This window comes from Gluconacetobacter aggeris, assembly GCF_014174395.1.
Lineage (GTDB): Bacteria > Pseudomonadota > Alphaproteobacteria > Acetobacterales > Acetobacteraceae > Gluconacetobacter > Gluconacetobacter aggeris.
Genome location: NZ_JABEQD010000020.1, coordinates 1 through 47,140, shown reverse-complemented (window position 1 = coordinate 47,140; position 47,140 = coordinate 1). Strand labels below are relative to the sequence as shown.

33 protein-coding genes and 1 tRNA gene are annotated in these 47,140 nt (G+C 64.8%); 14 read left to right on the top strand and 20 right to left on the bottom strand.

The window, feature by feature from the left end; translation table 11 throughout:
- Positions 1-987: MBG-2 domain-containing protein (locus HLH36_RS18290; RefSeq protein WP_182987722.1), on the top strand; the 987-nt coding region annotated here is incomplete at its 5' end.
- Entirely contained in the window at positions 987-2,768 is a 1,782-nt protein-coding gene (locus HLH36_RS18285) for a ShlB/FhaC/HecB family hemolysin secretion/activation protein (protein WP_182987721.1), read from the top strand. The genes HLH36_RS18290 and HLH36_RS18285, both read left to right, overlap by 1 nt.
- A gap of 23 nt (positions 2,769-2,791) precedes the next feature.
- Here HLH36_RS18285 and HLH36_RS18280 read toward each other — a convergent pair whose 3' ends face one another.
- Positions 2,792-3,490: a GntR family transcriptional regulator gene (locus HLH36_RS18280; protein ID WP_182987720.1), complete on the bottom strand. Its 699-nt coding sequence runs from the start codon at positions 3,488-3,490 to the stop codon at positions 2,792-2,794.
- Between the two features lie 111 nt (positions 3,491-3,601).
- On the opposite strand from HLH36_RS18280, the gene putA reads away from it, so the two are divergent.
- A complete protein-coding gene (gene putA / locus HLH36_RS18275; RefSeq protein ID WP_182987719.1) occupies positions 3,602-7,336 on the top strand; it encodes a bifunctional proline dehydrogenase/L-glutamate gamma-semialdehyde dehydrogenase PutA in 3,735 nt (1,244 codons plus the stop codon).
- 149 nt (positions 7,337-7,485) lie between these two features.
- On the opposite strand, the gene HLH36_RS18270 is transcribed toward putA, so the two are convergent.
- The 3 genes from HLH36_RS18270 to HLH36_RS18260 form a co-directional block, all read right to left on the bottom strand.
- Positions 7,486-9,945 carry a TonB-dependent receptor gene (locus tag HLH36_RS18270; protein WP_182987718.1) on the bottom strand — a complete coding sequence of 820 codons (2,460 nt, stop codon included), beginning with the start codon at positions 9,943-9,945 and terminating at the stop codon, positions 7,486-7,488.
- 213 nt (positions 9,946-10,158) lie between these two features.
- Positions 10,159-11,847 carry a putative bifunctional diguanylate cyclase/phosphodiesterase gene (locus tag HLH36_RS18265; protein WP_246377030.1) on the bottom strand — a complete coding sequence of 563 codons (1,689 nt, stop codon included), beginning with the start codon at positions 11,845-11,847 and terminating at the stop codon, positions 10,159-10,161.
- 803 nt (positions 11,848-12,650) lie between these two features.
- Positions 12,651-13,733, bottom strand: a complete 1,083-nt coding sequence (locus HLH36_RS18260) for a hypothetical protein (protein WP_220792916.1) — start codon at positions 13,731-13,733, stop codon at positions 12,651-12,653.
- Between the two features lie 245 nt (positions 13,734-13,978).
- On the opposite strand from HLH36_RS18260, the gene HLH36_RS18255 reads away from it, so the two are divergent.
- A complete protein-coding gene (locus tag HLH36_RS18255) occupies positions 13,979-16,483 on the top strand; it encodes a phosphocholine-specific phospholipase C (protein WP_182987716.1) in 2,505 nt (834 codons plus the stop codon).
- 53 nt (positions 16,484-16,536) lie between these two features.
- On the opposite strand, the gene wrbA is transcribed toward HLH36_RS18255, so the two are convergent.
- Together wrbA and HLH36_RS18245 are read right to left on the bottom strand one after the other, a co-directional pair.
- The gene (wrbA, locus tag HLH36_RS18250) at positions 16,537-17,133 is read right to left on the bottom strand and encodes an NAD(P)H:quinone oxidoreductase (protein ID WP_182987715.1); all 597 of its coding nucleotides are present in this window, start codon (positions 17,131-17,133) and stop codon (positions 16,537-16,539) included.
- Between the two features lie 134 nt (positions 17,134-17,267).
- Complete coding sequence (locus HLH36_RS18245) at positions 17,268-18,653, bottom strand: NRAMP family divalent metal transporter (protein WP_182987714.1); 1,386 nt, start codon at positions 18,651-18,653, stop codon at positions 17,268-17,270.
- A 249-nt stretch (positions 18,654-18,902) separates the two neighbouring features.
- Here HLH36_RS18245 and HLH36_RS18240 point away from each other — a divergent pair, with 249 nt between their 5' ends.
- The 3 genes from HLH36_RS18240 (at position 18,903) to HLH36_RS18230 (ending at position 21,598) form a co-directional block, all read left to right on the top strand.
- Positions 18,903-19,220, top strand: a complete 318-nt coding sequence (locus tag HLH36_RS18240; protein ID WP_182987713.1) for a hypothetical protein — start codon at positions 18,903-18,905, stop codon at positions 19,218-19,220.
- Positions 19,221-19,254: 34 nt separating this feature from the next.
- Positions 19,255-19,848: a hypothetical protein gene (locus HLH36_RS18235; RefSeq protein WP_182987712.1), complete on the top strand. Its 594-nt coding sequence runs from the start codon at positions 19,255-19,257 to the stop codon at positions 19,846-19,848.
- 412 nt (positions 19,849-20,260) lie between these two features.
- On the top strand, positions 20,261-21,598 hold the full coding sequence (locus HLH36_RS18230; RefSeq protein ID WP_182987711.1) for a PQQ-dependent sugar dehydrogenase: 1,338 nt from the start codon (positions 20,261-20,263) through the stop codon (positions 21,596-21,598).
- Positions 21,599-21,711: 113 nt separating this feature from the next.
- On the opposite strand, the gene HLH36_RS18225 is transcribed toward HLH36_RS18230, so the two are convergent.
- Complete coding sequence (locus HLH36_RS18225; protein ID WP_182987710.1) at positions 21,712-22,317, bottom strand: NTP transferase domain-containing protein; 606 nt, start codon at positions 22,315-22,317, stop codon at positions 21,712-21,714.
- Positions 22,318-22,423: 106 nt separating this feature from the next.
- Here HLH36_RS18225 and mobB point away from each other — a divergent pair, with 106 nt between their 5' ends.
- Together mobB and cysG are read left to right on the top strand one after the other, a co-directional pair.
- Entirely contained in the window at positions 22,424-22,972 is a 549-nt protein-coding gene (gene mobB / locus HLH36_RS18220) for a molybdopterin-guanine dinucleotide biosynthesis protein B (RefSeq protein ID WP_182987709.1), read from the top strand.
- On the top strand, positions 22,969-24,372 hold the full coding sequence (gene cysG, locus HLH36_RS18215; protein ID WP_182987708.1) for a siroheme synthase CysG: 1,404 nt from the start codon (positions 22,969-22,971) through the stop codon (positions 24,370-24,372). Before mobB ends, cysG begins: the two co-directional genes overlap by 4 nt.
- Before the next feature lie 237 nt (positions 24,373-24,609).
- Here cysG and hpxZ read toward each other — a convergent pair whose 3' ends face one another.
- Positions 24,610-24,996 carry an oxalurate catabolism protein HpxZ gene (gene hpxZ / locus HLH36_RS18210; RefSeq protein WP_182987707.1) on the bottom strand — a complete coding sequence of 129 codons (387 nt, stop codon included), beginning with the start codon at positions 24,994-24,996 and terminating at the stop codon, positions 24,610-24,612.
- Positions 24,997-25,196: 200 nt separating this feature from the next.
- On the opposite strand from hpxZ, the gene HLH36_RS18205 reads away from it, so the two are divergent.
- Both HLH36_RS18205 and HLH36_RS18200 read left to right on the top strand, forming a co-directional pair.
- Entirely contained in the window at positions 25,197-25,412 is a 216-nt protein-coding gene (locus HLH36_RS18205) for a hypothetical protein (protein ID WP_182987723.1), read from the top strand.
- Positions 25,409-26,062 carry a helix-turn-helix transcriptional regulator gene (locus HLH36_RS18200; protein ID WP_182987706.1) on the top strand — a complete coding sequence of 218 codons (654 nt, stop codon included), beginning with the start codon at positions 25,409-25,411 and terminating at the stop codon, positions 26,060-26,062. The genes HLH36_RS18205 and HLH36_RS18200 overlap by 4 nt, the downstream gene beginning before the upstream one ends.
- Here the strand turns inward: HLH36_RS18200 and pgaD are convergent.
- The 5 genes from pgaD to glmS form a co-directional block, all read right to left on the bottom strand.
- Positions 26,043-26,546 carry a poly-beta-1,6-N-acetyl-D-glucosamine biosynthesis protein PgaD gene (pgaD, locus tag HLH36_RS18195; protein WP_182987705.1) on the bottom strand — a complete coding sequence of 168 codons (504 nt, stop codon included), beginning with the start codon at positions 26,544-26,546 and terminating at the stop codon, positions 26,043-26,045. The two genes, HLH36_RS18200 and pgaD, sit on opposite strands and share 20 nt — an antisense overlap.
- Positions 26,543-27,895 (bottom strand): poly-beta-1,6-N-acetyl-D-glucosamine synthase, encoded by a 1,353-nt coding sequence (pgaC, locus tag HLH36_RS18190; protein WP_182987704.1) that lies wholly within the window; start codon positions 27,893-27,895, stop codon positions 26,543-26,545. Before pgaC ends, pgaD begins: the two co-directional genes overlap by 4 nt.
- Positions 27,892-29,901, bottom strand: a complete 2,010-nt coding sequence (pgaB, locus tag HLH36_RS18185) for a poly-beta-1,6-N-acetyl-D-glucosamine N-deacetylase PgaB (RefSeq protein WP_182987703.1) — start codon at positions 29,899-29,901, stop codon at positions 27,892-27,894. Before pgaB ends, pgaC begins: the two co-directional genes overlap by 4 nt.
- A gap of 4 nt (positions 29,902-29,905) precedes the next feature.
- The gene (gene pgaA / locus HLH36_RS18180; RefSeq protein ID WP_182987702.1) at positions 29,906-32,350 is read right to left on the bottom strand and encodes a poly-beta-1,6 N-acetyl-D-glucosamine export porin PgaA; all 2,445 of its coding nucleotides are present in this window, start codon (positions 32,348-32,350) and stop codon (positions 29,906-29,908) included.
- A gap of 376 nt (positions 32,351-32,726) precedes the next feature.
- Complete coding sequence (gene glmS, locus HLH36_RS18175) at positions 32,727-34,550, bottom strand: glutamine--fructose-6-phosphate transaminase (isomerizing) (RefSeq protein WP_182987701.1); 1,824 nt, start codon at positions 34,548-34,550, stop codon at positions 32,727-32,729.
- Between the two features lie 312 nt (positions 34,551-34,862).
- Between glmS and HLH36_RS18170 the strand changes: the two genes are divergently transcribed.
- On the top strand, positions 34,863-35,945 hold the full coding sequence (locus HLH36_RS18170) for a helix-turn-helix transcriptional regulator (RefSeq protein WP_182987700.1): 1,083 nt from the start codon (positions 34,863-34,865) through the stop codon (positions 35,943-35,945).
- 162 nt (positions 35,946-36,107) lie between these two features.
- On the opposite strand, the gene HLH36_RS18165 is transcribed toward HLH36_RS18170, so the two are convergent.
- The 5 genes from HLH36_RS18165 to HLH36_RS18145 are packed head-to-tail and all read right to left on the bottom strand — an operon-like array spanning position 36,108 to position 43,699.
- Positions 36,108-37,484 carry a sensor histidine kinase gene (locus tag HLH36_RS18165; protein ID WP_182987699.1) on the bottom strand — a complete coding sequence of 459 codons (1,377 nt, stop codon included), beginning with the start codon at positions 37,482-37,484 and terminating at the stop codon, positions 36,108-36,110.
- Positions 37,481-38,149, bottom strand: a complete 669-nt coding sequence (locus tag HLH36_RS18160) for a response regulator (protein ID WP_182987698.1) — start codon at positions 38,147-38,149, stop codon at positions 37,481-37,483. The genes HLH36_RS18165 and HLH36_RS18160 overlap by 4 nt, the downstream gene beginning before the upstream one ends.
- Positions 38,150-38,181: 32 nt before the next feature.
- The gene (locus tag HLH36_RS18155) at positions 38,182-41,250 is read right to left on the bottom strand and encodes an efflux RND transporter permease subunit (protein WP_182987697.1); all 3,069 of its coding nucleotides are present in this window, start codon (positions 41,248-41,250) and stop codon (positions 38,182-38,184) included.
- Between the two features lie 2 nt (positions 41,251-41,252).
- Positions 41,253-42,419, bottom strand: a complete 1,167-nt coding sequence (locus HLH36_RS18150; RefSeq protein WP_182987696.1) for an efflux RND transporter periplasmic adaptor subunit — start codon at positions 42,417-42,419, stop codon at positions 41,253-41,255.
- Positions 42,416-43,699, bottom strand: a complete 1,284-nt coding sequence (locus HLH36_RS18145; protein WP_182987695.1) for a TolC family protein — start codon at positions 43,697-43,699, stop codon at positions 42,416-42,418. The genes HLH36_RS18150 and HLH36_RS18145 overlap by 4 nt, the downstream gene beginning before the upstream one ends.
- Positions 43,700-43,865: 166 nt before the next feature.
- On the opposite strand from HLH36_RS18145, the gene lepA reads away from it, so the two are divergent.
- Both lepA and HLH36_RS18135 read left to right on the top strand, forming a co-directional pair.
- Positions 43,866-45,671 carry a translation elongation factor 4 gene (gene lepA / locus HLH36_RS18140; protein ID WP_182987694.1) on the top strand — a complete coding sequence of 602 codons (1,806 nt, stop codon included), beginning with the start codon at positions 43,866-43,868 and terminating at the stop codon, positions 45,669-45,671.
- 129 nt (positions 45,672-45,800) lie between these two features.
- Positions 45,801-45,891, top strand: a tRNA-Ser gene (locus HLH36_RS18135).
- 123 nt (positions 45,892-46,014) lie between these two features.
- Here the strand turns inward: HLH36_RS18135 and HLH36_RS18130 are convergent.
- Both HLH36_RS18130 and HLH36_RS18125 read right to left on the bottom strand, forming a co-directional pair.
- On the bottom strand, positions 46,015-46,332 hold the full coding sequence (locus tag HLH36_RS18130) for a hypothetical protein (RefSeq protein ID WP_182987693.1): 318 nt from the start codon (positions 46,330-46,332) through the stop codon (positions 46,015-46,017).
- A 246-nt stretch (positions 46,333-46,578) separates the two neighbouring features.
- Positions 46,579-47,140, bottom strand: a 562-nt coding sequence (locus HLH36_RS18125; RefSeq protein ID WP_182987692.1) for a hypothetical protein, incomplete at its 5' end; no start/stop codon positions are given.

Here is a 47,140-nt window from a genome sequence, read left to right as displayed (position 1 = left end):
CTGGTCAACGACGACACCGTCTCCGGCGTCACCCTCGCCACCACCGCCACCGGTGCCAGCACCGTCGGCCGCTACGGCATCACCGCCTCCGCCGCCCAGGGCAGCGGACTGACCAACTATGCCGTCACCTACCAGCCCGGCACCCTGACCATCGACCCCGCCGCCCTGACCGTCACCGCGCTCAACCAGACCAGCACCTACGGACAGACACCCGTCCTCGGCACCGCCAAGTTCAGCACCAGCGGCCTGGTCAACGGCGACACCGTCTCCGGCGTCATCCTCGCCACCACCGCCACCGGTGCCAGCACCGTCGGCAACTACGGCATCACCGCCTCCGCCGCCCAGGGCAGCGGACTGGCCAACTATGCCGTCACCTACCAGCCCGGCACGCTGACCATCGACCCCGCCGCCCTGACCGTCACCGCGCTCAACCAGACCAGCACCTACGGACAGACACCCGTCCTCGGCACCGCCAAGTTCAGCACCAGCGGCCTGGTCAACGGCGACACCGTCTCCGGCGTCACCCTCGCCACCACCGCCACCGGCGCCAGCACCGTCGGCCGCTACGGCATCACCGCCTCCGCCGCCCAGGGCAACGGCCTGGCCAACTACATGATTGCCTACCAGAACGGGACGCTGACCATCTCGAATCCGGTCGCGAACTCCAAGCCAATCTTCTGGCCTGTCGTCGTTCTTACCGGTAGCGGCTCCCCGCTGCCCATGCCGTCGGCTCCCGCCGCCCCGACACCGGTTTCAGTTTCAACTGCGACTTCTGCTTCGACGTCGACCACCTCATCCGGCACGGGATCGGATACGGGCCATACGACCACGGGTGATGCAAATACGAGCGACACCAGTATCAGTCCGCGGCGACTGACAATCCTGTCGGGCAATCCCGACGCCATGCTCGGGGCCGGAGCGCCTGCGGGCGGCCAGTTGATCATCCGCCCCCTGCCTTATTCCAACACGCTCGGAGACGCCAACTGATGCGCCCGTCCATTTTCTCCGGCTGCGCGCTTGCCGTCTCAGTCCTTCTTGCGCCCGCGCTGGCCCAAGCCCAGGCTTACAACCGGCTGGCCCCCAAGCAGCTTCCCCTTGCGCCCACGCCAATCGTTCCGGCACCGTCCGGTACCCAGGCCCCGCCGTTACCCCCGTCGGGCGCGGTCGTCATTCCCGTATTGAAAGGACTGGTCTTCCTGCCCGATATCAGGGCCCTGAACCGCTCCGGTCCGCCCGCTGGCACAACCGGCATCGTCCATACAGGGCTGCCCTTGCTGGGGAGAGAGGATTTCACGCGCAAACTCGCCGCCTATCTCGGAAAACCCCTGAAGATATCGGACCTGGACGCCATCGCGCAGGAGACGAACGCCTTCTACAAGAAAAACGGCCACCCGTTCGTCTACGTCATTGTACCACCGCAGAATATCAGCTCCGGCACAGTACAGATCGTCGTGACCGAATACCGGCTCGGGGCGATCAAAGTCACAGGCAACCACTGGTTCTCCAGCGCCCTGCTGCGCCAGAACAGCGGGCTCGTTCCCGGCAGGCCCCTCAACCTCGCCGAGGTGCAGGCCGCCCTGGACCAACTGAACGACAATCCCTTCCGAACCGTCGACAGCCTCTTCTCCCCAGGCACGGCGCGAGGCACGACGGATGTCACCCTGCAGACCAGCGACCGCCTGCCCCTGCATGTCTATGCCTCCTACGACAATGCGGGCGTGCCGATGATGGGCCGGTCGGAATGGGCCGTCGGCGGCACATGGGGCAATGTCGCGGGGCTGGGGCAGATCCTGTCCTACCAGTTCACCCACAGCGTCAGCGATCTCTACAGCGGCCATGCCATCAGCTGGAGCACGCCACTGCCCTGGCATGACCGGCTCCAGGTCTTCGGCTCCTACGCCTGGGAACATCCGGATTACAGAAGCAACGGCATCTCGTTCAACGAGGCCGGACATAGCGGTCAGGCCAGCCTGCGCTACATCCATGACCTGCCGGCCCTTGCCGTGTGGCCCCATACGCGCCTGGCCCAGAACATCCAAATCGGCTATGATTTCAAGACCACCAACAACACGCTCGAATTCGGCGGCACCCAAATCTTCGCCAGCGAGGCCGAAGTCAATCAGTTCCCCATCGTCTATAACGCGACGATGAGTGATCCGTACGGCCAGACCACGTTCCAGAACCAGCTCGTTTTCAGCCCCGGCGGCCTGACCGGCGCCGACCGGAAAAGCAATGCCCGCGCACTCGTGCCCGGCGCCTCCAACCGCTACGTCTACGACACCATGACCCTGACCCGCACCACCTGGCTGCCGGGCGGCGCAACATGGATCCTGCAGGCCACCGGCCAGGTCGCCAGCGCCAATCTGATGTACAGCAACCAGCTCGGTCTCGGCGGCCTCTACATGGCGCGCGGCTATGCCACAGATACCGCGCTCGGCACCGAAGGGGTCAGCGTCACCAACGAGGTCCGCGCCCCGGCCTTCAGCCTGACGCATATCATCGCCCCGAACGCCCCGCTTTATGACACCCAGCAGGTGGGCGTGTTCTACGATTACGGCCACGTGTCGCAGGTTCACCCTATCGCGCAATCCATCAACGAGAGCGACCTGTCCAGCATCGGCCTCGACCTGCATAGCGGGGTGGGGCGCTATGCCAGCATGACCTTCAATGTCGGCTGGCGCCTGCACGGCCTGCCCCCCAGCCGGGCCCTGAACGGCTTCGGCAACAAGGGTGCATTCGGCAATATCGCCATCAACGTCGGATACTGACAGAAACGATCCCGCGCGGGCCGTCAGGCACCCGCGCGGTTGCGGCGCAGCACGTCGATCGAAACGGTGGCGGCATCCAGGATATGCTGGCGGGTCAACGGCCCGATCGCTGCCTCATCCCGACGCCGGCAGGCTTCCAGCAGCGCCAGATGCTCAGCATCCGTCACCGTCTTCCGGCCGGCAATTTCCAGATGCGCCCGGATATAGCGGTCGACACGGCGATGCACGCCCTCGATCATGTCCAGCAGCCTGGGCCGCCCCGCCGCCTGATAGATCGCTCCATGAAACGCCCAGTTCAGCGCGCCTGATCGCACCATCCCCTCCGGCTGCTCGCTGGTGCCGGCCACGAAGGCCTCATACGCATCCTCGATCCGCGCCAGGTCCACACGGGTCATGCGCCGCACCGCCTGCACCGCCGCCATCTCTTCCAGCGCCGCCCGAATCTCGGAAAAATCGATGATATCCTCTTCCGACAGGCCAATCACCGTGGCGCCGCGATTCTGCTGAAACAGCACCAGCCCCTCGACCTCAAGCTGCTTCAACGCCTCGCGCACCGGAATGGTGCTGACCCCAAACCCGCTGGCCAGCTCCGACTGCGGCAGCGACTGCCCGTCGACCAGCACCCCATCCAGGATCGCCTCGCGCAACGCGTTGCCCACACGCTCCGACGCCAGGCCGCGCGTTTCCTGCTGCGCGCTCGTAAAGATACTCTCCGGCAGCATACCTGTCCTCCCCGTTTCGCGACCCGGCAGATCATATATCATCTTGCAGATCATATACGATATGATACGGGAACATCCACCCAATCTTCCCCTCCGTCGGCAAGCCGCCCCATGACATCCCAGCCCGTTCCTCCGTCCGCTCCCCTCCCGCCAACCGCCGCGCTGCGAGACGCCCTGCCGCCCCGCGACGCGGCCCGCGCACGCATCGCGGCAGGCCTGCGCCGGCCCGAGGCCGCGTGTGTCGCCGCCCTGATCGACGACGCGACCCTGTCGCCCGAACTGGCGGCCCAGGCAGGCGCCACCGCCCACCGCCTGGCCCGCGCGCTGCGCGACGGCCGCCGCCCCGGCGGGGTGGAGGCGCTGGTACAGGAATTCTCGCTGTCCTCGCGTGAAGGCGTGGCCCTGATGTGCCTGGCCGAGGCCCTGCTGCGCATCCCCGACACCGCCACCCGCGACGCGCTGATCCGCGACCGGATCGGCACCGGCGACTGGATGGCGCATGTCGGTCTGGGCCGCTCGCTGTTCGTCAACGCCGCCGCCTGGGGGCTGGTGGTGACCGGCCGCCTGGTCACGCCCGAGCGCCAGCACGGGCTAGCCGGCGCGCTGACGCGCCTGGTCGCGCGCGGCGGCGAACCGCTGATCCGCCGCGCGGTCGACGTCGCGATGCGCATGATGGGCGAGCAGTTCGTCTGCGGCGAGACGATCGAGAGCGCCCTGCGCACCAGCCAGGCCCGCTACGACCGCGGCTTCCGCTATTCCTTCGACATGCTGGGCGAAGCCGCACTGACCGAGGCCGACGCCGCCCGCTACTGCCGCGACTACGAAACCGCGATCCACGCCATCGGCCGCGCGGCGCAGGGCCAGGGCCGCGACATCTACGACCGCAATGGCCTGTCGATCAAACTCTCGGCCATCCACCCGCGCTACGCCCGCGCCCAGCGCGACCGCGTGATGGCCGAACTGCTGCCGGTGCTGGTCCGCCTGGCACGACTGGCGCGCAGCTACGATATCGGCCTGAATATCGACGCCGAGGAAAGCGAACGGCTGGACCTGTCGCTCGACCTGCTGGAAGGCATGTGCCGCCACCCCGACCTGGCCGGCTGGAACGGTATCGGCTTCGTGGTGCAGGCCTACGGCAAGCGCGCCCCTGCCGTGCTGGACTGGATCATCGCCCTGGCCCGCGACACCGGGCGCCGCATCATGGTCCGGCTGGTCAAGGGCGCCTATTGGGACAGCGAGATCAAGAAGGCACAGCTCGACGGCCAGGCTGATTTCCCCGTCTACACCCGCAAATGCCACACCGATATCAGCTATGTCGCCTGCGCCCGCCTGCTGCTGGGCGCGCCGGATGCGGTGTTCCCGCAATTCGCCACCCACAATGCCCGCACGGTCGCCACCATCCACGCCCTGGCCGGCCCGCATTTCCACCACGGAAAATATGAATTCCAGTGCCTGCACGGCATGGGCGAAGGGCTGTATGACCACGTCGTCGGCTCTGCGAACCTCGACCGCCCCTGCCGCGTCTATGCCCCGGTCGGCTCGCACGAGACGCTGCTCGCCTATCTGGTGCGTCGCCTGCTGGAAAACGGCGCCAATTCCTCCTTCGTCAACCAGATCGGCGACAGCGCCATCCCGCTCGACACGCTGGTGGCCGACCCGGTGCAGACGGCACGCGACCTGGCCGCGCAGGGCAGCCTGCCCGTGGGGGCGCCGCACCCGGCCATCGCCCTGCCCTCCGACCTGTTCGGCACCAGCCGCCGCAATTCCACCGGGCTGGACCTGGCCGACGAACCATCCCTGACCGCACTGGCCAGCGCCATGGAATCCGGCCCGCGCCAATGGGTGGCCGCCCCGATCCTGGCCGACGGCGCCGCCCCCACCACCCCGGCCCGCAAGGTGCCCAACCCGGCCCGCCCGGACGACATGCCGGGCATGGCCCATTTCACCGACCCCACCCAGGCGCCCCACGCCGTCGAACTGGCCCTGGCCGCCATGACGGATTGGTCCGCCCGTCCCCCCGCCACGCGCGCCGCCTGCCTGGAGGCCGCCGCCGACCTGCTGGAAACCCACCACGCGGAACTGATCGGCCTGGTGGTGCGCGAGGCCGGAAAATCCTACCCCAACGCGGTGGGCGAAATCCGCGAGGCCGTCGATTTCCTGCGCTACTACGCCACCACGATCCGGCGGGAATTCAACAACGAAACCCACATGCCGCTAGGCCCGGTCGTCTGCATCAGCCCCTGGAACTTCCCGCTGGCCATCTTCCTCGGCCAGGTCTCGGCCGCGCTGGCCGCCGGCAACGTGGTGCTGGCCAAGCCGGCCGAGGAAACGCCGCTGGTCGCCGCCCGCGCGGTCGCCCTGCTGCACCAGGCCGGCATCCCGGCCGGCGCGCTGCAATTGCTGCCCGGCGGCGGCGATGTCGGCGCGGCGCTGGTCGCGGACGGACGGATCGGCGCGGTCATGTTCACCGGTTCCACCGAAGTCGCGCGCCTCATCGCCCGCCAACTGACCGGCCGCGTGGGCACCAACGGCCAGCCCGTGCCGCTGATCGCGGAAACCGGCGGCCAGAACGCGATGATCGTCGATTCCTCGGCCCTGGCCGAACAGGTGGTCACCGACGTCATCGCCTCGGCCTTCGACAGCGCGGGCCAGCGCTGCTCGGCCCTGCGCATCCTGTGCGTACAGGACGATTGCGCCGAATCCATGCTGGCGATGCTGCGCGGCGCGATGCAGGAACTGCGCGTGGGCGACCCGGCACTGCTGGCCACCGATATCGGCCCCGTCATCACGGAGGACGCCCGCGCCGGCATCAGCGCGCACATCGCCCGCATGCGCGCCGCCGGCTGCCGCGTCTGGTCCCCCGCCACGCCGCATGCGGTGCCGGGCGGCCATTTCCTGCCGCCGACCCTGATCGAAATCGACGACATCGCCGCCATCGGGCGCGAAGTCTTCGGCCCCGTCCTGCACGTCCTGCGCTGGCGGCGCGACCATCTCGACCGGCTGATCGACGCGATCAACGCCACCGGCTACGGCCTCACCTTCGGCCTGCACACCCGCATCGCCGAAACCGTCGATCATGTCACCAGCCGCATCGCGGCGGGCAATCTCTACGTCAACCGCAACACGATCGGCGCCGTCGTCGGCGTCCAACCCTTCGGCGGGCGCGGCCTGTCGGGCACCGGCCCCAAGGCCGGCGGCCCGCTGATCCTGCGCCGCCTGCTGGCCGCCTGCCCCGCCTTCACGCCCCCGGCGCCGGCACCATCCGATCCGGCCGACGCCCGGCCCGGCACCCTGCCCCAGGCCGCACGCGACTGGCAGGAATTCTCGGCAGCCACCGGCCACCCGGACGGCGTGACCGGCCATCCCCTGCACGGGCTGCGCGTGCCGATGCCCGGCCCGGTGGGCGAGACCAATCTCTGGTCGCTCGAACCGCGCGGCAGCGTGCTGTGCCTCGCCAGTTCCGAAGCCGCCGCCCGCCGCGCCACCGGCATGGCCCTGGCCACCGGCAACAGCGTGGTGCTGCTGGCCGGCGACGCCGCCGCCTGGGCCGCCAGCCTGCCCCCCACCCTGCGCACGCATATCCGCACGGTGCCCGACGCGGCCTCCCTGATCGGACTGGCAGATCCGGTGCCGGCCACCATCCTGGCCGAACCCGACGCCCCCGGCCTGGCGGCAGCCGTGCGGGCCCTGGACGACAAGGCCGGCCGCCACGGCCCGGTGGTGACGGTCCACACCCTGACGGCACAGGGCCCGCTGCCCGAATGGCTGCTGGAAGAACGGCTGGTCAGCACCAACACCACCGCCGCCGGCGGCAATGCGTCGCTGATGACGCTGGATGCGTCATGAGGGGGCGCGTTTCCGTTCTTTTTTGAAAAAAAGAACCAAAAAACTTCTGTTCCGTTCAGGAGCCTTTTGCTTGCCCGTTCCGAGGCTCCTGAACCAACAAAAGTCTTTTTGCTTCTTTTTCTTCAGAAAAAGAAGGCCTTTCCTATCCTCTAATAAGTCGCCGAAAGATTGAACAGAAACGCCCGCCCCGTCGAAGGGGTCACGCGATCACTGAACAGATTGGAATAGTTCAGGCGATTGGCCAGATTATAGCCGTTCATCTGCACCTTCCAGTGCTTGAGGAAGCTGTGCGAAATCATGGCATCCCATTCCACCGTCGAGGGCGCCCGCGCGGTATTGGCAGCATCCAGCCACACACCCTGGCGCCAGGTCAGGCCGCCACCGAAGGTGACGTTCCAGGGCGTGTTCGCCATGGCGGTATAGGTGGTCCAGAAAGTCGCCGAATTCTTCGGCGCATATTGAATGCGCTTGCCGACATCCGCCGCCGTCAGCGACGCAATGGTCCGCGCGTCGTAATAGGCATAGGTCGCGATCACGTTCCAGTTCTTCAGGATCTCACCCGACGCGCTCAGCTCGAACCCCTGGTTCCGCTGCCGGTCGCTCGACGAGGTCACATCGCCGGTCGACGGGTCCGTCAGCAGCGAATTGCCCTTCTCCAGCCTGAACGCCGACACGGTAAAGCCCATCCGACCGTGAAACGCATTATATTTCGCGCCGATTTCGTAAAGGCTGCTGGTCTCGGGCTTGAACCCCTCGGTCGAGGCCTTCAGCGGCTCGACACTGTTGGTCACATAGAGCCCGAGCGGCGTCGTCGACTGCGCCCAGTTGAAATAGAGCATCGTATTGTCGTCGGGCGTGTACATCAGGTTGACGGTGGGATTGTACGTATCCTGTTTCTGCCCGAAGGATTGGCCCGCGCCGGCAGGCCCTTCATTCGCCGAATAATGACTGTCCCAATGATCCCAGCGGAATCCCGCGCGCACCGAGAATTTCGGCGTGAGCCAGATCTGGTCCGAGAAGAAGGCCCCCACGTCGGTCCCGTCACCGGTCTTGTGCAGGGCCTTGCCGACACCGCTGATATTCACCAGACCGTAGCCATATTGGCCAAGCCCGCCGAGCAGCAGCCCGGGCACGTCGTTCGTCGGGTTGACCAGGCTGGTCTTATCGGCCCGCGTGCCGTTCTGCCCGTTATAGTTATAGGCATAATTGGTACGCCGGTCATAGACGTGCGCCACGTCCCATCCGGCGATGATCTGGTGCTTCAGCGCGCCGGTATTGAATGTCGCGATCGTGGAGAAGACATTCTGCACCGACCAGTCATTCTGCTGATAGGGCTCGGGCCCGCCCACATGCCCGCGACGGGCCACCATCGCCGCCGCCGGATCGGTGAAATATGCCGCGTTGCAGGTCGCATCGCATCCTTCCTGCGATGCCGAATAATAGCGGTCGTACATTCCGCCGCGCAGATCGTCATAAAACGAGATATGGCTGTTCAGCTCAAGTTTCAGATGCGCCGTCAGCATGTCGACATTGGTGGCGTCCTGATCGTACTGCGTGCCATACCAATTGTTCCGATTCAGCCCGAACGACGTCGCCGGGCGCGAGACGGAGGTGCCCGGCTTCTTCAGCAGCGGCACGCCGTAATCGGGAATGCGGTTGTCGGTCTGGTGGAAATATTCGATCGTCAGCGTCGTCGCCCTGCCCAGGCCGAACGCAATGGACGGCGCAATCCCCCAACGATGCGAATAAACGCTGTTCCTGCCAACCTCGTCGTTCTCATTGCCCATGGCGGCAATGCGCACGGCGGTGGATTCGCCGATCTGCTGGTTCACGTCCAGCGTGCCGCGATAATAATCGGCCGACCCGCCCGAGAACTGGCCGCCATAGCTGTTCCCCAGATGCGGCATCTTGGTGACCATGTTGATGGCCCCACCCGTCGTGCCATTGCCGAACACTTCGGAGGACGGACCCTTGATGACCGACACATGGTCATAATCGAAACTGTCGCGGCTATAGACGCCGAAATCGCGCAGCCCGTCCTCATAGATATCGTTCTGCGCCTGAAAGCCGCGGATCAGGAACTGGTCGCCGCTCATCCCGCCCTGGCCCTCGCCGACCGAAGCCGTGACGCCGGGCACATTGCGCAACGCCTCTTCCAGCGACTTCACGTTCTGCTGTTCCATCAGCAGCTTGGGCACGACATTGACGGTCTGGGCCGTATGCATCACATCCTGCGGCATGCGGCTGAGGCCGATATCCTCATGCAGGATGTTCATGCGACTGCCCACGACGGTCACATGCTCTTCCTCGGCAGCATTTCGCCCCGCCTGCTCCAGCTTCTGGCCATTCAGCGGCCGCACCGGAACCTCATCAGGCCGCGCCCCGGCGGCATGTTCGGTCGCCCGATGCCCCGCCACCGGCGCGTCCCCGGCCGGATGGGCACGGGCATGCATCCTGCGGCCGGCATGGCGATGATGCTTCGGCCCCGCCGCCGCCTCGCCATCGGTGGCTCCTTCCGCCGAACCGACATGCAGCCCCGAACAGAGCAGCGCAAAGCCCGCCATCAGCGGCGCAGGGTGAACACGGCGACGGATCAGTGGACTCGGCATTCTCTCGCTCTCGCAACCACGGTCATGTGGCGCCTTAAGTAAGGCAAATGCGAATCAGTCACAATTGCAAAAATCCGATATCCACCATCCGCCCGGGCGGAGGTTTTCAATACCACCCGGAAATGTTATGATATGAATTTACACTCTATTGCCCATACCGAAGCACAGGAAACGCGCACAGGACGCACCGCCAGCGCACATATCCAGACAGGCTCAGCAGGCGCCCAGCCCCTCATCCAGACGTGCCACCAGCTCGGCATCTTCCGCCGCCGGCATGGGCCGGCCATGCAGATAGCCCTGCACCTCGGCACATCCTTCCCTGCGGACAAGGGCAAGCTGCTCTTCGGTCTCGACCCCTTCCGCGACGGTCCGCACCCCCAGGCGCTGGCCCAGATCGGCAATGGCCCGGACCACGGCGGCGCATTCCGGCCGCGTCAGGGCATCGCGGACGAACGAACCGTCGATCTTGATCTTGTCGAACGGAAAGGCCCGCAGATGGGCCAGCGACGAATAGCCGGTGCCGAAATCGTCCAGCGCGATACGCACGCCCATCTGGCGCAGGGTCAGCAGGTCCTGGATACCGCCCTGCTCGTCACCCAGCAGCGCGGTTTCCGTCACCTCGATTTCCAGCCGCTCCGCCGGCAGGCCGGATGCCGCAAGTGCTGCGGAGACGGCCGGCACCAGCGTGCCCTTCCCCAGTTGAATCGCCGAGATGTTGACGGCAACATGCGCCCCGTCATCCCATTGCGCGGCACTCCGGCAGGCCCGGTCCAGGACGAATTCCCCCAACCGGTCGATCAGCCCGCATTGCTCGGCCACCGGCACGAATTCGGCGGGCGAGATCCAGCCCCGCTGCGGATGATGCCAGCGGGCCAGCGCCTCGCGCGCCATGACGCCCCCCGAATACAGGTCGATGATCGGCTGATAGAAGACGAACAGGCCCTGCCGGTCCTGCAGGGCGGCATACAGGCTCTTCTCCAGGCGCGTCCGTTCCTGCACGCGCAGTTCCAGATCGCGCGAGAAGAGCCGGGCGACCCCTTTTCCATCCTCCTTGGCCGCATACAGCGCCATGTCGGCACGCGCCAGCAGGCTCTCGGGCGCCTCGCCATGCTCCGGCGCCAGCGCAATGCCGACCGACGCCCCGATCTGGATCGTCTGCCCCTGTTCGAGGTCGAAGGGCCGGCCCAGCGCCGCCACGACCCGCTCCGCGTGCAGTCCGGCCGGCTGCTGGTGGTCATGGGGCAGCAGGATCGCGAACTCGTCACCCCCCAGCCGCGTCAGCATCATCGCCGGGTCGCCGCACAGCGCCCTCAGCCGGTCGGCAACCTGCCGCAGCAGCGCGTCGCCCACCTGGTGCCCACGCGCATCGTTGACCTGCTTGAAACCATCGAGATCGATATAGAGCAGCCCGAAGCCCGTATCGGGCACCGCCAGCCGTTCCTCCAGCGTCCTGCGGAATATCAGCCTGTTGGGCAACCCGGTCAGCGCATCATGATGCGCCAGATAGCCGATGCGCTTTTCCGCCTCGACTTCCTTCGTCACCAGCGCCCAGGTCAGCATGGGCCCGAGATACCGGCCGTCCGCATCGGTAATGGCGGAGACCTTGAGGTCCAGCACCTCCTCCCCCAGCCCGATGCGGGCACTGTGCGGCAGGTTGCTCGGGTCCGACAGGATATGGCGCTGATAGGCCGGACAGCGGTGAAAGACGTCGATGGAGGTGCCGATCAATGCATCGGCGCGGATCGGCAGAAGATGTTCGAGGCTGCGGATCAGCGCCCGGGACGTGTTGTTGACATAGTCGATCAGCATCGTCTCCGGCTCCACGGTCATGACCGCCACCGGCAGATCGTCGATCATGCGCAGAAGAAATTCGCGTTCCTTCGTCTTGAACCTGTCATTCAACAGTTCACGTCCCATCATTAGCAAACGGGAATGATTCCTCATTCAAAAGAGGGAGGCGCGATTCATTCCACAAGCGATGCCCGCACATCCAACGGACGCACGCAGCCCCCGCAAAGAAATCATTCAAAATCTTGCTTAATTTTTGCAAAGCTATGCAAGGAGCACAAAGTAATATAATATTGATTATTTATTTGATCCAGATCAATGCACTCAATTTCTCAAGCACAAATACCGCATGATCAAATCCGACCTTATCGAACGCCCGCAGATCCCATCTGGAAACGCGTCCCCCGGGTCGAACCCACCCGCAGAGCCGGCCTGGAAATGCGGGCTGGTGAGCGAGAGTGCCGCAAAGCGGCGCGCCCGTCGTGCGGTTCCGAGCACCGAAGCGGAGCGGCCTTATGGGCCGTGAGCATCGGAGCACAGGAAGCGCGCGTCGGATCGCCACCAGCGCACTCCAGACTGCACCACCCGCAGAGCCGGCCTGGACATGCTCGCTGGTGAGCGAGAGTGCCGCAAAGCGGCACGCCCGTCGTGCGGTTCCGAGCACCGAAGCGGAGCGGCCTTCATGGCCGTGAGCATCGGAGCACAGGAAACGCGCGTCGGATCGCCGCCAGCGCACTCCAGACTGCACCACCCGCAGAGCCGGCCTGGAAATGCGCGCTGGTGAGCGAGAGTGCCGCAAAGCGGCACGCCCGTCGTGCGGTTCCGAGCACCGAAGCGGAGCGGCCTTCATGGCCGTGAGCATCGGAGCACAGGAAGCGCGCGTCGGATCGCCACCAGCGCGCATTTCCAGGCCGGCTCTAGCCGTTGGCGGGAATGGTGACGATGGTATTCGGCCCCTTGCTGGTCTTGGACAGCTCCAGCAGGATCTGCAGCATGGTGAAGGCCAGCTTGCTGTCGAAATCGTCGTCCGCGATCCAGTAGAATTTGTGATTGTAGTTGGTCCAGGAGAAGACCGCCTCCGGGCGTTCCTTCGTCACGTGAATGACGACGATCGGCCGGGTTTCCCGCCCGACCAGCCGGATGGTGGGGCGCGTGCGGCCCGAGGTAATATCCTCCTCCGGCACGTCGATCTGGTAGGCGATCTGCCCCAGCACCCCCAGCACCGTGCGCGTCAGCAGCCGGATCTGCCCCCGGCGCGGCCGCCCGCCGCCATAGACGACCTCCACCCGCTCGTCATCCTGCGCCATGCCCAGCAGGCGGCGCGTGTCATGCACCACCCGCGCCAGGTCCGGATCGTCGGTCGAGGCGATCGACAGGAACACGCGGTCGGCCGCCCCGTCCTTGTCGGTGGCCGTGGCGGTGGGGCTGCGCTCCAATTGGATGCCCAGCAGCCCCGCCAGTTGCAGCAGGCGCAGATCGTAGATCAGGTCGAAGAACACCGGCGACCCGCGCCCCACATCCCCACCCAGCGAGCCCGCATTGCTGATCAGGTTGACCGACTGCACCGCCAGCCGGAACAGCACGTCGATCGGCAGCCCGCCCATGGCCAGCGGCAGCAGGTTGCCCGGCGGCAGCGGGCGCAGGATGCTCTGCGCGTATGCATCGCCGGTCACGGGCTGGAAGGTAAAGGTCGGGCTTTCCTGCACCTGCATGCCCGCGCCGCCATAGGGCCGGCTGGCCAGCGAATAGGTCCCGATCCCGACAGAGAGATTGCGCTGCAACTGATAGCCCGAGATCATCTGGGTGGTGTCCAGAAAGCCCGGCGTGTCGGCATAGCGCAGGCGCACGACGTTCAGCAGCGTCTGCTGCTTGCCCGAGCTGGTCAGCGCGCGCGAATAATCGCTCTGGTCCCGGTCCAGCCGGGTGGGCCCGATTTCGTAGCATCCTTGCAGACCGGACAGGCAGGGCAGCAGCAGAAGAAAACGAATGGTCCTGGTCATGGTCCCCGGATATCGGTCATGGCGCCTGAAGCGCCATAGATCACCGGGCCGGCATTTCCAATGCGCTTCCAGATCATTTTTCCTGACAAGTTGGCAATGTCGGGCCGGTGACGGCGCACCGGGGAACCCGCCGCCCCCGGCCCGGTTTCATCGAATTGTCACAATGGAAATGCGGCCCCATGCCGTATGTGGCATCCCACCGACAGGGATTCCGCCACCAGGGACACGCATGGGTTGAGCCGATCATGACGACACGCCGCGACTTCCTCAAATACGCTCTCCTGTCCGGTGCGGCGGGCGCCACCGCGACGCTGCCCGACGCGATCCGGCGCGCCTTCGCCATCGCGCCCGATCCGGGCTCGACCTGGCAGGATGCCGAGCATGTCGTGATCCTGATGCAGGAAAACCGCTCGTTCGACCATGTGTTCGGCACGCTGCAGGGCGTGCGCGGCTTCAACGATCCCAGGGCGCTGCGCCTTGCCAACGGCAATCCGGTCTTCGCCCAGTCCGGGGCCTCGGGCCATACGTACCTGCCCTGGCGGCTGAACATCCGCGACACGCGCATCACCTGGATGGGCTCCATCCCCCATTCCCGCGACAGCCAGGTCGATGCATGGAACGATGGCGGCCACGATCGCTGGATCGACGCCAAGGCCTCGCAGCACGCGGGCTATGCGCGTTATCCGCTGACGATGGGCTATTACACGCGCGAGGACCTGCCGTTCTACTACGCGCTGGCCGATGCCTTCACCGTCTGCGACCAGCATTATTGCGGCGCGATGACCGGCACGACCCCCAACCGCCTGCTGTTCTGGACCGGCACCGTCCGCGACCTGCAGGCGCCCGATTCCAGGGTCTACATGCGCAACGGCGAAATCCTGGAGGGCGGCATGAACTGGACCACCTTCCCCGAACGGCTGGAGAGAGCCGGCATTTCCTGGAAATTCTACCAGAACGAACTCTCCCAGACCGGTGGCATGACCGGCCCGGAACGGGCGTGGCTGTCCAATTTCGGCTGCAACGTCCTGGAATGTTTCGATCAATATTGCGTCTCGGCCAATCCCGGATTCAGCGACTGGCTTGAAGCACGCATCGGTGACTGCACCGACCATATCGACCGGCTGATGACGCAGGAAATGCTCGTCTCCGAAACGCGCGACGAACAACTGGCCGAAGCCCGGGCCCTGCTGGCGGTCCTGACCCACCGCCGCGCCTCGGCCGGCCGCACGGTGGAAAAACTCCGGCCGGAAGAACGCGCCCTGTTCGAAAAGGCGTTCGTCATCAACAGCGGCGACCCGGATTACAGGACCCTCGAAACCCTGTCCTTCCCCGACGAGGACGGAAAGCGGCACATGGACGCCCCCAGGGGCGATATCCTGTACCAGTTCCGGCAGGATGCGCGCACGGGCGCGCTGCCCACCGTCTCATGGCTGGCCGCGCCCGAGCATTTTTCCGACCACCCCACCTCGCCATGGTACGGCGCCTGGTACGTGTCGGAAATCATGGATATCCTGACCGAAAACCCGGAAATCTGGAAAAAGACCATCTTCCTCATCACCTACGATGAGAATGACGGCTATTTCGACCATGGCTGTTCCTACGCGGCGCCGGACCCGTACCGTCCGGAGACCGGCCGCTCATCGGCCGCGATCGGCCCCGACGGTCTGGAATATACCTCCGCCCGCGACGAGGAGGACCGGGGCGTCCCCCCTCGCCTGGCACGCACCGGGCCCATCGGGCTGGGTTTCCGCGTGCCCATGATCGTGGCCTCGCCCTGGAGCCGCGGCGGCTGGGTCAACTCGCAGCTCTTCGAGCACACATCGACCCTGCAATTCCTGGAAACCTTCATCCAGCGGAAATTCGGCAAGACGGTCACCGAAACCAACATCTCGCCCTGGCGCCGGGCGATCAGCGGCGACCTCACCTCCTGCTTCCGCCCCTTTGACGGCACGGTGCCCGCCCTGCCCTATCTGGACCGCGACGCGCATCTCCAGACCATCGAGCAAGCCCGCGACCAGCCCCTGCCCGGCGGCTTTCACGCACTGCGCGCAAGAGAACTGGCCGTGCTCCGCACCGATCCGACAGGCCTGCGCACCATGGTGCGGCAGGAACCCGGCACCCGCCCCTCCTGCGCCCTGCCCTACGAACCCTATTGCGATGGCGGCCTGACGCCGGATGGCGAGCAGCTCGCGCTGCGCCTGCACGCCGGCCAGAAATTGCACGGCGCCCGCGCGGCGGGCCTGCCCTTCAATATCTACCGCCACGGCGTCGGCCTGGACGGCACCAGGAAAAGGGGGGCCATGCAGGCCGGCACCTACGCCGTGGCAGCCGGCGACACGCTCGACGTGGCCTTCGACCTGACGTCGTTCGCGGGCAGGCTATATGACGTGTCGGTCCACGCACCCAACGGTTTCTACCGCCGCTTCAGGGGCCGGCAGGGCGGATTGTGCCTGCAGGCGGAATGCGGATACCTGCACGGAAAGGGCCGGGACCTGATCCTGCGCGTGACCAATACCGACCACCGGACCATCACCCTGGCCTGCACCCTGGCCGGCCACCGGGGCGCACGGCAGACACTGCGCGTAACCCCGGGCCAAACTGCCACGGCAGCATTCGACCTGGCACCGGGCGCGATGTGGTACGACATCACGCTCACCACCCCGGCCGAGCCCCAACTGGCCTACCAGTTCGCCGGCCGGGTCGAAACCGGCCACCCCGGACGGACGGACCCCGCCATGGGCATGATTTGAGGCTGTTTGCCAACTCGCCCTGCCGGCGATCCGACGCGCATTTTCGGGCAGGCTCAGGTGAGTTTCCTGGCCAGGCCGGCGACGTGCTGGCCGAGGAAGCGCGCACCATCCAGCTCGTTGGCGCTCACGGCGCGCGACCCGTCACCGGCAGCGATCGTGGTGGCGCCATAGGGCGCGCCGCCCGTCACCTCATCCAGCTTCAACTGGCCCTGGAAGCTGTAGGGCAGGCCGCTGATGACCATGCCGTGATGGATCAGGTTGGACAGCAGCGAATACAGCGTCGTTTCCTGCCCGCCATGCTGGCTGGCGGTGGAGGTGAAGGCCGCGCCCACCTTGCCGACCAGCGCACCCTTCAGCCACAGCCCGCCCGTCTGGTCCCAGAAGGCCGCCATCTGCGCCGGCAGCCGCCCGAAGCGCGTCGGCGCACCGATGATGATGGCGTCATACTCCGCCAGATCGGCCGGGGTCGCGACCGGCGCCGCCTGGTCGAGCTTGAAATGATGCGCCTTCGCGATCTCCTCGGGCACCGTCTCCGGCACGCGCTTGATATCGACCTCGACGCCCGCCGCGCGGGCTCCCTCGGCGACGGCCCCGGCCATCGTCTCGACATGTCCATAGGTGGAATAATAGAGAACCAGCAGCTTCGTCATCGTGACCTCTTCCCGGCCTCGGGGCCGTTTCCTGGGGGAGCGAACGTTACATCCCGGACCATACGGCCCACCCCACCAGACGGCAGCACCCAAAGACGGAAACCGTGGGTTTCCGTCTTTTACCGCTCACCCCCTCACAACAAAGCGCCGAACATCGCCAGCACCACCCCGCCCATCAGCAGGGTCGCGATCCAGCCCAGCCATCGCAGCGGGCCGCGAATGGCAAACCGCCCCATCACATCCCGCCGCGCCGCCACCACCATCATCACGACCATGACCGGCACCGCCGTCACCCCGTTCAGCACCGCACTCCAGAACAGTGCGCGGATCGGATCGACAGGCGCGAAATTGATGATCATGCCGATCAGCGTGGCGATCACCAGCGTGGCGTAGAAGGCCTGCGCCTCCTTGGGGCGGCGCTCCAGCCCCGTCGGCCATTGCCGCGCCTCCCCCACGGCATAGGCGGCCGACCCCGCCAGCACCGGCACCGCCAGCATCCCGGTGCCCACGATGCCCACCGTGAAGACCAGCGACGCGAATTCCCCCGCGATCGGCCGCAGCGCCTCGGCGGCCTGCGCCGAGGTCTGGATGTCGGTCACGCCATGGACATTCAGCGTCGCCGCCGTCGTCACCAGAATGGCCAGCGCGACCAGGTTGGAGAATCCCATGCCCACCAGCGTATCGATCTCGATGCGCCGCAGCGCCCGCCTGCCCTGCGACGGCGCATCGACCAGGTCGACGCGCTGGGGATAGACATGCAGGTCCTCGACCTCCTCCGACGCCTGCCAGAAGAACAGATAAGGGCTGATCGTGGTCCCCAGGATCGCCACCAGCGTCGTCAGATAGCCCGATGTCAGCGCATGGCCGGGCCAGACCAGATGCCAGGCCAGCCCCCGCCAATCCACCGCCACGCAGGCCAGAGCGGCGAAATAGGCAAACAGCGCCAGCGTCAGCCATTTCAGCGCCGCCACATAGCGCGTATATTGCAGGAAGAGCTGCATCGAGATCGAAATCGCCGAGAACAGCAGCACATACAGCGCATGTGGCGCCGGCAGCAGCAGCCCCAGCGCATCGGCCATCGCGCCCAGGTCGGCGCCCAGATTGATGATGTTCGCCACCAGCAGCAGCAGCACGACTCCGCTCAGCAGCCAGGCCGGACAATGCAGGCGGATCACGCCCGCCAGCCCATGCCCCGTCGTCCGCCCGATCCGCGCGCTGATCATCTGCACCGCCACCATCAGCGGATAGGTGAACAGCAGCGTCCATGACAGCCCATAGGCAAACTGCGCCCCGGCCTGCGAATAGGTCGCGATCCCGCTCGGATCGTCGTCCGACGCGCCGGTGATCAACCCCGGTCCCAGCACGCGAAACAGAGGCGGCCGGCTCGGCCCGACCACCGGGCTGGGCAGTTCGGGGTCGTCCGCCCCCCGCGACCCGGCAGGCTTCGCCGGACCTCCGCCCCCACCGGGCGATGCCACCCCGCCTGTGCCCCGGCCTGGGGGCGTCTGCCGCACGCGCATTCTAATGCTCAATTCACCGGATGTGATTCGACCCCAACTCTACAGCAAGCATCCCGTCGCTCCAAAGAGCGATTCCCCGCAAGGCGAATCCCCCCGCACGCCCGACTTTCCATGGATGGACGAATTTCGTAAAAAGACATACCATTCCGCTATGGAAAAGGAGTGGATGTGCTCGCTCTCCCTGCCTCTCCCCCGTGCCCCTTTGGGCCTGCTGGTCGTGTCACGCCACTCACCGCGACAGCCCTGCCGTTGTCGACCTCGGTCAATTTGCCGGCAACAGATCGCGGGCGTACGATCCGCCCCGTGCCGAATGCGGCCGATCACCTGCCAGATGCGATCGCGCAGACACCGACCTTCGAAGATGTCCGGGCCGTCCGGGGCGATGTCCGGCAGAGTGACTTTGCAAACAGCGTCTTAGATATTTCCAGCCGCACGACCGATGACGCTCACAATTCGACGCCACGCGACCTGTTTGCAGGACATCGGCAGGCCATGATGGGCGATAGCCTTGCCCGGTTTGGGGTGGACGGATCGAAGGTCGTCAATTCCTCCCACTACGAAGAGTGAAAAACATCAACGCCTGCTCGGAAAGAACGCACCCATGACCAGTCCGCCCTTGCCTTCTCCCGAAATTTTTCAGCATGTGCGCATCATCATGGGCATGGTGGTGGGTTTGAGCGTCACGCGCCTGCTCAATGGTCTGGTGCGCATCATTCAACATCCCGGACAGACGCGGATCTATCCGGTTCATATCGGCTGGGTGTTGACATTGCTGCTCATGCTCGTGCATTTCTGGTGGTGGGAGTTCTGGCTGGTCGCGCTACCGGCCTGGACGTTCGAGACCTATCTGTTCCTGATCATTTACGCGATTATCCTGTTTTTTCTGAGCGCGTTCCTGTTTCCGGATTCAATCAGCGACTATACGGGATACGAGGATTTCTTCATTTCAAGGAGAAAGTGGTTTTTCTCGTTCTTCGCGTTGACTGTCATCTTCGACCTGATCGACACGCTCATCAAGGGTTCGGCGCATTACGCCATGTTTTCGGCCGAATACTGGTTCCGGGTGCCGGTCTATCTTGTCTTTTGCGGCATCGCAATCGTTTCCACCAATCGCCGATTTCACATGACCTTCGTCAGCTTCGGATTGATTTATGAAATCTCATGGATTCTCCGACATTTTGAAACACTACGATAAAGGAAACAACGATTCGGGATGCCGAATGGTCCCCGGCGAGGGTGAGCTGCTTCGACATGGCGCCACCCATATCCCGTGATTTGCCGCTTACGACAAACATGTCGACATGACTGTCCGCTTTTAGGAAAAATTCATCATGCCCCAAATGTCTCGTTCGAGACGCCCCCTGCCAAAAAAGTGACGGGACCGCGGCAAGAGGTGCCGCAGGAAGCCAGGGGCGTCCAGCAACGGATGAGCACGCGCCAGGACCAGCGACGAGCCTTATTGTCAGAACGATACCTGCCATGGGCTTCTCCTCCATGGAAAGGAGAGAGGGTGGTTGCACTCCCACGCGAAATGACATGATGATCAGCCCCTTCCCAGCGTCACCGGCTCCGGATGCGTGCGCGGAGCCACAGAGTACGAGGCCATCATGACACGTCCCCGTTTCCGGCTTCTTCTGGCAGGCACAGGCGTCCTGGCGCTGCTGGCGGCCGTCGGCTGCCGCGCCATCCTCTCCCCGGAAGAAGCCCGGCAGTCGGTCGCGGCCGGAACCGGCCCCAATCCGATCCTGCTGCCGCCCAACCCGACCTTCATGCCCACGGTCAACATCGCCACCCCCATCGGCTGGCAGGGCACGCAGGCCCCCGTCCCGGCACCGGGGCTGGCGGTGCATGCGTTCGCAACAGGGCTGGACCATCCGCGCTGGCTGTACAGGCTGCCCAACGGCGACATCCTGGTGGCGGAATCCAATTCGCCCGGCACCGATATCAAGACCCTGAAGAACCGCATCGCCGGCCTGATCATGGGCCGCGTCGGCGCGGGCGCCCCGAGCCCCAACCGCATCATCCTGCTGCGCGATACCAATGGCGACGGGCTCGCCGACCAGCGCAGCGTCTTCCTCGACCATCTCTATTCGCCCTTCGGCATGGCACTGGTCGGCGATACGCTCTACGTGGCCAATGCCAACGCCCTGGTCCGCTTCCCCTATCGCGAGGGCGAAACCCATATCGACGCCCCGGGCGAGAAAGCCGCGGACCTGCCGGCCGGATACAACCACCACTGGACCAAGAACATCCTGGCCACCCCGGACGGGCGCACGCTGTACGTCACCATCGGCTCCAACAGCAATGTCGCCGATAACGGCATGGAAGCCGAGGAAGGCCGCGCGCGGATCGACAGGTTCGACATTGCCACCGGCACGCTCACCCCCTTCGCCACCGGCCTGCGCAACCCCAACGGGCTGGCGTGGGAGCCCCGGACCGGCACCCTGTGGACGGCGGTGAACGAACGGGACGAAATCGGCAGCGACCTCGTGCCGGACTACATCACATCGGTAAAGGAGGGCGCGTTCTACGGCTGGCCCTACAGCTATTACGGCCAGCATGTCGATGTCCGCGTCCAGCCCCAGCGGCCGGACCTGGTGGCCAGCGCCATCGCCCCCGATTACGCGCTGGGCCCGCACACGGCCTCGCTGGGCATCGCCTTCTCGCAGGACAGCAGCCTGCCCGACGCGTGGCGCAGCGGCCTGTTCGTCGCCCAGCACGGCTCATGGAACCGCAAGCCCAAGAGCGGCTACCGCGTCCTCTACGTCCCCTTCGCCGACGGCCGCCCCTCCGGCCCGCCCCGCGACGTGCTGACCGGCTTCCTCACCGCCGACGAAGACCATGTCCACGGCCGCCCCGTCGGGCTGGCGCTGGACAAATCCGGCGCCCTGCTGGTCGCCGACGATGTCGGCAATACCGTGTGGCGGGTAACGGGCGCGCAGTAATCATCCCGACTTCCGAAAAAGAAGCAAAACGACTTTTGATCCGTTCAGAGCCATCGCCTTCTCTTCCTCTTCCCCAGCAAGAATCCTGAACGAATCAAAGTTTTTTGGCTCTTTCACCGCCCGTCCTCCGCCTCCGCGATCCGACGCGCCACCACCAGGTCCTCCGGCGTATTGACGTTCAGGAACGGATCGAACGGCCGATCCGGGAACACCACCTCCCGCATCCCCGCCGTCTCGGCAAAGGCCCGCACGCCAAAGGCGGCACGCGGCGCACCGGGCCCGATCGCCTCCAGCCGCGCACGCAACGCCCCCCGCGCCGCCACCGGCCACAGCGCCACCAGATGGTGCCGCCGCCCGCCCGACACCGCCACCGACGGCCCGGGCGCCAGCGCGGCCGCCAGCCCGCGCGGCACGAAGGGCGTATCCCCCGGCACCGTCAGCACCCAGGCGCACTCCAGCCCGGCCGCCCAGTCCATGGCCGCCAGCACCCCGGCCAGCGGCCCGGCGCCCTCGATCCCGTCAGGCAGCACCGGCAGCCCATAGGCCGCGAAGCGCCCTTCGTCCCCCCGTGCATTGATGGCCAGCTTCATATCCTCCCCCGCCAGACGCGCCAGCAGCCGCGCCAGCAGGGTCAACCGCCCGGCGGTCAGGAGCGGTTTGTCGCCCCCACCCATGCGGGTGGCCGCCCCGCCCGCCAGAACCACACCAGCACACCCCATCCCACGCTCCCTTGCCGCCGGCCCCTCCGGTCCCGACCTTGCCATCATCGGGGATTGAAGGCACCTGTACCTCCTACGAACACGCGGAACGCAACAGGACGGAACGATGGGGCACGCCGCGATCATGGGCATTACCGGGCGCAGCGGCGCGGGCAAGACCACATTGATGGTCCGGCTGCTGGAAACGCTGGCCGCACGGGGCCTGCGCGTCTCCACCATCAAGCACGCCCACCATGGGTTCGATATGGACCGTCCGGGCAAGGATTCCCACCGCCACCGCGAAGCCGGCGCGCGCGAGGTGCTGGTGGCCTCCGACACGCGCTGGGCCCTGCTGCACGAACAGGATGGCCCAGCCCACCCCACCCTGCCCGACCTGATCGCCCGCATGGCCCCGGCGGACCTGATCCTGGTCGAAGGCTTCCGCACGGCCCTGCCGGTCGCGATCGAAATCTACCGCCCCACCCTGGGCAAGGACCCGCTCTGGCCCGCCACGCCCCAGATCGCAGCCGTCGCCACCGACGCCCCCACGCTGGACCTGCCACCCGGCATCTCCCGGCTGGACCTGAACGACACCGACGCCATCGCCGCCTTCGTCCTGGCCCACGCCCGCCCCTGCCGGCCCCCAGGAAACCAGACCACAGGACACACGCCATGACCGCATCGGACGAACCCGGCTGGTTCCCTATCGCCCTGCGCCTGCGCGGCGCGCGCGTGCTGGTCGTGGGCGGCGGCGGCATCGCCCTGAACAAGATCCGCCTGCTGCTGGCCCACGCGGCACGGGTCGAGGTGCTGGCCCCCACGCTGGACGACGCGCTGACGGCCCTGCGCGACGCCGGGCAGATCCACCACATCGCGGCCGAAGCCCGTCCCGACCAACTGAATGCAATGCTGCCCGGCTGCCGCCTGGTCTACGCCGCAACCGACGACCGCGCCGTCAACCGCACCGTCGCCGCGCGGGCCGACGCGCTGAACATCCCGGTCTGCGCGGTGGACGATCCCGAACCCTCCAGCTTCATCACCCCCGCACAGATCCATCGCGGCCCGGTGCGGATCGCGATTTCCACCGGCGGCGCCGCCCCGGTCCTGGCCCGCCGCCTGCGCGAACGCATCGAGGCCGCAATGCCGGCCGGCCTCGACAGCCTCGCCCGCTTCCTGCGCGACGCCCGCCCCCATGTCGTCGCACACTGCCCCGACATCGACCGCCGCCGCCGCGTGTGGGAAGATTTTCTGGACGGCCCAGGCGGAGCCGCCGCCCAGCGCGGCGATACCGCAACCGCCCGACAGGTGCTGGACCAGCTCCTGGACGGCACACGCACCACGGGCGAGGTCTGGCTGGTCGGCGCCGGCCCCGGCGACCCCGACCTGCTGACCCTGCGCGCGCTGCACCTGATGCAGAACGCCGACTCCGTCCTCTACGACCAGCTTCTGCCGCCCACCCTGCTGGACCGCGTACGCCGCGACGCCACACGAATCTTCGTCGGCAAGCAGCGCGACCGCCACACCATGCCGCAACCCGACATCAACGCCGAACTGATCCGCCGCGCCCGCGCGGGCGAGCGCGTATTGCGCCTGAAAGGCGGCGACCCGTTCATCTTCGGCCGGGGCGGCGAGGAAATCGAGGCCCTGGTCGAAGCCGGCATCCCCTTCCAGGTCGTACCCGGCATCACGGCCGCCAGCGGGTGCGCCGCCTATGCCGGCATTCCGCTGACCCACCGCGACTGCGCGCAATCCTGCCTCTTCGTCACCGGCCACGCCCGCAAGGACGGCACGCTGGACCTGCCGTGGGAGCGCATGGCCGGCGCCGGCCAGACGATCGCCATCTATATGGGCGTCCACGCCCTGCCCGACCTGTGCGCGATGCTCGTCCGCCACGGCCTCCCCCCCGACTGGCCCGCCGCCATCATCGAACGCGGCACCCAGCCCGACCAGCGCGTACTGACCGGCACACTGGACACCCTGCCCGACCTCGCCCGCACCAGCGGCATAGGCAGCCCCGCGCTGATCCTGGTAGGCGAAGTGGTACGCCACCGGGTGGTATCGCCCCCGATAGGGTAAAGACCCTTCTTTTTCTGAAGAAAAAGAAGCAAAAAGACTTTTGAGCCGTTCAGGCGCCTCGCAACGAGCAGGCAAAAAGCTCCTGAATAGATCAGAAGTTTTTTGGTTCTTTTTTTCAAAAAAGAACAACCCTCCGCCACCACGCAGAACCTGTCTGGAACTGTGGGCTGGCGCGCAAGGGCGGCCCGAAGGAAACGCGCGCCGGATCGCCACCAGCGCGCATGTCCAGGCAGGTTCTCAGGATATGTCGGCCATCAGCGAGACATGCGCGCAGGTAATCTTCCAGCCTTCATCCGTGCGCACCCAGGTCTGGCTCTGCCGCCCGATGCGCGTGACCCCCTCGCGCTGGAATTCCAGATTGACGGTGGCCAGATCGCTCCCGAAGGTCGTGATTACCCGCCGCAGCACCCGCCGCTGCGGCGACCCGCCAGCCCGCCCCTTGCGAAAGGCCGCGATCTCGGCAAAGCCATACAGCATCTCACCCACACCATAACGGATCGTCTCCGGCGCATCGCGGAACAGCGCATCCAGCGTCTCCAGCTCGTTCGCCATCAGCGCCGCCTCATACCGGTCGGCCATCGCGGTCACTTCAGCCACAATGGCGGGGTCGTCGATCAGAAGCATGTCGATCCTCTTGCATTCCGAAGAAATAGGCGCCGTGCCAGCCGTACAACCATGAGCCAAGATCCGGCCTACTCCAACCGCAAATCATCGGCCCGCGATCAGCCTTGATGAGAAACGGTAACGAGGCGCCGGATCGCCCCCGGCGCGGGGAAGCATCGCCAAGGTTGCAAGCCGGGCCCGAAACGCCGATCCTCCACCGCATGTGGACCGAACCCTATCTGGAAACCTGCTGCCGGTCGGCGCTGCACCGGCTGATGCTCAGCGGCGCGGCGGGGCGCCCGGCGGGGCTGAAAGACCAGCCCTGCCTGGAACGGCTGGCGCGCATGGGCCTGGCGACCCAGGACGCCGACGGCCGCTACCACCCGACCCCACAGGGCGCGGCCCGGCATGAATCGGAAATCCTGTCCCCCCCATGATGCGGCATGACGATCTGTGGCGCGCGCTGGATACGCTGGCTGCCGAACATGGCCTCACCCCGTCGGGGCTGGCCCGGGCGGCGGGGCTGGACCCCACCAGCTTCAACCCGTCGAAACGCACCACCCCCGCCGGCCGCCCCCGCTGGCCCGGCACCGAAAGCCTGGCGCGCGTGCTGGATATCACCGGCCTGAGCCTGGAGGCTTTCGCCCGTCTGGCAGGCGGCCAGCACCCGCTTGCCCCCACACCCCGCGCCAGCCGATCGCGCCTGCGCCTCTCCCCCTTCTCGCATCTCGGCCAGCCGGGCATGTTCGACGGCGCGGGCCTGCCCAGCGGCCGCCATTGGGACCAGTGGGACATGCCCGGCCCCGCCGAGGCCGACCTCTACGCCGTCACGCTGGATACCGCGTTGTTCGAGCCCGTATTCCGCGCCGGCACAATCCTGATGGTCTCGCCCGGCACCCCGGTCCGCCGGCATGACCGGGTGCTGGTCCTGCGGCCGGAAGGCGCCCTGTGCGCAGTGGCGGTCGACGCGCGGGCGGGCATCGGCTCCGCCCCCCTGCTGGCCCTGATCGGTGCGGCGGCAGGCGGCGGCCCGTTCGAGGCCTCCCCCGCCGATCACCTGCACCGTATCATGATGGCGTTTCTGTAGTGGGCGCAGGGGGCACCATAGCCGATTGATGCAGGTTATCCACCCGTGTGATCTTCGCGCCATGATCATGATGGACCCTGCTGATTTTATTAGCCTGCAAGGCCCCCAATACGCTTTGGTCGATATCGAAACTGTCCGCCACGGCCTGATGCCCGATGTCCTCGCGCCTTTTGCGCCGTTCCACGCTGAACCGTTTCTTATTGTACAGCGCCCAGCCGATCAGGATCGCCGCCAGAACGATCATGACGGCACCATAAAACAGCAGGCTACCGATGGTCTCGGAAACGCTGGCCTTGACCGGCGCATGGTCAACATTGAAGAAATTCAGAAAAAATCCGGAAGCAAGAAGAAAGACAAACCCGCCCCATGCGAAAATGGTTATCACTATATCGACGACAATATAAAATCTCGTTCTCTGCGTTTTGATGACTTTGTCGTTCATGATGGAATTTTCTTCCATATTCCCGTTCGAAACGGTCATCATCGTGCCTCCGTCCGGTCCGGGGATATCTGCGCGATCCCCCGATCCGGACTGTCCCAGCGCGCGCGCCGTCCCTGGCTTTTCAGCATGGTCTTCGGAAAGCTCACCAGGGTCGTGAACAGGCTGAGCATCCAATAGACCATCGGATACCAGACGACCCAGAAAAGCGAGGAGGCGATATTCTTCTCATAAGAGCGTTCGATCAGAAGGCTGACCGAAAATTGTACAAGGCAGGCGACACTCAGAAGCAGGCCGGTAAAGGCCGGCGGGAACAGCGTGTCGATATAGATGCTTTTCGGGAGCGGAAAAAACAGGCCATAGAAATACAGCACGACGCTGAACGCGAACAGGAACGCCCAGATCGTCGAAAGGAAGAACTCGACCAGCAACATCCACATGCGCCGGTTGCGCCAGCGCCAGATCGTGAACATGTTTTTCAGGAACACTTCCGCGCCGCCCTGGGCCCAGCGCAGGCGCTGCTTCCACAAGCCCCGCAATGTCTCCGGCATCAGGATCCAGCACAGCGCGCGCGGTTCATAGAAAACGCCCCAGTGATACAACTGCAGCTTCCAGCTGATATCGATGTCCTCGGTGATCATGTCGGGGCTCCAGTATCCGACATCGGCCAGCGCGGTGCGGCGGAAGGCGGCAACGACCCCCGATACCGTGAACACATGACCGTAGACACGCTGCGCGCGCTTGATCAGGCCGATAATGGACGAGAATTCCCCGACCTGGAGCCGCCCGATCAATGTCGAGCGCGTGCGGATGCGCGGATTGCCCGTGACGGCGCCGACGCGCGGCAGGTCCAATAATGGTGCGACCAGATAGGCGGCCGCATCCTTGTCCAGCAATGCGTCGCCATCGATGCAGACCAGAAAGTCGCTGCGCGCCACCGCCGCCCCCATGCGCAGGGCAACTGCCTTCCCCTGGTTTTCGGCCAGTTGGATGACCCGAAGCTTTGGATAATCATGAGCGATCTGTTGCAGGATCTCGCCGGTCTCATCCTTCGACCCATCATTGATCGCGATGACTTCGATATATTGGTATCTCTGATGGATCGCCGCCTCGATCGTCTCGCGAACGTTCGGCCCTTCGTTGTAGCAGGGGATGAGTATCGAAATTAATGGATTGCCTTTCAGGTCCGGCGGCCGGCGTTCCGCGCCCCTGTTCCAGTGCCGTTCCTTGGTGAACCAGAAGAACACCCCGCCGGTGATCCAGATTCCGGACATGAACAGCGGCCAATAGAAGAGGAATTTAAGCGCCACCTCTCCCGACAGAACCCAAACGGCCCCTAACGGCAGGCTCAGGACGATGCAGAGCACGATGACGGCAATGAGACGATCGATCATCGGAGCGGATACCAGCGATTGGAAAAGACCGGCCTCACGGCCTCCAGGGACGGACGACCTTCTATGAAATCATCCGGATAATATCCGTAATTTCCGGCACCCAGACCTTGCAGCCTCTTCATCCATTCGACCAGCGTCCCGTCCGCGACCGGCTTCGCCGGGTGCCTTCTCCAATCCTCGGTCTGCAACTCGATAATGGCGTGTGCCAGACCGTCCTTATTGGATCGTATGGTCTCGACAAGCCCGGTCAGCCATGACAGGTCCTTCCCGGCCGGCACGTCTTCCATCAGGGGCATGGCCATGGGCACCGTCCAGTCATACGTACCCAGGAAATCCTTCAGATTCTGCGCGTACCATTCCTCGCTGTCGGGCTGCAGAACCGGTTCGGCATAGATATTGCGCGCGGATTCCACCTGCGGTCCGCGGATTGCACGGACATGCTGCAGCAGCGTCATGGTAAAACCCGTCAGAGCCTGGCTCTTGAACCGCGTCCAGAGCCGCATATAAGCCGGGTTCCCGCGAATCTCGCCGATGGACGGGGGCAGTCCCTGGCTCTCATAGGCTTTCAGGGCATCGGGCGACGCATCTTCGAAATCCGACAGCAGGGCGTCATCATGAAACAGGATGCCGCTGAAGACCGCGTGGCCTGCGAGGTCTTCATACAGACCGATGATCCTTTTTCTTACGTCCTCATTGAAAAAGGACAGGCGCCGATATTGCTGGGGGTTGATCTCCCCCTGTCCCGTATGCGGATTCCAGGCCAGGACGTGGGGCAGGTCCGGCGCGTCGAATGCCAGGACCGGCATCCAGGCATAGACCCGTGCACCGCCCCGGGTCTGCAACTGCCAGGCGACCCTGTTGAACAGGTCCGCCCGGACGGGCAGCCAGCGATTGGGAAAATAGACGGACTTGATGTTCCCATCCCCCGCGGGGTCGGCAAAAGCCTGCAGGAAGACATAATTGGCATGCAGGTCGGCCACGCGCTGGATCAGCAGATCGACATTGCGCGACATCTGCTTCGGATCGGAATCGTAGACATAATCCAGGTCCACCTGCACCATGCGAACGAACGGCTTCTCCTGAACCCCCGATACGCTCTGTGCGAACTCCCGCAAGGACGGATTGCCGGCGATCAGAAAGCGCGGAATATTGTCGTTGCGGTTGATGTCGGCCAGCCCGTCATCGAGCGTCATCGCCATCTGATAGCCATGCCGCCTGGCCACCGCGAGCGTGACGCCGCTGGCCGCGCCGTACGGCCATACCCACACGCGCGGCTTCTTTCCCGTCGCCTGGATGATGCGCTGCGTGATCAGGCCGACATCCTTGTCGACGCGCGCCTCGAACGCGCCGGCGGTCTCGTACCGCCCGGTCCTGGCATCATAGGTTCTGTTGACGTTGAAGGGTTCGGTATTGCCCTGCGGGTTGGCCAACATGCCCTTATGCTCGGCATAGGTATGCGCGCCGATCTCGACCAGGCCGGATTGCGACATCTCGCGTATTTCCTGCCAGTTCAGGAACTGCTCGCGCGGCGAGAGCAGGCCGCCGAAATCCACCTTCTTGCCGGCCGGCGTATCCATCCATTCACCGACGGGCGCAAGCAGCGCCGGCCAGTGATACGCCTTCAGCAGGGGGAACACCCTCTTATAAAATCCGGCATATCCATCGTCGAATGTCAGGACGACGGCCTTCTCCGGCAGTTCCTTCCTGCCCTGCTGCACGGCAATAAGATCGTCGATGCCGATGATATTGTATCCGTTGTCCTTCAGCCACGCGAACTGCTCGACCAGGGCGCTGGTCCGGACTGCCAGAAAGCGCTGATCCGCGCCTCCATCCTCGATATCATGATAGGCAAGCACCAGATATTTGCCCTTGGGCCAAGGCTTGTCCGTGATCGGCCCCGGCCGCCCGGCCGGCGCGAGGAAATCCGGTGCCGCACGCGCGGGGCCGGCTCCGAATGCCAGAACGGCAAGCAACAGGACGGCCCGAGAGACCAGACAGGAACCCATGACGTCAGAACCTGTAATTAAGATTGAACGAGATCGCCAGATTCCTTTGCCTTTCCCCGTCATAGGGGCGCTTGTCCCAGATCACGGTCGCACCGAATGCCAGCGTGTCGTCAAACTGGAAATTCTGGCCATAACTGAAACTGGTGATGGCCTTGGTGGGATAGCCCCGTTCCACATAGACACCTTCTCCAATTTCGAAGGTCTGGCTCCACTGCATCTCGTAGCGGCGATAGAGGATTTCCTCCGCCGTGATGGCCGGCAGGATCGCCAGATCCTGATGAGGATTATAATAGAACGTGTTGCGCGCCGTATTGTGGCTGGAGCTAATGCTGGGCGTGAAGTCCAGGAGCCAGCGTGCCGAACTGAAAATCCTCTGCTGGGCCAGAAGATTATATTCCTGTCGGTTGTTGCCGTCGGAAAAGCGGCTGTCGGCGAAATCAAGCCGCACCTGGCGCTTCTCGTTCTCGCGCCACAGCACATAGAGCGCGCCCGTGCTGCCCGTAACGTTGTTGCGTAGTGCCCTCAGGGGAACATGCGCGCCCAGCCGTTCCAGGCTGCCGCCCAGGCGCCAATGGTCGTCGAAATCATGCCAGCCCGACAGCACGCCGCCGAATGCGTTGCCATGGCCGTAAGCATGATGATCGCCTTCCAGCGAGATCCAGTTGTTACGGTTTCTGTATTCGACACCCAGGATCTGGACGCGGTCGGTGCCGGTCCCCTCCTCGAAATGACTGTTATTGTAACCGACACCGGCGAAGACGCGCCAGTTATAGTGAAGAGGCATGCTGTACAGCAGCGTCCGCAGATCGAAATCATGGGCACCGGTCACCGGACTGTTGGAACTGATGCCCTTGTCCCCCTCGATATCCAGTTCCATCATCTCATGGACGCTCAGCGCCCTGGCCAGACGCCGCACGGTCTCGTTCTCCGGCTCCCGTCCGACGACATCGCGGGTCAGAAGCGTGGCATTTCGCCAGTCCTGAAGGTCCAGGGCATCGACCCCCTGCTGGGACTCCAGGCCGATATTGCTGGGATCGAGATATTCCGCACGCTTGAGAATATCCTCGGCCTTTCTGGGCCAGCCGCGCTCGGTATAGACATCCGCCAGATCCACCGCGAGTTCCTGGTTGGTCGATGCCGTGCCTGCCAGATGCTCGGCGAGGCTCTGCGCACGCGACAGCCGATTCTCGTTCTGCTGAAGGGTGACGCGCATCTGCTGCACGTCCAGCCATTGATCATTGTCCTGCCGCGTCGGCAACCCGTAGATAGCCGTCTGGTATGGTACGGATTTCTCAAGCACTGCGACGAGCGCCTTCGCCTCGCGCAATTGGCGGGATTCGACCAGGGCCGTGAAATAGAGATTCACGGCCTCGCGGTCGGACAGGTCGATGATCTGCTTCCAGATCGCGGCAGCCTTTACCGGCTGGCGCAGATAGAGATAGGCCGTGGCCGCCCAGTTCCGCGCATAGGCGGGCAGAGGTCCCACCACCTGGAGCGCCTCATATTCGTCCGTCAGTTCGCGCATCCGATAGCGCGCCAGCAGGGCACCCAGGCGGTCGACCCTCGCGACGCGCAGATCCGCTTTCGCAGCCGGATCTTTTCCGTAGCGTCGCAGAAGATCCTGATAATAGGCCAATGTACGATCGGCCAATACGAACCGGTTCTTTTCCGTCGGAGGAGGAATCAGGCCGATCCGCACATATTCCGCCCCCTGGGCCAGTTCGATCTGCCGCTGCCGCGCGCTGCCCAGCGGCAAATGCGCGGCGACGACCAGCTCGCCCGCGACGATCCTGTTCTCGGCATTGGCATCAAGGTAGGCAAAGCCCACTTCCCTGCTGCGCGGGTCCAGGCTGTAGGCCCTGGTCGCGGACTGCCAGGCATCCTCCCGCTGGCCGGCGGCATCCTGAATATAGGACAGGGTCAGATACGCACGGGCGGAACCGGACCGCCGTGCGAAATCCGCGCCTTGGGCCAGAGCCTCCTTGAAGGAACGGGCATCCGCCAGGGTCATGAGATACTGGCTGCGCACCCCCTCGTCGGAAGAATGGTCGGCCCCCGCCTGACGAAAGAGCGCCAGGGCTTGCTGCCATTGCTTCAGGTTGCGATAGGCCCTGGCAACGACCAGCTTCGTATGATCGGGCAATGACGGCCCCTCTGCCCGGCGCCACAGCGCGACGATGTCGCCGTCATGCCCGGCCCAGGCGCTGATCTCGATCCAGTCGGCAATTTCACGTTCGCTGAGCGGGCGCTGCTCCTGCGCATCGCGCAGCCAGTTCAATATCGGTTGATAATCGCCATTGCGGGCCTTGATCACCAGGGTGTCGTAGAGCCCTGCCTGCGCGGCAAACGCGGACAGGCTGCCCCGGAAAAAGGAATAGATAAAAACAAAGAAGAAAATCCTGTTCCGATTCCCCTTCCACCGCCCGTTATAAGATAATCCGCAAGCCATGACGTAGAGATCTATCCACTTATTACAGAATCAGAATGAACATCCAATACGCGAGAAACGGTCGCGGATATGCCGATATTTTTTTAAAATACAGACATACGAACCATGAAACAAGTCCATTCAGAAGTAAATAGTGACATGACCGATCGCGATGCACAAAATGACACGAAATAATGAGCGCTACGGTACTATATTTTACACTCCGCTTTCATAAGCGCTCACCCGGACATTCACGACTTCGATAGTCTACAGAGACTGACCGACAGCAAGCCCCAAATATCGTCCTATGACCGCCCCGAACCGTCAATTCCCAATTGGGTCTTGACATATTTTTCATAAAAAGATCAAAACGACATACGAGGCACGCGCATCCCGTTCACTCCACGGTCACGGACTTTGCCAGGTTGCGGGGCTGGTCGACATCCGTCCCCTTGAGCACAGCCACTTCATACGCCAGCATCTGCATCGGAATGGCGTGCAGGATCGGAGCCACGAAGCCATGCACCCGCGGCAGGACGACGACCCGTTCGGCCATCGCGGACATACGGCCCGCCCCTTCCGTGTCCGTGAAGACCAGAAGGCGCCCACCGCGTGCCTTGGCCTCCTGTAGATTGGACGATGTCTTGTCGAAAAGCGGGCCGGAAGGCACGGCGGCGACGATTGGCACATTGCCGTCGATCAGGGAGATCGGGCCGTGCTTCATTTCACCCGCGGCATAAGCCTCGGCATGAATATAGGAAATCTCCTTCAGCTTGAGCGCCCCCTCCATCGCCACGGGGACCATGCTGCCACGGCCGAGGTACAGAACGTCCCGCGCCTCGGCGACGACCCGTGCCATCTGGCGAATGGCATCGCCTTGGCCGAACACGTCTGCGACGCGACTGGGGAGGTCCAGCAGGGCTGCGACCAGTTCTTCTTCGTCCGAAGCCTTCAATGTTCCGCGCGCCCGAGCGGTCGCGACGGTCAGGCAGGCCAGGACCGTCAGTTGCGCGGTAAAGGCCTTGGTTGACGCCACGGAAATCTCGGGCCCCGCAACGGTACCCAGCACGAGGTCACTCTCACGCGCCATGGTGCTGTGTTCCACATTCAGGACCGACAGAATGTGAACGGCCCGTTCGCGCAAGCCGCGCAGGGCCGCCAGAGTATCGGCCGTCTCACCCGATTGCGAGATCAGAAGACCGAGCGAGCCGGACACAAGGGGCGGATTTCTATAACGCATCTCGCTGGCGACATCGATATCGACAGGCAGGCGCGCAATGTCTTCCAGCCAGTACCGGCCAACCATGCCGGCATAGAATGCGGAGCCGCACGCCGTTATAATGGCACGCGGCACGCGCGCGAGGTCGAAAGGCAGATCCGGCAGCACGATCCTGCGCGTCGATGGGTCCACCATCCGCTGCAACGTCTGCCCGATCACCTGCGGATGCTCGTGGAGTTCTTTTTCCATGTAGTGGCGGTAGCCATCCTTGCCGACGGAATCGACCGTCAGGGCCGTAATCTGCGCGATACGCTCTACCGGCGTGCCGTCGAACGTCATGAACTCCGCACCCCGCGCGGTCATCACCACGCAATCGCCATTGCGCATGTAGACGATACGGCGGGTCAGCGGAGCCAATGCCAGCGCGTCGGAACCGAGGAACATGTCACCCTCACCGAAACCAACGGCCAGCGGTGCGTTGTGGCATGCGCCGATCATCAGCCCTTCATGGTCCGCGAAAATCAAGGCGACGGCAAACGCACCCTCCAGGCGCTTCAGTGCCTGGAGGGCGGCGTCCCTCGGCGCAAGACCCCGCCGCAGGTGATAATCCACCAGCAGGGCAATGGTCTCGCTGTCCGTTTCCGTTTCGAAAACCTGGCCGGCACTCTCCAATTCATGCCGAAGGGTTTCGAAATTTTCGATAATGCCATTATGCACGATGGCGACGCGCGGCGTCGCATGCGGGTGCGCATTACAGACGGATGGGGCGCCATGGGTCGCCCAGCGCGTATGGCCGATGCCGGTTCGGCCGGGCAGAGGCTCCCGCTCCAGCAGCGCCGCCAGATTATCCAGCTTGCCCGCGGCCCGGCGCCGCCCGATGCCGCCATCGACCACCGTGGCGATGCCGGCGGAATCATACCCCCGGTATTCCAGCCGCCGCAGGCCCTCCAGAATAACGGACTGCACCTGGCGTGATCCCACAACGCCGCATATTCCACACATCGGTCATTTCCTTCTTCGCGTTCACGGCACCTTTGAATCGTCCGCCCAGTCCGATCCCGGTGGCCCGGCGCGCTCCATGAGCCGGGACTACGGGCGGCGCACCATCCGCAACGGCGCCGCCAGGCCGGAGACGGCCAGGAATGTCAGGCCTGGGATGGAACGGGCCGCAATTCTGGGACGATTACCTGTACAAACTTCCTGCCAACGAGAATGGCGAAGCCGACCCCCGACCATAAACCCCATTTGGGACTTGACTCATTCTTAATAAAATAATAACGATGTCTTTATTTCATAAATGCAACAGAAGCAAGCATGAACCCTAAAGAATTGAATAGAGTTCTTTCGCAATTATATGAATCTGCTTCCTTTCCGCAGCAATGGACGAACGCTCTTTCGGAACTTTCGCGCCTTCTTAATTATGAAAGTATTGCTGTCGTTCCAATGGCAATAGTCAATAATCAAGATCAGATTTTATCGTCCGTCAAAAATAAAATCTCCGATAAGGAATATGTTGAGTATTATCAATACGTATACCCAAAAAACAGATTGAATTCCCCACAAAATAGAAGAAATATCATTATAAGGGATACAGATATATTATCTGATTACGAAATTAAGAATTCTGAGTATTATGTTGATTTTTTGAACAGATATGGATGTAGCAGCACAGAACGGTGCTATATTTCTCTCGATGGAAACGAATACGCCATAGCCGGCCAGATCGGCCTTCATTACAAAAGAAAGAACGACGACGGCATCGATATTTCGTTTATTTCAAATCACGTCAAGAATTGTCTTACCTTATCCGATAAATTCAGATCTTTGACGTCCATCAACTCAACAATGGAAATGGTTTACAACAAAATAAATATCGGAATATGCATTCTCGATTCAAAAAATAGGGTTATATTTATAAACAAATTCCTTGAAAACTTGAAGGACAGCTTCTTCTTTATCAGAGAAGGCTCCATCCATTTCAACATAAAGTCGAATCATCGGGAATGGGAGAAAATCATTACCCTTTCCTCTGATACGGGCGTCGCCTTTTTCAGCAGTCCCAACGAGGGGAAGATGCTTGCAAGATTGATCACACTGCCCGATGTGATGGTCGATTCCCTGGGAATGAATGATAAATGTAAAACCGTCTTCTTTTACGGTTTCAACGGTTCTCACGGTCATGTACGGGACATTTTACGTGCCATGGGGCTTTCTCCCGCAGAGGCCAGTCTGGCTCAGATACTTGGTCAGACGACATCCCTTAAAGACAGTGCCAATATTCTCAACATATCGTACGAAAGCGCGAGAACGTCGATAAAGACCATATTTTCTAAATTGAATATAAACAGTCAAAATGAATTGATGTCCATCATCACAAAAATATCCATAACAAATTAGAGCCTGACCGGAAATGTGCGCTGGTGAGCGAGAGCGGCCCAGAAGGCCGCGCCCGGCGTGGGTTTCCGAGCATCGGAGCGGAGCGGCCTTGATGGAAGTGAGCACCGAAGCGCAGGAAACGCGCACAGGACGCGCCGCCAGCGCGCATTTACGGTCAGGCTTTCAGGGGAGCGACGCCAGCGTGGAGATTCCCTCGGTCACCGGCACGGCTTCCATCAGCACCACGCGCGCGCGGAATCCCCTCTCGCGCCCCGGCACCGGGGATGCGATCTCCAGCCGCGCCTCCATCTGTCCGGCAATGCTGGCGGCGATGGCCAGCCCCAGCCCGCTTCCGTCGGCGGCACTCCCCCCGCGCACGAAGGGCTCGGTCAAACCCGGCAGGATCGCGGCCGGCAGCGGCGCACAATCATTGACGATATCCACCACCCCGCCCCGCGAGAGCGTGACGGCGATCACGGCATCCTGCGTGCCGTGATGGGCCGCGTTCTCGATCAGGTTGCGGAACAGGATGCCCGCCGCGTCGATATCCCCACGCGCGAACAGCGCCTCCATCCCGTCGCAATCCACCGTCACGACAGGAAAGGCGGGCGGCATGTCGGCAAATTCCTCCGCCAGGATCTGCAACACCGCAATCAGGTCGAACCGGTCATCTCCCATCGCGGCACCCGACGACGCGCGCGACAATTGCAGCAGCTTCTCCGTCATCCGGCCCAGCCGGCGGATCTGCCCGATCATGGCGGCCACCCGCCCCGGCGCCTCGGGCTCATGCAATTGCTCGCGCAGCATCTGCGCCTGCGCCAGCAGCGCACCGATCGGGTTGCGCAGTTCATGCGCCGCATTGGCCGCAAAGGCCCGCTCGGTCGAGAGCGCCTTCTTCAGCCGGTCCAGCAGCATGTTGACCGCCATATGGATCGCCGACAGTTCCTCCGGCAAATCCAGCGCCGGGATGGGGGCCAGATTGCCGCCGCCACGGGCACGGATCTCCGCCTGCAACGATGTCAGCGGCTGCAGCGCCCGCCGCACCACCCAGCGCACCAGCAGCCACACGGCCGGCAGGAACAGGATCATCGGCAGGATCGAAATCAGCGTCGCCCGCCGCACCGCCTCCCGCCGATGGAAGGTCGGCTCGCCCACCAGAATATAATGCCCGCCATCCGAGGCCTTGACGACATAGACGCGAAAACGCGGCCGGTCATAAAATCCCCCGCGCAACACCGGCACAAAAGCCTCGGTCGGCGCATTCTGCGACCGCAGCAGCAATTGCCCGTCCGGGGTCGCGATCTGATAGGCCAGCGTGCGCGGCCCAACCTCCGGCAGCAGCGCGACCATGCCCCCGGCGGGGCGCACGGCATGGGCGGCAATCACGAATTCCAGCCGCTCGGCCACTTCCTGCAACGAATTATCCAGCCGCTCCGTCACCTCGTAGCGCGTAAAACCCGCCACCAGCACGCTCAACAGCGCCAGACAACCCAATACCACCACCAGCACCCCGGCCATGATGCGCGTGGCCAGGCTCCATCCTCCGCCATCGCGCCTCATGCCCCGCCCTCCCGCGCCAGCCGGTAGCCCCGCCCGCGCACGGTCAGGATCAGCCCGGCCCCCACCTTCTTGCGCACACGGCTGATAAAGACCTCGATCGCATTGCTCTCGATCTCCTCTCCCAGCCCATAGAGCGCATCCTCGATCTGCTCGCGCGAGCACAGCGCCCCCGCCCGCCGCGCCAGCAATTCGATCACCGCCCATTCGCGCGCCGTCAGGTCCACATCCTGCCCATCACGGGACAGGCTGCGCCGCCCCAGGTCGATCTCCACCCCGCCCAGCACCAGCCGGTTGCTGGCAAGCGCCCCATAGCGGCGCGAGACCGCGTCGATCCGGGCCAGCAATTCATCGAAATCATAGGGTTTGACGATGTAATCGTCCGCGCCGTCCGACAGGCCGGCAATACGGTCGCTGATCTGGTCCTGCGCGGTGGCGATCATCACCGCCATCGCCGACCCGCCCCGGCGGATCTCCCGCAGCAGGTCGCGCCCGCTGCCATCCGGCAATCCCAGATCCAGCAGCAGGAAATCATAGGCAATGGCCGCCAGGGCCGCGCGCGCATCGGCCAGCGTGGTAAACCAGTCGGCGGCATGCCCGGCGCGGCGCAGCCGCTCCTGCACCGCCGACCCCAACGGCCTTTCATCCTCGACGACCAGGATCCGCACGGTTTCCCTTTCTGGCACTAAGGTCGGGCAGCCTACCTCTTTTTCCGCTCCCGCATCACCCGCGCATAAAGCGAGGGCAGCACCAGCAGCGTCAGCACGGTAGACGACACCAGCCCGCCGATCACCACCGTCGCCAGCGGCCGCTCCACCTCCGCCCCGGCGCTGGTCGAAAACGCCATGGGGAAGAAGCCCAGGCTGGCGACCAGGGCGGTCGCCATCACGGGCCGGAAACGCTGTTCCGCCGCCTCGAACGCCGCGCGCGCCACCTCCAGCCCCGTGCCGCGCAGATGCTGGATATAGCTGACCAGCACCACACCGTTCAGGATCGCGACACCGAACAGCGCGATGAAGCCGATCCCGGCCGAAATGCTGAACGGCAGCCCCCGCGCCGCCAGCGCCAGAATCCCCCCCGTCGCCGCCATCGGCAGGTTGACGAACACCAGCGCCGCCGGCGCGACCGACCCCAGCGCCAGCACCAGCAGCACGAAGATCAGCGCCAGCGCGATCGGCACCACGATCTCCAGCCGCGCCATGGCCGATTGCAGGTTGCGGAACTGCCCTTCCCAATTCATCCGATAGCCGGGCGGCAGATGCACCCGCGCCGCCACCGCCGCCTGCGCCGCCGCGACGTAGGAACTCAAATCCCGCCCGCGCACATTGGCCTGCACGATCAGCCGGCGCTGGATGCGGTCGCGGCTGATGCGCGGCGGCCCGTCCACCACCGACACGCGCGCCACCTGCGACAGCAGCACCGACCCGGCCCCATCGGCCCGGCGCACGCGCAGGCCCGCGATCTGCCCGACCGAGGCCACCTGAGCGGCGGCAAAACGGATCTGCGTGTTCACCACCGCATCATCCATGATCACGGGCCGGCCGATATGCCCCCCCACCGCCTCGACCGTGTCGAGGATATCGGCCATCGCCACATTCAGCCGCGCCGCGCGCGCGCGATCGACATCGACATGGATGAAGGGCAGCGTGCCATCGCCCTGCGGCGCCACATCGGCCGCCCCCTTCACGCTGCTCAGCGCCGCCGCCACCTGGTCGCCCAGCCGCGACAGCGTCGCCAGGTCGGGGCCGTAGATCGACACCGCGATCTGCGTCCGCACGCCCGAAAGCAGATCGTCCATCCGCATCTCGACCGGCTGGCTCCACGAGAACTGCGCCTCCGGCAGCCGGTCGCGCAGGGCACGGTCATAGGCGCCGACCAGCCCTTCCTGCGTGCGCGCGGTCCGCCAGGCCGACGGGTCCTTCAGAAAGACGAACGTGTCGGTCTCGTTCACGCCCATCGGATCGGTCGGAATCGCCGAGGTCCCGGTATTGCTGACCACGGTGGCGATGTCGGGAAAGCCTTTCAGGATCTGCTCTTCCTTGCGCACCGACTCCAGCACCGTCGGCAGCGAGGCACTGGGCAGGCGCGTCGTGGTCACCACCAGCGCCCCCTCGCCCAGTTGCGGGATGAACTCCCCCCCCAGCCGCATGGCCAGCATGACCGAGACCAGGAACACCGCGATCGTGCCGCCGAACAGCATGCCGGGATGGCTCTCCCCCCACCGCACCGCCGGCCCGTAGCGGCGGCGCAGCATCGCCACCAGCCATGTGTCGCCATGCCCCCGGCTGCCCCGCATCGCCAGCGCCGCGATCACCGGCACGCAGAACACGCAATAGGCCAGCGAGGCCAGCAGCGCCATGATGACGGTCTGCGCCATCGGGCGGAACATCTTCCCCTCGATCCCCTGCAAGGTCAGGATCGGCAGATACACCATCACGATCACCAGAATGGCGAAGGTGACCGGCCGCAGCACCTGGGTCGTCGCCGACACCACCTGCGTCCGCAGGTCGGTCGCCCGATCGGTCTCGCGCATGGCCAGCAGATGCTCGACCACCACCAGCGAACTGTCGACGATCATCCCGAAATCGATCGCCCCCAGACTGAGCAGGTTGGCCGAAATGCCGAACTGCCGCATCCCCGTCATGGCGCAGACCAGCGCAAAGGGAATGACCGAGGCAATCACCAGCGACGCCCGCCAGTCGCCGATCACCACCACCAGCACGCCCACCACCAGCACCGCACCCATCAGCAGATTGTCGCGCACGGTGGCGATGGTACGGTTGGTCAGGTCCGACCGGCTGTAATACGGCTCCAGCGTTACGCCCGAAGGCAGCCCGCGCCCGATACCCGGCAGCGCCGCGCGAATGGCGGCCAGCGTGGCGTCCGAACTCGCCCCCTGGCGCATCATCACCACGCCGATCACGATCTCGCCCTGCCCGTCGCGCGTCACCGCACCCAGCCGGGTGCGCGGACCCATCGACACCGCCCCCACATCGCGCAGGCGGATCGCGGTGCCGTCTTCATTGCTGCGCACCGGCAGCGCGCCGAAATCGTCCAGGGTGCGGATCAGCCCGCGCCCCACCACGATCTGCTGCTCGGCATGATGCTCGATCCAGCCGCCGCCCGAGGCCGCATTGTTGCCGTCCACGGCGCGATACACGTCCCCCACCGAAACGCCGTACGCATTCAGCCGCGCCTGGTCCAGCGCCACCTGAAACGTCTCCTCGGCCCCGCCATTGACGTTCACGTCCACCACGCCCGGCACCAGCTTCAGTTGCGGCACCACGCTCCAGCTCATCAGCCGGTTCAGCTCCATCAGCGAGCGACCCGCGCCATGGATCTGGATCTGCATGATCTCGCCCATGCCGGTGGCCAGCGGGCCCATATTGATCGACAGGCCCGGCACCGCGATCAGCCCGCGCGCCTGCTGGATGCGCTCATTGACGCGGGTGCGGTCCAGGTCGATGTCGGTATCGTCGTCGAACTGCACATAAACAACCGACACGCCGGACCGCGAGACCGAGCGCAGATCGTTCATCCCCGGAATCCCGGCCATGCTGGCCTCGACGGGAAAGGTGATCAGCCGCTCGACCTCCTCGGTGGCGAGGCCAGGGGCGACGACCGAAACCAGCACCTGCCGGGGCGAAATGTCGGGCACGGCTTCCACCGGCAGACCGATCACCGCCGCCATCCCAACCAGCATGATCGCGAGTGCCGCCCCCAGGACGACGAAGCGGTTCGCCTGGAGCAGGATCAGAAGGGCACGCATGGTCAGTCGTCCCCGCCCATCCCGGCCAGCAGGATCATGGATTTCAGGGCAAAGCTGCCATGGACGGCCACCGCCTGCCCCGCCGACAGGCCCGAGACGATGACCGCGCTGTCTCCATTATCGATCCCGACCGTCACCGGCACCGGCCGGTAGCTGTCGGCCCCGTTCCGCACGAACACCACATCGCGGCCGGCAATCTGCTGCACCGCCTCGGACGGAACCACGATGCCGCTCTTTGTCTCGGCGGTTTCCAGCGCCACATCCAGCATCATGCCAGGGCGCAGCGCACCGTCCGGATTGGGCACGCTGCTGATGACGCGCACCAGCCCGGTGGCGGGCGCGGCCACGCCGCTGATGCTGCTGATGCGGCTTTCGATCCGCCGCCCGTTCAGCAGCGCGGTCTGCCGCCCGCCCACCACCAGCCGGGCGGCATCCTGCGGCGCAATGTCGGACACGATCCAGACCGACGACAGGTCGATCAGGGTCGCGGCAACCTGCCCGGCCTCGATATCCCCATCGGACGACACACCCATCTCCTGGACCATGCCATCAATCGGGGCCAGCAGCGACGATGTCTCGTCCCCGCCGGTGCCGATGCGCTCGCTGATCGAGTTGAACTCCTCCTCGAAGCGATGCGTCATGGTCCCGACATCGGCCTGCCGCGCGGCCACGGTGCTGCGCGCCTCCTGCAGCACGGCCAGCCGGCGCCGCACTTCCCCCTGCGAGACGGTGGTGCCGGCCAGGTCCCGCGCGCGCTTCCACGCCGCCTCGGCCTCAGCCTCCGCCGCCAGGGCGCTGGCCAGGGCGGCCTGCATCTGCACCGATTGCAGCCGCGCGACATGCAGCGAATGGTCCAGATAATCGATCAGCACACTCTTGCGCGTCACATGCTGCCCGGCCATGACATGCACCCGCAGCACCTTGCCCGCACCGACCGGCCGCACCCGCACGATCCGCGTCTCGTCCGGCATCACGCTGGCCAGCACCGGCAGCATCCGCGACAGGCTGCCCGGCCGGGCCACACCGTCGACCACCCCCTCGGCCTGCCGCGCCTCGGCCCCGATCGTCACCGGCTCCAGCCCCGCCGGCGCCTCGGCCCGGACGGCGGGCACCCGGATCAGGCCGGCCAGGGCAGCCGCCAGCCCGATTGCCGCACGCAGGCGCCTCATGGCGTCATACCGGTGGCGATGGCAGCGCGCAGAATGGCCGCATGCCAACCGATTTCGGCGGAATTCAGCGCCAGAATGGCGTTATAGGCGGCCAGCCGCGCCCGCAATGCCTCGATCAGCGTCGTTTCCCCCACCTGCCAGGAATGTTCCATCTCGTCGGCCCGCCGGTTCAGCGCGGTGGCCGAGGCCCGCGCGCCCTCCAGCGTCGTCCGCGCCGCATCCAGCCGGGCCCGCACCTGCGCCAGCTCCACCCGCACCATGCGCCGCGCCTGCACTTCCTGGCTGCCGGCCGCGGCCAGCCGGTTGCGGGCCTCGGCCATCATCGGCACGTTCCGCGCCTCGCTGGGCAGCGGGACCGAGATCTGGACCCCCACCCGATTGTCCCATGGGCTGCCATACGACCCTTCATGGATCGCGCCGACCCCGATTTCCGGATTGGGCATGAAGGACGCCCGGGCCAGCCGCACCCCCTCGCGCGCTGCCGCCACATCGCGGGTGGCGGCCCGCACGCGCGGGTCGTTATCCTCGACCGCCTGGGGCATATCCAGGCGCGTCCGCGCCAGCAGGCGATCGTCATAGGACAGGATGTCCGGCAGCCCCGGCCGCCCCAGCAGCGTCTCCAGCGCCGCGCCGGTGGTCGCGACCTGCTCGCGCGCCAGCCCGGCCTCGTTCCGCGCGGCCGCCAGCTCGGCATCCGCCGCCTGCCGGTCGGCAGCGGCCGCCTCGCCCTGATGTTCGGCCCGCCCCACGGCGGCGGCAACCCGCTGCATCGCCTGCACCAGCGACAGCGCCACCGTCTGCCGCCGCTGGGCGATCACCCGCGCTCCGGTCGCCTCCAGCACGCGCACGGCCACCGCCATGTGCTCGACATTCAGCTTTTCCTGGATGGTGGCGGATTCGGCCTGCGCCACACGCTGCGTCGCCGTCCCCTGCCCGGGCAGCCACAGCGGCACCGACACCGTGCCCTCATAGGTCGTGTAACCGATATTGGTGCCGATGAAATGGTCGTCGAAATACTGGGCCGACACCACGGGGCCGCCGGGAAACCAGGATTTCGCGGCATCGGCCCGCGCATCGGCCGACTGGCCGTTGGTCGTCAGCTCCGTCCGCACCGGATCGACCGCCCACGCGGCCGTGACGGCATCGCGAAAGGACAGGTCCGCCGCACGCGCGCGACCGGCGGTCGCCCCCCCGGCCAGACCCACCCCCACGATCACGGCCAGAATGGCACCCAGGCCCGGCTTTTCGGCATCGTGCCGCCGCGACAAGCCCCCTGGCATCCATCCATCCCCGCACTCCGGATGGCCCGATGCCACCCCTGTCGAAAGCGCGCTCTAACACATCAAGCTGACAGGACCCTGAACGAGGACACCGGGCGCCGGGCCCACGGGAGAATTTACGCGCGACCCGCTGACTTTCGCGGGGTTTTGGCCTATGTCTGCGCCCATGACCGACACACCGCTCTCGCTGATCCGCAATTTCTCGATCATCGCGCATATCGACCACGGCAAGTCGACGCTGGCCGACCGGCTGATTCAGGCCTGCGGCGCGCTGACGGCGCGCGAAATGACCAACCAGGTCCTGGACAATATGGAGCTGGAGCGCGAGCGCGGCATCACCATCAAGGCGCAGACGGTGCGCCTGACCTACCCGGCCAAGGACGGCAAGACCTACGTCCTGAACCTCATGGACACACCGGGCCATGTCGATTTCGCCTACGAGGTCAGCCGCTCGCTGGCAGCCTGCGAAGGCTCGCTGCTGGTGGTCGACGCCTCGCAGGGCGTGGAGGCGCAGACGCTCGCCAACGTCTATCAGGCCATCGACGCCCATCACGAGATCGTGCCGGTCCTGAACAAGGTGGACCTCCCCGCCGCCGAGCCCGAGCGCGTCCGCGCGCAGATCGAGGAAGTGATCGGCATCCCGGCCGACGACGCGGTCCAGATCTCCGCCAAGACCGGCCTGAACATCGAGGGCGTGCTGGAAGCCCTGGTCACGCGCCTGCCCCCGCCGACCGGCGACGACACCAAGCCGCTGCAGGCGCTGCTGGTCGATAGCTGGTACGACCCCTATCTGGGCGTGATCATCCTGGTCCGCGTCAAGGAAGGCCGGCTGAAGCGCGGCATGCGCATCCGCATGATGTCCAACAACGCGGTCTACAATGTCGACCAGGTCGGCGTCTTCGCCCCGCGCATGGTCCCGGTCGAGGATCTGGGCCCGGGCGAGATGGGCTACATCAACGCCGCGATCAAGACGGTGGCCGACTGCAATGTCGGCGACACGCTGACCGACGACCGCCGCCCGGCCGAAACCGCGCTGGCGGGCTTCAAACCGTCGATCCCGGTGGTGTGGTGCGGCCTGTATCCCGTCGATGCCGACGATTTCGAGAAACTGCGCGACAGCCTGTCCAAGCTGCGGCTGAACGACGCCTCGTTCCATTACGAGGCCGAGACCTCGGCCGCGCTGGGCTTCGGCTTCCGCTGCGGCTTCCTCGGCCTGCTGCACCTGGAAATCATCCAGGAGCGCCTGAGCCGCGAATTCAACCTGGACCTGATCGCGACCGCGCCCTCGGTGGTCTACCGCCTCTACCGCACGAACGGCGAGATGGAGGAACTGCACAACCCCGCCGACATGCCCGACGGCTCGGTGATCGAACGGATGGAAGAGCCCTGGATCGTCGCCACCATCATGGTGCCCGACGAGTATCTGGGCGCGGTGCTGACATTGTGCAGCGAGCGGCGCGGCGTGCAGAAGGACCTCACCTATGTCGGCAACCGGGCGATGGCGGTCTACCGCCTGCCGCTGAACGAGGTGGTGTTCGATTTCTACGACCGGCTGAAATCGGTGTCGCGCGGCTATGCCAGCTTCGATTACCAGATGGACGGCTATGAAGAGAGCGACCTGGTGCGGATCTCGATCCTGGTCAACCTGGAGCCGGTGGACGCGCTATCCTTCGTCGCCCACCGCTCGGCGGCCGAAAGCCGCGGGCGGTCGATCTGCGCGAAGCTGAAGGAACTGATCCCCCGCCAGCTCTTCAAGATCGCGATCCAGGCCGCGATCGGCAGCCGCGTGATCGCGCGCGAGACGATCGGCGCGATGTCCAAGGACGTGACGGCCAAATGCTATGGCGGCGACATCTCGCGCAAGCGCAAGCTGCTGGAAAAGCAGAAGGAAGGCAAGAAGCGCATGCGCCAGTTCGGCAAGGTCGAAATCCCCCAGAGCGCCTTCCTGGCCGCCCTGAAGATGGACCACTGACCCTCACCACCCCAACCCGCGCCGGCCCCAAATCCGGCGCACCTTTCCCCCTTGCGCCGGCCGGAATTGTTGCTATGTTCCCGCCCCATACCGACGGGCCTGCCACACCGGCAGCCCCGCCAGTGCGCCGGAGAGATGGCCGAGCGGCTTAAGGCGCACGCTTGGAAAGCGTGTGTACGTTAATAGCGTACCGTGGGTTCGAATCCCACTCTCTCCGCCAGCCGACCGAATATCAGACAATAAAATCAGCCGCTTATCGAAAGCGGCTTAATGCTTACCCCTCTTGCTATCCCTCTTAGAAACCGCGCTACCTCTGATACAGAGTGGAGCAGTGGGGCACAGATCACGCGGACCCAGCTTGTCCGGTCCCTCGCGCGCGGAGCATTGCGCGGCCGGTGACGGCGAGGGCGACTTCATTGACGATGGCGGCGCTGATCTGCTCAAGCGGAAGCCCTTGTCCAAGCATGGTCGCCAAACCGTCGCGGGCTTTTTCTCTCAGCAGATTCATGAACTCGACCTCGTTATGGCCACCGACAGCGGCAATCTCCGCAATGTGCTTGCCGACGCTATAATTGGGGCTTCCGGGCTGGCCCGACATGGCCGCACACAATTCTTCCATGGTGCTGGCGTCACGAACTGCATTATCCTGCTCATATGACATGGTTCGGTGGTATCCTCTTTGTTGCGTGGGTAATCTGGTGGGTGCGTGGTTCGATCTGGCCCGCGACGATGGTGCCGCTGGCATGCACGATGTTTGAATGGGCGTCCTACACTGACTTTGGGGACAGACCGCACTTTGACCCGCCCGAATTCCTGGCACTTCTCACGATCTTCTCGATATGCGCCTTCATCCCCCACCTTCTCGCCCGGCGGCGCGCCCGGCAGATCGAGCGCACCTTGCACGGCGTCAGTTTCCTCGCCCGTAGGGATTGAGAAGGCGGTTATCCAGATAATCCAATGTCTTGTCTCGCGTGGCTGCCGCACGGGCTATCGCTCGCTTTGAGGCCGCTTCAGAGAACATTTTCGCTGCACCTCCTGCCAGCAGGCCTCCGTCAAAGCCACCCGTCAGAAGGCCGCCGAGGCCAACGCCGGCAGACCCGGCCACTTTTGCGGCCGCCCCTTGGGCCATGTCGAGAAGCTTGCTGTTCGTGAACATGTTGACGCTGGTGTCCGACCCGCGGGCCTTCCCCAGATCGATGCGTGATGCCAAGCGCATGTCGTCGCGCAGGGTCTCCAGCGCCTTCAACTGTTCATCAGTCACGCTGTCGGCCTCGCGGTAGCCAGGCTTCCCCTTCTCGCGCCGGATCGCCTTCAGCAGCGTGTCGAGTTGGCCCAGGCGCACGTTGCCCTGCGTGTCGGTCAGATTGCGCGATTGCAGGAACCGCATGGCGTCGATCGGCCGAGACATCTGTTCATAAAGAGCAGAATAATTCTTGAAGCCCGGCGCGCCCTTTTCAATCGTGTCGACG

What these genes read in the sequence shown, in the direction of transcription:
- pgaC (WP_182987704.1), bottom strand. Translation starts at nt 27,895, where the DNA reads ATGATCGATCGTCTCATTGCCGTCATCGTGCTCTGCATCGTCCTGAGC.
- hpxZ (WP_182987707.1), bottom strand. Translation starts at nt 24,996, where the DNA reads ATGCTTCTGATCGACGACCCCGCCATTGTGGCTGAAGTGACCGCGATG.
- mobB (WP_182987709.1), top strand. Translation starts at nt 22,424, where the DNA reads ATGGGGCACGCCGCGATCATGGGCATTACCGGGCGCAGCGGCGCGGGC.
- HLH36_RS18255 (WP_182987716.1), top strand. Translation starts at nt 13,979, where the DNA reads ATGACGACACGCCGCGACTTCCTCAAATACGCTCTCCTGTCCGGTGCG.
- glmS (WP_182987701.1), bottom strand. Translation starts at nt 34,550, where the DNA reads ATGTGTGGAATATGCGGCGTTGTGGGATCACGCCAGGTGCAGTCCGTT.
- HLH36_RS18285 (WP_182987721.1), top strand. Translation starts at nt 987, where the DNA reads ATGCGCCCGTCCATTTTCTCCGGCTGCGCGCTTGCCGTCTCAGTCCTT.
- HLH36_RS18270 (WP_182987718.1), bottom strand. Translation starts at nt 9,945, where the DNA reads ATGCCGAGTCCACTGATCCGTCGCCGTGTTCACCCTGCGCCGCTGATG.
- lepA (WP_182987694.1), top strand. Translation starts at nt 43,866, where the DNA reads ATGACCGACACACCGCTCTCGCTGATCCGCAATTTCTCGATCATCGCG.
- HLH36_RS18165 (WP_182987699.1), bottom strand. Translation starts at nt 37,484, where the DNA reads ATGAGGCGCGATGGCGGAGGATGGAGCCTGGCCACGCGCATCATGGCC.
- pgaB (WP_182987703.1), bottom strand. Translation starts at nt 29,901, where the DNA reads ATGGGTTCCTGTCTGGTCTCTCGGGCCGTCCTGTTGCTTGCCGTTCTG.
- HLH36_RS18260 (WP_220792916.1), bottom strand. Translation starts at nt 13,733, where the DNA reads ATGACCAGGACCATTCGTTTTCTTCTGCTGCTGCCCTGCCTGTCCGGT.
- HLH36_RS18155 (WP_182987697.1), bottom strand. Translation starts at nt 41,250, where the DNA reads ATGCGTGCCCTTCTGATCCTGCTCCAGGCGAACCGCTTCGTCGTCCTG.
- pgaA (WP_182987702.1), bottom strand. Translation starts at nt 32,350, where the DNA reads ATGGCTTGCGGATTATCTTATAACGGGCGGTGGAAGGGGAATCGGAAC.
- HLH36_RS18170 (WP_182987700.1), top strand. Translation starts at nt 34,863, where the DNA reads ATGAACCCTAAAGAATTGAATAGAGTTCTTTCGCAATTATATGAATCT.
- HLH36_RS18145 (WP_182987695.1), bottom strand. Translation starts at nt 43,699, where the DNA reads ATGCCAGGGGGCTTGTCGCGGCGGCACGATGCCGAAAAGCCGGGCCTG.
- HLH36_RS18150 (WP_182987696.1), bottom strand. Translation starts at nt 42,419, where the DNA reads ATGAGGCGCCTGCGTGCGGCAATCGGGCTGGCGGCTGCCCTGGCCGGC.
- wrbA (WP_182987715.1), bottom strand. Translation starts at nt 17,133, where the DNA reads ATGACGAAGCTGCTGGTTCTCTATTATTCCACCTATGGACATGTCGAG.
- HLH36_RS18205 (WP_182987723.1), top strand. Translation starts at nt 25,197, where the DNA reads ATGTGGACCGAACCCTATCTGGAAACCTGCTGCCGGTCGGCGCTGCAC.
- cysG (WP_182987708.1), top strand. Translation starts at nt 22,969, where the DNA reads ATGACCGCATCGGACGAACCCGGCTGGTTCCCTATCGCCCTGCGCCTG.
- HLH36_RS18200 (WP_182987706.1), top strand. Translation starts at nt 25,409, where the DNA reads ATGATGCGGCATGACGATCTGTGGCGCGCGCTGGATACGCTGGCTGCC.
- putA (WP_182987719.1), top strand. Translation starts at nt 3,602, where the DNA reads ATGACATCCCAGCCCGTTCCTCCGTCCGCTCCCCTCCCGCCAACCGCC.
- HLH36_RS18130 (WP_182987693.1), bottom strand. Translation starts at nt 46,332, where the DNA reads ATGTCATATGAGCAGGATAATGCAGTTCGTGACGCCAGCACCATGGAA.
- HLH36_RS18280 (WP_182987720.1), bottom strand. Translation starts at nt 3,490, where the DNA reads ATGCTGCCGGAGAGTATCTTTACGAGCGCGCAGCAGGAAACGCGCGGC.
- pgaD (WP_182987705.1), bottom strand. Translation starts at nt 26,546, where the DNA reads ATGATGACCGTTTCGAACGGGAATATGGAAGAAAATTCCATCATGAAC.
- HLH36_RS18230 (WP_182987711.1), top strand. Translation starts at nt 20,261, where the DNA reads ATGACACGTCCCCGTTTCCGGCTTCTTCTGGCAGGCACAGGCGTCCTG.
- HLH36_RS18235 (WP_182987712.1), top strand. Translation starts at nt 19,255, where the DNA reads ATGACCAGTCCGCCCTTGCCTTCTCCCGAAATTTTTCAGCATGTGCGC.
- HLH36_RS18245 (WP_182987714.1), bottom strand. Translation starts at nt 18,653, where the DNA reads ATGCGCGTGCGGCAGACGCCCCCAGGCCGGGGCACAGGCGGGGTGGCA.
- HLH36_RS18225 (WP_182987710.1), bottom strand. Translation starts at nt 22,317, where the DNA reads ATGGGGTGTGCTGGTGTGGTTCTGGCGGGCGGGGCGGCCACCCGCATG.